This window comes from Streptomyces sp. NPDC026672 (genome assembly GCF_040638185.1).
Taxonomy (GTDB): Bacteria; Actinomycetota; Actinomycetes; order Streptomycetales; family Streptomycetaceae; genus Streptomyces.
Genome location: NZ_JBEZXS010000005.1, coordinates 1 through 56378 on the forward strand (window position 1 = coordinate 1; position 56378 = coordinate 56378).

The following is a 56378-nucleotide window of genomic DNA, read 5'->3' on the forward strand; positions in this document are numbered from 1 at the left end:
GTTGACTTTTGGCACGCTGTTGAGTTCTCAAGGAACGGACGCTTCCTTCGTACTCACCCTTCCGGGCTTTCCTCCGGGCGCTTCCCTTCGGTGTTCCAAACTCTATCAGTGTTTTTCCGGCCCTCCGACCACCCTCTCGCAGGCATGCGAAAGGAGATCCGAGTGAGGATCTGACAAATTTGGGTGCCGCCGAGGCAAGGACGCTTGTTCGCGTCACTCCGTCTCAAGCAGGAGTACGACTGTACACGGCGCCTCGAAGCACGTGCAAATCCATTGGGTTGGTGGTCTAGACCACTAGCTGGTAGCTTCCATACGGAACCGACCCTTCATCTGGCATACCCTGCTGCTCAGTACGCCGTCCGGCACTCGCGGCGACGGCTCGTACATGCGGCCCCACCCCCTGGAGGCTTCCCATGACCTTCGTGACGTCCCCCCTCGCCGGACGCGCCATCGGACTGGCCTCCGTGCCGGATCCCGTCTTCTCGGGGGCCATGGTCGGCCCGGGCACCGCCGTCGATCCCGTGCGCGAGCCCTCGGAGGCCGTCGCCCCCGTGGACGGCGTCATCGTCTCCCTGCACCCCCATGCCTTTGTCGTCGTCGACGGTGAGGGGCACGGCGTGCTCACCCACCTGGGCATCGACACCGTGCAGTTGAACGGCGAGGGCTTCGAACTCCTCGTCGGCAAGGGCGACACCGTGACACGCGGTCAGGCCGTCGTGCGCTGGAACCCGGCCGCCGTCGAGGAGGCCGGCAAGTCTCCGGTGTGCCCGGTCGTGGCGCTGGAGGCCACCTCCGACTCCCTCTCCGAGCTCCGTGACGGCGGCGACGTGAAGGCCGGCGACAGCCTCTTCACCTGGAACTGACATGAGCGTCGTCGTGACGACGGCGGGCAGGACGACCAACACGGCGGCGGGATCCGCCGCACTTATCGGAGACGGGTGAGATGGAGACAACGCTGCGGGGCGTCGGCGTGAGCCACGGTGTGGCGATCGGCGAGGTACGGCACATGGGGACGGCGGTCCTGGAGCCGCCCGCCAGGCAGATCGCCGCGGAGGAGGCCGAGCGTGAACAGGGCCGGGCCCGGCAGGCCGTGGAGGCCGTGGCCGCCGACCTCATGGCACGCGGCAATCTCGCGGGTGGCGAGGCACAGGCCGTCCTCGAGGCGCAGGCCATGATGGCCCAGGACCCCGAACTGATGGCCGACGTGGAGCGGCGCGTCGTCGCCGGGAGCACGGCCGAGCGTGCCGTGTACGACGCGTTCGCCTCGTACCGCGAGCTGCTGGCCGGTGCCGGTGAGTACCTGGCCGGGCGGGTGGCCGACCTCGACGACGTGCGGAACCGGATCGTCGCCCGGCTGCTGGGCGTGCCGATGCCGGGCGTCCCGGACAGCGACGAGCCGTACGTCCTCGTCGCCCGTGATCTGGCTCCGGCCGACACGGCGCTGCTGGACCCGACGCTGGTGCTCGGCTTCGTCACCGAGGAGGGCGGGCCGACCAGCCACAGCGCGATCCTCGCGCGTGCGCTCGGGGTGCCGGCCGTGGTGGCGCTGCCGGGGGCGAGCGAGCTGGGCGAGGGCACGATGATCGCCGTCGACGGCAGCACGGGCGACGTCTTCGTGGACCCCGGCCCGGCGAAGAAGGCCGAACTGGCGGCCGCGGCGGCCGAGCGCAGGGCCGCGCTGGCCTCGGCGACGGGGCCGGGCGTCACCGCGGACGGGCACAAGGTGCCGCTGCTGGCCAACGTGGGTGGTCCGGCGGACGTGCCGGCGGCCGTGGAGGCCGGGGCCGAGGGCGTGGGTCTCTTCCGTACCGAGTTCCTGTTCCTCGACGACAGCAAGAACGCTCCTTCCGAGGAGAAGCAGGTCGAGGCGTACCGGCAGGTCCTGGAGGCGTTCCCCGAGGGCCGTGTCGTGGTGCGCGTGCTGGACGCGGGCGCGGACAAGCCGCTGGACTTCCTGACCCCGGCCGACGAGCCCAACCCGGCGCTGGGCGTGCGCGGTCTGCGGGCGCTGCTCGATCACCCGGAGGTGCTGCGGACGCAGCTGACCGCGCTGGCCACGGCCGCCGAGGGGCTGCCGGTGCACCTGGAGGTCATGGCGCCGATGGTGGCGGACCGCGCGGACGCGAAGGCGTTCGCCGACGCGTGCCGTGCCGCGGGGCTGGAGGCGAAGTTCGGGGCGATGGTGGAGATCCCGTCGGCCGCGCTGCGGGCGCGTTCGATCCTCCAGGAGGTCGAGTTCCTGTCCTTGGGGACGAACGACCTGGCGCAGTACACGTTCGCGGCGGACCGGCAGGTGGGCGCGGTGTCTCGGCTCCAGGACCCGTGGCAGCCCGCGCTGCTCGACCTGGTGGCGCTGTCCGCGGAGGCGGCCCGGGCCGAGGGCAAGAGCTGCGGTGTGTGCGGTGAGGCCGCGTCGGACCCGCTCCTGGCGTGTGTGCTGACGGGGCTGGGGGTCACCTCTCTTTCCATGGGGGCGGCGTCCATCCCGTATGTCCGGACGGCGCTGGCCAAGTACACGCTGGCGCAGTGCGAGCGGGCGGCGTCGGCCGCGCGGGCGGCGGAGAGCGCCGAGGAGGCGCGGGCGGCGGCCCAGGCGGTGCTGTCCGGCGAGTAGCCGGCCGCCGGGCCGTGGCCGACAGTCGTTCGCGGCCGGTCGTTCGGTCCTTCGTCGAGGGGCGCTCCGCCGACGGGTGGGGCGCCCCCGGTGCGTTCAGTGGTGGTGCCCGGACGGGCCGTCCTCCTCTCCGAGGTCGGGGGGCACGCCGTAGTCGACGCCGGATTCCGGGGCGATGAGGTCGCCGGAGTCGATGTCGGTGCAGTAGGCGTCGAAGACCTCGCCTGCGGTGAGGGGGTCGAGGCCGTCCTTGCGGATGCGCCATCCGTAGATGCGGTCGGTGGTGCCGGGGGCGCTGGTGCGCATGACGAGTCCGCCGGGGCTGTGGGTGGCGACGCCCAGGGCGAGGACGGTGGTGAATTCGAGGACTTCGGCCTCGTCGAGGTGGGTGCTGCCGTCCGTGTCCACGTCGGCGTGGAGGACGGACACGAGTGTCTCGGGCGGGGCGGTGACGCTGCACACGAGGTGCCGGTCGCCCGGTGGTGCCGTGTCGAGGATGCGGGTGAGGAGGGTCGCGGCCCGGTTGAAGGCGGCTCGGCCGATGTCCTCGCCGCAGCCGGCGCAGGGGCCGAGGCGGGCGAGCAGGGTGCTCGCGTACTCCCATGTGGCCCGGCGGACGGCTTCGTCGACGAGGGCGGGCAGGAGGTCGGCGAGTGTCTGGCCGTCGTACGGGACGGTGGCGCCGGTGGCGGCGAGTTCTGCCGTGAAGCGGGCTCGGCTGTTCGGGGTGTCGGGGTCGAGGCCGGCCTCGGCGCAGTACTCGGCGTACTCCTGGGGGTCGAAGAGGGCGACGGTGGTGTGGCCGCCCTGTGCGGCGCGGATCCGCAGGACGGCTTCGGCCTGCTGGAGGTAGGCGAGGTGGTCGTCGAAGGTGAAGCTGCGGTAGCGCCGCATGGCGCGGAAGTCCTGCTCGTCGGTGAGCAGGCCGATGGTTCCGGCGATCTCTCGGCGCAGGACGCGTCGCATGGTCAGGTGTGCGGTGTGCTCCATGTGTCCCCCTGTGAGCGGTTGATCAATGCTCACTCACAGTAACCGGCACCACTGACAACGGGCTCAGGCCCGTTCGCGGGCCAGTTCCTCGTAGAAGGCGAGGAGGCCCAGGTCGTCGATGGAGCCGGGGTTGACCGCCTTTTCGAGCGGTGTGCCCTGGAGGAGACGCTTGACGGGGACCTCGATGCGCTTGCCGGTGAGGGTGTGCGGGACGCCGGGGACCTCGATGACCTCGTCGGGGACGTGGCGGGGCGAGAGCTGTTCGCGGATGGCCCGCTTGATCCGGGTGAGCAGCGCCTCGTCGAGGACGGCTCCCGGGGCCAGGTGGACGAACAGGGGCATCCAGTAGCCGCCGTCGGGCTGTTCGATGCCGATGACCAGGGATTCCTTGATCTCGGGGAGGCGTTCGACGACTTCGTAGATGTCGGCGGAGCCCATGCGCACGCCCTGGCGGTTGAGCGTGGAGTCGGAGCGGCCGTGGATGATCACGGATCCGCGGGGGGTGACGGTGATCCAGTCGCCGTGGCGCCAGACGCCGGGGTAGGTGTCGAAGTAGCTGTCGTGGTAGCGGCTGCCGTCGGGGTCGTTCCAGAAGTGGATGGGCATGGACGGCATGGGGTTGGTGACGACGAGTTCGCCGACCTCGTCGACGAGGGGCTTGCCGCTGGGGTCCCAGGACTGGAGGTCGGTGCCGAGGCAGGGTGCCTGGAGTTCGCCCGTGTGGACGGGCAGGGTGGGGACGGCGCCGGCGAAGCAGGAGCAGACGTCCGTGCCGCCGCTGACGGAGGCGATCCAGAGGTCGTCGCGGACCTCGTCGTGCAGCCAGCGGAAGCCGTCGGGCGGCAGGGGCGAGCCCGTGGTCGCGACGCACCGCACGGTGGAGAGGTCGTGGTCGCGGGCCGGGTGCACGCCGGCCTTGCGGCAGGCCATGACGTACGCGGCCGAGGTGCCGTAGAGGGTGGCTCCGGTGCGTTCGACGACGCTCCACTGGGCGCCGGTGTCCGGGTACCCGGGGCTGCCGTCGTACAGGACGATCGTGGTGCCCGTGAGGAGGCCGGAGACGAGGAAGTTCCACATCATCCAGCCGGTGGAGGTGTACCAGAAGAAGCGGTCCTCGGGGCCCAGGTCGCAGTGCAGGCCGAGCTGCTTGAGGTGCTCGACGAGGATGCCGCCCTGGGACTGGACGATGGCCTTGGGCAGGCCGGTCGTGCCGGAGGAGTAGAGCACCCACAGTGGGTGGGCGAACGGGACCTGTTCGAAGACGGGCTCGGTGTCGGCGGAGGTGAGGGCGGCCCACTCCAGTGCGCCCTCGGGTGCCCCGGTGCCGAGGAGCGGGATGTGGACGACGGCGCGCAGGGTGGGCAGTTCGCGGCGCAGTTCGGCGACGACCTCGCGCCGGTCGTGCTCCTTGCCGCCGTAGCGGTAGCCGTCGACCGTGAAGAGGACGACCGGTTCGACCTGCTGGAAGCGGTCGAGGACGCTGCGGGCGCCGAAGTCGGGGGCGCAGGAGGTCCAGACGGCGCCGACGGCGGCGGTGGCGAGGAGGGCGACGACGGCCTGCGGGACGTTGGGGAGGTAGCCGCTGACGCGGTCGCCTGGGCGGACGCCGAGGGCGCGCAGATCGGCGGCGAGGGAGCCGACCTGGCGGCGGAGTTCCCGCCAGGTGACCGGGCGCGGTTCGTGGGTCTCGTCGACGTGCAGGAGGGCGGGTTCGTCGGCGCGGGTCGCCGCGGCGCGCAGGGCGTGTTCCGCGTAGTTGAGGCTCGCTCCGGGGAACCATTCGGCACCGGGCATCGAGCGGTCGCCGAGGACCTGCTCACAGGTCGTGGAGAACCGTACGCCGAACCACTCCGTGACGGCCTTCCAGAAGGTGTCGAGGTGGTCCACGGACCAGCGGTGCAGCGCGAAGTAGCCGCCGTCGGCGGGGGCGCCGTGGTGTTCGGCCGCCCAGGTCTGGAACCTGGTGATGTTGGCCTGGGCGATCTGCTGCGGATCCGGCTGCCAGAGCGGCTGGGGGTTCGCGGTCGGCATGGGGCGGCTCCCGGGCTGTGCGCGTCGTGTGTGTCACCCGCGCGCGGACTGGGGGTGTGGCGCGTGACACGGCTGACACGGACGATGCCATGTGATCGACTTCTACACCAGGGCGTGCTCCACATAGTCCGAGTCATGAAGATGTGCTCCGAGCACAGGTGAACGGCAGTTGAACGACACGCGCGTGGGGGGCGGCGAATGGCAGGGTGAGCAGCATGGACGGTCGTGACCTGGTGCGTTCGGTGAAGGTGGTCGGTTCGACGAGAGCGGCTCTGGGGTTGCGTACCGTGTGGGCCGCGTGGCGCAGGAGGCGTACCGACGCGACGGCGCTGCCCCGCCGGGGCGCGGAGCGCGCGCGGGTGCCGGGTCCGGTGGAGGCCGTGGAGCCCGGGCCCGGGGGCGGTCTGATGCGTTTCGCCAGGTCCGAGCTGCGGATCACCGTGGATGTGAACGGCGCGGTCTTCTGGGGCTGGGACGGCGCGGGTCCCGAGCCGTCGTACGCGCTGGCGGGGCGCTCTCCCGAGCCGGATCCGCGGGCGGTGCTGGAGCCGGACAAGGACGGCGGCTGGCGGCTGGTGGCGGAGCGGGTGACGGTCGTCGTCTCCCGGCACGGCGCGATAGAGGTGCGCACGCCCGGGGGCGTGACGCTGCGGCGGGACGCGCCGCCCAGGTGGTGGGAGCCGGTCGGGGGCGGCACGGCGCACTGGATGCAGGGGTCGGAGGTCTCGGCCGACGCGCGGTTCTTCGGGCTGGGGGGCCGGGCGTCGGGTCCGCGGCTGCGGGACGGGACGTACCGGCTGTGGAACACCGCTCCGGGGCATGCCTTCGGGCCCGGCGACGATCCGCTGTGCGTGACGATGCCGGTGCAGCTGGTGGTGGCCGACGCGGCCGCGCACCTGGTGTTCCACGACACCTCGTGGGACGGGACGGTGACGCTGCGGGAGGGCGAGGAGGGCGCCGGCTCCGGGCACGACCGGGCGGGCCGGAGCGAGCTGCGGATGGACGGCGGTCCGTTGCGCTGCTGGGTCGTCGTAGGCACTCCCGCGCGGGTGCTGCACGCCTGGGCGTCGCTGACGGGTGCGGCGGCGCTGCCGCCCGCGTGGGCGCTCGGTCTCCAGCACGCGCCCCGGGTGGCCGGCGGTGCGGAGGAGGTGCGGCGGGTCTTCGTGGGCTACCGGGAGCGCGATCTGCCGCTGGACGCGGTGCACCTGGACATCGACCACCTCGACGGGAACCGGGTGTTCACCGTCGACCGGGAGGGCTTCCCGAAGCTGCCCGCGCTCGCCGAGGAGCTGCGGCGGTCGGGCGTGCGGTTGGTGTCGGTGGTCGACCCGGCGGTGAAGGCCGAGCCGGGGGGTGACGTGTACGAGGCGGGGGCGGCCGTGGACGCGTTCGTGCGGGACGCCTCGGGGCAGCTCGTGCGGGGTGAGGTGTGGGCCGGGGAGTCGGTGCATCCGGACTTCACCCACACGCGGGTGCGCAAGTGGTGGGGGTCGCTCTACGAGGAGCGGCTGTCGCAGGGCTTCGCCGGGTTCTGGCACGACATGAACGAGCCGACGTCGTTCAACGCCTTCGGCGAGTCGACCCTGCCGCGCTCGGCCCGGCACTCCCTGGAGGGCGTCGGCGGTGACCACCGGGAGGCGCACAACGTGTACGCGCTGTGCATGGCCAGGGCGGCCTACGAGGGGCTGCGCGAGCTGTCGCCCGGGCAGCGCCCGTTCCTGCTCTCCCGGTCCGGCTGGGCGGGCATGCAGCGCTACGGCGGCACCTGGTCGGGGGACGTGGCCACGGGCTGGCCGGGGCTGCGGGCGTCGCTGTCGCTGGTGCTGGGCCTCGGGCTGTGCGGGGTGCCGTACTCGGGGCCGGACGTGGGCGGCTTCGACGGGTCCCCGTCGCCCGAGCTGTACCTGCGGTGGTTCCAGCTGGGCGCGTACCTGCCGCTGTTCCGCACTCACGGGGGTCCGCGGGCGGGGCGCAGGGAGCCGTGGGAGTTCGGGGACGAGGTGCTGGAGCACGCGCGGGGGGCGCTCGTCGAGCGGCGGCGGCTGCTGCCGTACTTCATGACGCTCGCGCATCTGGCCCGGCGGACGGGTGCGCCCTACGCGCGGCCGCTGTGGTGGGGTGCGCCGGAGGACCGGGCGCTGCGGGACTGCGAGGACGCGTTCCTGCTGGGCGACTCGCTCCTGGTGGCCCCGGTGCTGAGTGCGGGCGCCGACCGGCGTGCGGTGCAGCTGCCGCGGGGGCGCTGGTACGACACGGTGACGGAGCGGGTGTACGAGGGGCCCGGGCAGGTGCTGGTGGACGCGCCGCCGTCGCGGATACCGGTGCTCGCGCGCGCGGGTGCGGTGATTCCGGTGCGGGGCGCGGACGGCGGGCTCGAACTGGAGGTGTGGGCGCCGGAGCGGGGCCGTACCGGCGGTGGTGTCGTCGTGCAGGACGCGGGCGACGGATGGGACGAGCCGGAGGTCGAACGGTACGTCGCCCGCTGGGAGGGCCGGCGGGTGGTGGTGAGGCGCGAGGGCGAGGGCGGCGTCGACGCGCCGCCCCACCCGGTGCGCCTGCGGGGGCTGGGCTGAGCCGCGGGCTCAGATGTAGCGGCCCTCGAAGAACGCCCGTACGGCCAGGGTGTGCAGCGGGAAGGCGAGCTCCTCGGCGCGGCGCAGCAGCTGCCAGCCCTCGGTCTCGTCGGTGGCGCTGGACGGCGGCAGGGCGTCGGCCGGGCGCTCCGGGAGGAGGCCGAACAGGAGCAGATGACCGTCGGGCGAGCTCATCGCGTCGGCGAGGCGCACGTCGCGGCTCGCGGCGTCGATGCCCGTCTCCTCCTTGAGTTCGCGGACGACGGCCTGCCGCCAGTCCTCGCGGTCGTCGACGTAGCCGCCGGGAAGTGCGGTGCCGCCGAGCGCGGGGCCCACGGTGCGCGTGATGACGACGAGGGAGGTGCCCTGGGTGTCGTACACGGGCTGGAGGGCGATCGCGACGGGCAGCGGGTTGCGGTAGGCGACGGTTCCGCAGGCCGCGCAGGTGCGGGGCCAGTCGGAGACTCCCTCTCCGTAGGGCGCTCCGCAGCTCGAACAGTGGGAGCCTTGCGCGGAGTTGGCGGTTGGGTGCTGGATTTCGGACACGCGCGGACTGTATCCGATCGGGGGAAGGGCGTGTTCCGGTAGCGGCCGGTGTACGTACGGTCAAACCCGGAGGAACGGCCGGAACCACCCCCGTCGGCCCCGGCCGTCCCTCCCGCTGTCCACGACGCCGGTCGAGGCTGTCCGGTTCTGCGCGGCGGACGGCTGTTTCCCGACCCCCGGGGATCGCGGTGACGTTTCGTCAGTTTTCCGCCTGACCAGGCGAGTTGCCCGCACACTCCGTGATCGCCCCGGAATCCTGCGTGAACGTCTCATGAAATGGGCCCTGGGCGGTCGCGGGTGGCGCCATCATGCTCCCGTGCCCTCCTGGACGGATACTCTCCGCTTCGCCTTCCAGCCGGTCGTGAACCTGGTGACCGGCGGGGTCGCCGCACTGGAGGTGCTCGCCCGCCCGGAGACCGGCGACATCCTGGCCGAGGCCCGTCGCGATCCCGAACTCGACGGCAGGCTGGCCGTGTTGGCCCTCCGGGCGGCGGCCCGCAAGGAGACGCTGCTGCCGCTGCACCTGAACGTGTTCGCGGCCACCCTGGCCGACCTCGGCGGCCTCACGCCCCTGCACTCGGCGGTCCTGGAGGCGGGGCGGATGCCGTGGGAGATCACCCTGGACATCGTCCCGCCGTACACGCACGTGCCGCAGCGCGCCCTCCTGGAGGCCGTGAGCGCGCTGCGCGACCAGGGCTTCAGGATCAGCGCGGACGGCATCGGGGACGGTGACGTGCCCCTGCGGCTGCTCACCGACCTCGGCCCGGACCTGGTGAAGCTGGACGCCTCGTTGCTGGCCCGGCCGGCCGCGGTGCGGGCGATGCGGACGCTGTGCGAGGAACTGGGCTCCCTGGTTGCCGTCGAGGGCGTGGAGACCGAACTCCAGTACGCGGCGGCCGTGTCGGCCGGGGCGCAGCTGGCCCAGGGCGAGCTGTTCGCGCCGCCCGCGCGGATACCCGCGGCAGACGTGTACGTTCCGCCGCGCCACCCGAGTGCCGTGGCACCGCCCGGCTCGGGACCGTCGGTGCGGGAGTTCCTGCGCCCCGCCGCGCTGCTGCCGGCGACCGCGTCGGCGGGGCAGGTGCGGGCGCTGCTGACCGGGTCCCCCGAGGTGTCCGGCGTGCTGCTGGTGGACCGCGCCGGGGCTCCGGTGCGCTCGCTGCACCGCTCGCGCTTCCTGCTGTCGATGTCGGGGCGCTACGGGCACGCCCTGTACGCCGACCGGCCCGCCGTGAAACTGGGGGACCCGCCGCGCACGGTCGGGGTCGACGCGACCGCCTGGCAGGTGCTGGACGTCGTCGCCGTCGGCGGCCCCGACCGCGCCTCGGACGACGTCGCCGTGGTGGACCGCCTCGGGCGTTGTGTGGGGGTCGTACGGCTGGCGGACCTGGTGCGGGCGCTGGCGGAGAGCCGGGTCGAGGAGGCGGCGGCGCTCAATCCGCTGACGCGGCTGCCCGGTTCGGACGCGATCACCGGCGAGCTGGACCGGTGGCTCGCGGACGGGCGTACGTGCGCGCTGAGCTGGCTGGACATCGACCACTTCAAGCGGGTCAACGACGGCGCCGGGTTCGCGGCCGGCGACGAGCTGATCCGGTCCGTGGGGTGGACGCTCCAGCACGCGTCCTCCGGGGACACCCGCGTGGGGCACATCGGCGGGGACGACTTCCTGGTGCTCGCGGACGAGGCGGGGCTGGACCGGCTGGCCGCGGCCGTGCTCGACACGGGGTGGTCGGCCGGCGGGCTGCCGGTGACGCTGTCGCTGGCCACGGTCGTGTGCGCGCCGGGCAGCGTGGCCGACCACCGCCAGGCGGCGGCCTGGCTCGCGCCCCTGAAGCAGGCGGCGAAGTCCCTGCCGGGCGCGAGCTGGGTCCTCGGGCGGGCGGGCCTGCCGGGTCTGGAGATCCGCCGGGGTCCGGGAGCGGCACCGGACCGGACGGGATACGTGGCGGTCTGAGCCCCGGGGCCAGCCACTGGGCGTTGTCGATCAGGCAGGTCAGCGGCTCGTCCCGGGCGGCCCGTGCCAGCAGCCCCAGGGTGGCGAGGCCCGTCCGGAACGGGTCGGGCACACCGGCGGCCAGCCCGAACGCGACCTCGACGGCGTTGCGTTGCGGCTGCGGCACGTCGGCCAGGTGCCCCAGGACCGGGGCGGTCAGTTGGTGCAGGGCGGCGTACGGCAGGTCCGTCTCGAACCGCGACCCCTCGGCGAGGAGGGTCGGTCCTTCGCCCCGGCGGGCGTGGCCGAGCAGGGCGGTCTTGCCGATGCCCGCCTCGCCCCGCAGGACCAGTGCGCCGCCCTGTCCGCGGCGGGCACCGGCCTGGAGGGCACCGATGCGCCGGATCTCGGCCTGCCTGCCGATGAGCTGCATACGGGCACGGTAGCGGGTAGGTGATTTTCACCGACGCGGCGCATCGGGCCCGCACGACACGCTCTGGGGGACCTTGCAGGAACGACATGCGCAAAGGACCCGAAGCATGAACCGAACGCGTCCGGCGATCGTCGCCGTCGCCTCCCTCGGTGTGGCCGTCCCCCTTCAGTCGGCGATGGCGTCGAGCCCCGGCCACCGCCCGGCTCCGTCCGCCACGCACCCCTCGGTGCCACGCCTGGCGCAGCAGTGGGCGCACGCGTGGAACACCGGCAGCGCCAGGCGGATGGCCTCGCTGTTCACCAAGGACGGCGTCTACGTCGACCACGGTTTCCAGGTGACCTACCGCGGACCGGCCGGTGCCGGCCGGTGGGTCGACGACACGATGGACAACTTCACGACCCTGCGCGCGACCACCAAGCGCGCCTTCCGCGACGGCGACGACATCGGTGTGGTGTGGACGTTCAGCGGGACGTTCAACGGCACCGGTGCCTTCCCCGAGGCTGCGGGCAAGTCGTTCTCGGTGCCGGCCACCTCGGTGTTCCGCACGAAGCACGGCAAGATCGCGTCGGTCGAGGACTTCCACAACCCGGCCGACCTGATGGCCCAGGTGGGGATGGCCAGGTGAACGACCGGGCAGGGGCATGGCTGGCCCTGTGGAACGGCGACCACGGCGTCGCCGACAAGCTGATCGACCCGGACATCACCGTCCACGCGCCCACGCCCGACGGCGGTGTGATCAGCGGGACCGACGGTCTGCCGGCCTACATCGGGCAGATCCGCGGGCCGCTCCCTGACCTCGCCTTCACCGTCGAGGTGGGCCCGGTCGCCCAGGACGACCACTTGGCCGTGCGGTGGCGGGCGACGGGCACCTACGCCGGCGGCTTCCCCGGGGCGGCGGCGCCGGTGGGCACCGGCCGGTGCGCCGACCGAAGGGCACCGACAGGTGCCCTGACCGCAGGACGGCGGAGGGCGGGCCGGGACCGTCGGGGTCCCGGCCCGCCCCCTGCCCGTTCACGCCCCGCGGGGCGGGGACACGGCCGCTGTCACCGTTGCTGTGCGCGACCTTGACGCCCTCCGGGTGCCGGTGAACACTTCCCGGTGTCGGTCGACATCGCCGTACATTCTCGGCGTTATCAGGCATCGCTCCGCAGGCCCTGCCAGGAGCCGCCATGAGCAACGGAGACGCCTTCTCAACCCAGCGACCGAGGGGTAGCCATGACGGACACCGCAGAGACGTACGTCGCCGCGATCGACCAGGGCACCACGTCGAGCCGCTGCATCGTCTTCGACCACGGCGGCGCGATCGTCTCCGTCGACCAGCGCGAGCACCGGCAGATCTTCCCCAGGCCCGGTTGGGTGGAGCACGACGCCACCGAGATCTGGTCCAAGGTCCAGGCGGTGGTCGCGGGAGCGCTCGCCAAGGCGGGGCTGCGCCCGGACCGGCTACGCGCGCTCGGCATCACCAACCAGCGCGAGACGACGGTCCTGTGGGACCGCACGACGGGCAAGCCGGTGCACAACGCGATCGTCTGGCAGGACACCCGTACCGCCGCGCTGTGCACGGAACTCGGCGGTACGGACGGGCAGGACCGCTTCCGTGAGCGGACCGGACTGCCCCTGGCCAGCTACTTCTCGGGGCCCAAGGCGGCCTGGCTGCTCGACAACGTGCCGGGGCTGCGGGACCGGGCGGAACGCGGCGAGATCGCCTTCGGGACGATCGACTCCTGGCTGATCTGGAACCTCACGGGCGGCACCGACGGCGGACAGCACGTCACCGATGTGACGAACGCCGGGCGGACCCTGCTGATGGACCTGGAGACGCTCCAGTGGGACGCGTCCATCCTCTCCGCGATGAACCTGCCCGAGGTGATGCTGCCGGACATCAGGTCATCCGCCGAGATCTACGGGACGGCCGTGGGGCAGCTGTCCGGGGTGCCCGTCGCGTCGGCGCTCGGCGACCAGCAGGCGGCCGTGTTCGGGCAGGCGTGCTACGACGTCGGCACGGCGAAGAACACCTACGGCACGGGGAGTTTCCTGCTGCTCAACACCGGTCGCCGGCCGGTCCCCTCGAAGAACGGGCTGCTGACGACGATGGGCTACAAGATCGGCTCGGAGGCGCCGGTCTACTGCCTGGAGGGGTCCATCGCGATAACGGGCGCGCTCGTGCAGTGGTTCCGCGACCAGCTCGGCATCATCCGCACGGCCGACGAGATCGAGACCCTGGCGGCGAGCGTGGACGACAACGGCGGCGCCTACGTCGTGCCGGCGTTCTCGGGTCTGTTCGCGCCGTACTGGCGCTCCGACGCGCGCGGGGTCATCACGGGCCTGACCCGTTACGTCACGAAGGCGCACCTCGCGAGGGCGGTGCTCGAGGCGACGAGCTGGCAGACGCGGGAGGTCGTGGACGCCATGTTCCAGGACTCCGGGGTGCGGATCTCGACCCTGAAGGTGGACGGCGGCATGACCGGGAACGACCTGCTGATGCAGCATCAGGCCGACGTGCTCGGCGTACCGGTGATCCGGCCCAGGGTGTCCGAGACGACCTGTCTGGGCGCCGCCTACGCGGCCGGACTGGCCACGGGCGTGTGGAACGACCTGGACGAGCTGAAGTCGCACTGGCGCAAGGACGCGGAGTGGACGCCGTCGATGGAGGCGTCCGTGCGCGACCGCGAGTACCGCAACTGGCGCAGGGCCGTGGAGAAGAGCTTCGGGTGGCTGGAGGGGGACGACTAGGAGCCGGGGAGGTTCGTCCCACGCGCGTGCGGCGCCCGTGCGTCCGCGCGCGTGGGGCACTCCCGCGGGGACCACGGCTCGTACCCCGGTCGGCGGGGGTACGGGCCGTGTCCGCGCCTCAGGTCGTGACGGCGGCCCGCCGGCGCCGGGCGCCCTGGTCCATCGCGTGCTGGACGACGCCGATCAGGACGTTCTTGACGGAGGCGCGGTCACGGGCGTCGCAGAGCACGACCGGGACGTCCGTGTCGAGGTCGAGGGCGCGGCGCACGTCCTCCTCGGGGTAACGGGCCGCTCCCTCGAAGCAGTTGACGCCGACGACAAACGGTATGGAGCGCCGCTCGAAGTAGTCGACGGCGGCGAAGCAGTCCTCCAGGCGGCGCGTGTCGGCGAGCACCACTGCGCCGAGGGCGCCCTCGGACAGCTCGTCCCACATGAACCAGAACCGCTCCTGACCGGGTGTGCCGAACAGGTACAGCACCAGGTCCTCGCGCAGGGTGATGCGGCCGAAGTCCATGGCCACGGTGGTGGTGTGCTTGCCCTCCACCCCGGTGGTGTCGTCGAACGGACGTCCGACCTCGGTGAGCAGCTCCTCGGTGCGCAGCGGCCGGATCTCACTGACCGCGCCCACGAGGGTGGTCTTGCCCACCCCGAAGCCGCCGGCCACCAGGATCTTCAGCGTGACGGGCTCGACCGGGAGCTTCCCGCGCTCAGAACGCCCGAAGGTCATCGGATTCTTCTCCTGCTCGATGGGGTTCGGCGGACGGCGGCCCGTAGCCACCGCCGCCGGGGGTTTCGACGACAAGTACATCGCCCGGGCCGACGTCCGCCGAGTCGCTGCCGCCGAGGTGGCTCACCGTGCCGTCGGCACGTTCCACGCGGTTGGCGCCGAGCGCGCCGGGAGCGCCGCCCGCCATGCCGTAGGGCGGGACGCGGCGGTGCTGCGAGAGCGTCGAGACGGTCATGGGTTCGAGGAACCGGATGCGGCGCACCGCGCCGTCTCCGCCGCGCCAGGCACCGGCGCCGCCGCTGCCGTCGCGGACGGCGAACTCGTCGAGCCGCACGGGCAGCCGCCACTCCAGGACCTCGGGGTCGGTGAGCCGCGAGTTCGTCATGTGGGTCTGCACGACACTCGCGCCGGGGAAGCCGTCCCCGGCGCCCGATCCGGAGGCGACGGTCTCGTAGTACTGGTGGCGTTCGTTGCCGAAGGTGACGTTGTTCATCGTCCCGGAGCCCTCGGCCTGGACGCCGAGTGCGGCGTAGAGGGCACCGGTGATGGCCTGGGAGGTCTCGACGTTGCCGGCGACGACCGCGGCGGGCGGCCGGGGGGCGAGCATCGAGCCGGGAGGGACGACGATGTCCAGGGGGCGCAGGCAGCCGTCGTTGAGGGGGATGTCGTCGTCGACCAGGGTGCGGAAGACGTACAGGACGGCCGCGTTGACGACGGAGAACGGCGCGTTGAAGTTGGTGGCGAGCTGGGCGGAGGTGCCGGTGAAGTCGATGGTCGCGCGGCGTGCCTCGCGGTCCACGCGCACGCGGACGCGGATGGTCGCGCCGGAGTCGGTCTCATAGGCGTACTCGCCGTCGTCGAGGGCGTCGATGACCCGGCGGACGGCCTCCTCCGCGTTGTCCTGGACGTGCCGCATGTACGCCTGTACGACGTCGAGCCCGAAGTCCTCGATCATGTGGGCGACCTCGTCGACGCCCTTGCGGTTGGCGGCGATCTGGGCGCGCAGGTCGGCGAGGTTGGTCGCGGGGTTGCGGGAGGGGTGGGCCGCCCCGGTGAGCAGGCGGAGGGTCTCGGCCTCGCGGAAGCGGCCGTCCTCGGCGAGCAGCCAGTTGTCGAAGAGGACGCCCTCCTCCTCGATGGTGCGGCTGTCGGCGGGCATGGAGCCGGGCGCGATGCCGCCGATCTCGGCGTGGTGGCCGCGGGAGGCGACGTGGAAGAGGACGCGGTCGCCCCGCGAGTCGAACACGGGCGTGATCACGGTGACGTCGGGCAGGTGGGTGCCGCCGTGGTAGGGGTCGTTGACGGCGTAGGTGTCGCCGGGTCGCATGGTGCCCGCGCGGCGGCGGACGACCTCCTTGACGCTGGTGCCCATCGAGCCCAGGTGCACGGGGATGTGCGGGGCGTTGGCCACCAGGTTCCCGTCCGGGTCGAACAGGGCGCAGGAGAAGTCCAGGCGTTCCTTGATGTTGACGGACTGGGCGGTGGACTCCAGGCGGGCGCCCATCTGCTCGGCGATGGACATGAAGAGGTTGTTGAAGACTTCGAGGAGAACCGGGTCCGCCTCCGTGTCCAGGTCGGAACTCTCCGTGACCGCCGCGCGTTCCATGACCAGGTGCCCGTCGTCGGTCGCCGCGGCCCGCCAGCCGTCGTCGACGACGGTCGTGGCGCTGGCCTCGGTGATGATCGCGGGGCCGGTGACGGTGTGGCCGGGGGGCAGGTCCTCGCGGCGGTGGAGGGGGACGTCGCGCCGGGCGCCGCCCGTGTGGAGGCGGACGTGCTCGGGGTCGGCGGTGCGGCCCTCGTAGGGGGCGAGGGCGGAGAGATCGGGGGGCGGGGTGACGCCGGTGGCTTCGACGGAGAGGGCTTCGACGACGACCGGGCGGTCGAGGGTGAAGGAGTAGGTGGCGCGATGGCGTTCTTCGAAGGCGTGCCGCATGGTGTCGGGCTCGGTCAGCTCGACGGTGAGGGTGGTGTCGGTGCCGTCGTAGCGGAGCTGGGCGCGGCGGGTGACGCGGATGCGGTCGGCCGGGACGTCCTCGGCGAGGAGTTCGCCGCGGGCCGCGCTCTCCAGGTCGTCGGCGGTCCTGCGGACGGCGGGCATCGAGGCGGCCTCCAGGGGCGCCTCGACGGACTGTTCGCGCATGGCCGTGGTGTCGGCGAGGCCGATGCCGAGGGCGGACAGGACACCGGCCATGGGCGGGACGAGGACGGTGCGGATGCCGAGGGAGTCGGCGACCATGCACGCGTGCTGTCCGCCCGCCCCGCCGAAGGTGGTGAGGGCGTAGCGGGTGACGTCGTGGCCCTTCTGGACGGAGATCCGCTTCACGGCGTTGGCGATGTTGGCGACGGCGATCCGCAGATAGCCCTCGGCGACCTGCTCGGGGGTGCGGTCGTCGCCGGTCCGCTCGTGGATGTCGCGGGCGAGGGCGGCGAAGCGGTCCCGGACGAGCGTGTCGTCGAGGGGCTGGTCGCCGTCGGGTCCGAACACGCGCGGGAAGTGGGCGGGCTGGATCCGGCCGAGCATGACGTTGGCGTCGGTGACGGTGAGCGGTCCGCTGCCGCGGTAGCAGGCGGGTCCGGGGTCGGCGCCGGCCGAGTCGGGGCCGACGCGGTAGCGGGAGCCGTCGAAGTGGAGCACGGATCCGCCGCCGGCCGCGACGGTGTGGATGTCCAGCATGGGGGCGCGCAGCCGGACGCCGGCGATCCGTGTGGTGAAGACGCGTTCGTACTCGCCCGCGAAGTGCGAGACGTCGGTGGAGGTGCCGCCCATGTCGAAGCCGATGACGCGGTCGAACCCGGCGAGCTGCGACATGCGGGCCATGCCGACGATGCCGCCGGCCGGCCCGGACAGCACGGCGTCCTTGCCGCGGAACTGACCGGCCTCGGCGAGCCCCCCGTTGGACTGCATGAACATCAGCCGTACGTCCCGCAGTTCGTCGGCGACGTGCTGGACGTAGCGGCGCAGCACGGGCGAGAGGTAGGCGTCGACGACGGCGGTGTCCCCGCGCGGGACGAGTTTCATGAGGGGGCTGACCTCGCTGGACAGCGAGATCTGGGGGAAGCCGGTGCGGGCGGCGAGTTCACCGATCGCCTGTTCGTGCGCCGGGTGGAGATGGCTGTGCAGACAGACGACGGCGACGGCGCGGATCCCGTCGTCGTACGCCTCCTGGAGCGGCCCCCGTAAGGCGTCGAGGTCGGGGGCGTGCAGCACGGTGCCGTCGGCCGCGATGCGCTCGTCGACCTCGACGACGCGTTCGTAGAGCAGTTCCGGCAGGTCGATGCGGCGGGCGAAGATGCGGGGGCGGTTCTGGTAGGCGATGCGCAGGGCGTCACGGAAGCCGCGGGTGACGACGAGGAGGGTGCGTTCGCCCTTGCGTTCCAGGAGGGCGTTGGTGGCGACCGTGGTGCCCATCCGGACGGCCTCCACGGGCCCGTCGGAGCCGCCGAGGAGTTCGCGTACGCCGGCGACGGCCGCGTCGGCGTAGCGGGCGGGGTTGTCGGAGAGCAGTTTGTGCGTGAGCAGGCCGCCGTCCGGACGGCGCGCGACGATGTCGGTGAAGGTACCGCCCCGGTCGACCCAGAACTGCCAGCCTGTCACGTCACACTTCCGATTCCGCGCCGCTCACAGCGCCCGGAGGCCGTTGATCACGTCGCGCAGAATACTCTCGTCCGGCAGTTCCGCCGGGGGAACCGGCCGCGTCACATGGACGAGTTCCGCGGCGACGAGGTCTCCGACGAGGACGCGCACCACTCCGACGGGCAGATCGAGCTCCGCGGCGAGCTCGGCCACCGACTGCGGGGTGTCACGGCAGAGCTCGACGATGTCGACGTGCTCGGGGGACAGCGTCGGGTCGGCGCCCGGATCGTCCACATGGGGTTCCGTGACGACGACCGCGATCAGGTCGAGTCGGTGCTGGTCCGGACTGGTCGTGCGGCCGCGCGTCATGGCGTACGGACGCACGACCGGTCCGGCCTCGTCGTCGAACCAGTGGCTGCTCGGCTGATCCTCTCCGCTCATGCCATCCCACTACCCGCCCAGGGTCGGATCGGTGCGCGGGGCCGCCCCCAGATGTGCACCGACCCGCTTCACGAGGAGGGTCATCTCGTAGGCCACCTGGCCGACGTCGGAGTCGGCGTCGCTGAAGACGGCGAGGCAGCTGCCGTCGCCCGCCGCGGTGACGAACAGGAACGCCTCGTCGAGCTCGACGACGGTCTGCCGCACGCTGCCCGCCTCGAAGTGGCGGCCCACGCCCTTGGCGAGGCTGTGGAAGCCGGAGGCGACGGCGGCAAGATGCTCGCTGTCCTCCCTGGTCAGGTCCGTGGAGGCGCCGATGGCCAGGCCGTCGCCGGAGAGCACGACGGCCTTGCGGATGCTGGCGACCCGGCTCACGAGATCGTCGAGGAGCCAGTTCAGCTCGCCGTTGTTGCTGAAGTGGCCAGCGGCCTGCGGTGCGGTCATCGACCGTCTCCCTTAGTCGTTCCTGGTGCTGCGCCGTCATGGGTCGTCTCGCCCGCGGCGTTCTCCTCGCGGCCGCGCTTCCAGCCGCGCTGGAGCGAGGCCATACGGTTGCGCACTTCGTCCGCGTCGCGCTCCGCGGGGGGCGTCTCGCGCGCGGGGCGCCGTTCGGGGTCCTTGCGCAGCTGCGGTGCCAGATGGGACTGGCGTACGCGCTTGGGCAGGGGGACCATTCCGGCCGGCCGCTCCCCCGGGGCCCGGCCGGTCTCCTGGGGGGTGTCGCCGGGGGCGGGTGTGTCGCCGCCGCGGTCGCCGCCGGACGGGGTCGCCGAGTGGCGGGTGCGCTGCGGGAGGGCGGGCGGCTCTCCGTCGCCGGGGTGGTCGGCGGCCGGTCCGTCGGCGGCGCGCGGTGCGGCGCCGGTGCGGCGACGGGACGGCAGCGGGGCGAGGGTGTTCCCGTCGGAGCCCCCGGAACCGTCGGTGCCGTTCGTGCCGTCGGTGTGGGTCCCGGGCTCCGTGTCCTGCTCGCCGTCCGGGGTGTGCCGGCCGGTGACGGGCCTGCCGTGCGAGCTGACCAGCTTGGGCGCGCGGCGTCGGGGCAGCGGCACGGGAGCGTTGACGTGTTCCCCCGCGCCGTGTGCATCCTCGTCGTCGGAGGCGTCGGAGGGGCGCTGGTGGAACTCGCCGAGCCGAGCGGGCGCCGTGTCGTCGGTGCGGGTGCGCGGGCGGCGGGGGCGGAAGAGTCCGCCGGCGCTGTCCTCGTCGCCGAGGGCGCCGGGGAACGCCTCGACGGCGTCCAGGCCGGTGGGCGCCTCCAGTTCGACGGGCCCGTCGAACGGGGAGGCGGGACCGGGGATGTGCAGGGGTATGGGCGCCAGGCCGCTGGTGCGGCCCTCCTCCGTCGTGCCGGCCCTGGCGAGGTGGTCCTGGTCGATGCGGAAGCCGAGCCCGTTGGTGTCCGGTACGTCGTCGCTCAGCAGCACGTCGGGGATGAAGACGACGGCGGTGGTGCCGCCGTAGGGCGAGGGCTGGAGGGAGACGCGGACGTTCTGGCGCTGGGCGAGGCGGCTGACCACGAACAGGCCGAGCCGGTCGGTGTCGGAGAGCTCGAACTCGGGGGTCTCGGCGAGCCGGAGGTTGGCGTCGAGCAGCGCCTCGGCGGCCAGGCCGAGACCGCGGTCGTGGATCTCCAGGGTGAAGCCGTTGGCGACCCGTTCGCCCAGGACCTGGACGGCGGTGTGCGGCGGGGAGAACACCGTGGCGTTCTCCAGGAGCTCGGCGACCAGGTGGGTGATGTCCGCGACGGCGGGGCCGGTCACGGCGACCCGCGGCAGCCGGCGGACCTCGATGCGCTCGTAGTCCTCGACCTCGGCGACGGCGGCGCGGACGACGTCCATCAGCTGGACGGGTTTGCGCCACTGCCGGGAGGGCGCGGCACCGGAGAGGATGACCAGGCCCTCGGCGTGTCGCCGCATCCGGGTGGTGAGGTGGTCGAGTCGGAAGAGGTCCGCGAGTTCGTCGGTGTCCTCGGTCCTGCGCTCCATGGTGTCGAGCAGGGTGAGCTGTTTGTGCAGCAGGACCTGGCTGCGGCGGGCGAGGTTGACGAAGACGTCGGAGACGCCGGAGCGCAGTTCGGCCTGTTTGACGGCCGCCTCGACGGCGGCGCGCTGGAGGGTGTTGAGCGCCTGGCCGACCCGGCCCATCTCGTTCTTGTCGTACTCCAGCAGCGGGGCCTCGGTCTCGACGTCGACCTCTTCGCCCGCGGACAGCCGGCGCATCACGCTGGGCAGCCGGACGTCGGACGCCTCGTGGGCCTCCTGGCGCAGCCGGCGCAGGTCACGGACGAGGCCCCGGCCGACGCGTATGGACAGGACGACCGAGAGCAGCAGGGCGACCAGGCCGAGGACACCGGCGACGGCCGCCTGGGCGATCACGCGCACCGCGACGGGGTGGATCCGGTCCTGGTGGCGGTCGGCCGCCCGGTCGTCGAGGCGGCGCAGTGCGTCGAGGGCGTTGCCCGCGGTGGTGTCCCAGCTCTTGGCGTCGACGCCGCGCGGCGTGCCGCCTCCCGCGTCGGCGACGGCCTGCTCGGCCGTGCGCAGCGGTGCGGAGGAGGCGTTCTTCCAGAACTGGGCGTAGCGGTCGCGGTCGGCGGCCGGCAGCAGCGGCAGGTTGATGTCGTAGAGGAGGGTGCGCTGGGCGGCCAGGTCGGAGACGTCGCGGGTCTCCTCGCGGGTGAGGTCGCCGACCACGAGGGCGGAACCTAGCGACGCGTCCTCGCGGGACAGGAGTTCGCGGGCCCGGCTGAGGTTGACGAGGGCGCGGGCCTCCTGGTCCAGGCCCGCGTCGTCGACGCCGTCGAGGCCGGTGAGCAGGGCGAAGCAGGGGTCGACGACCCGGTTGTAGAGGTCGAGGGCCTGGGCGCGGCGGAGCGTGCCCTGGTCGACGCCGCGGCGCAGGGAGGCGAGGCCGTCGAGGGCGTCGAGGACCGCGGTGAGGCGTTGCCTGTCGCCGCCGTCGAGGTCGTCGCGGACCTCGGGGTCCCCGGCGTCCTTGCGGATCTCTGCGACGGCCTCGTCGGTGGCGCTGCGGGTGCGGCTCAGGGCGTCCTGCGCGTCGGAGGCGCGCGGGTCGGCGAGGTGGACGAGGGACTGGCGGCGTTCCTGCTGGAGGACGCGGACCGTGTCCTCGGTGGGGTAGCCGATGCCCTCCACGACGTGCGACACGCGGAAGAACCGGGCGACCTCGCGTCCCGTGAGTACCGTCGCGAAGCCCCAGATGGCGGTCAGGGACACCAGCGGCACGAGAAGCAGCGCCACGATCTTCCGGCGTACCGACTTCCCGCGAAAGCGCATGCCCTCCCCCAACTCGCCCCCTTCGGACGGGGGTACACATGTCCGTCAACAAACGGCGTGAGCCTACTACCGCCCCACGGTCAACTCGAAGACCCGTCCGGAAGATGAACTTCCGCATCGTCGGGGTGACATACCGAGTTGTCCGGTCATTGCGGGAGATGGACACCCGGGTTCCGGCAACCGGGACGGGGACGAACGCGTCCAGAACGGTGAAGTGGTTGGCTGGATTTATTCGCCTGTCGGGAATCTTCGTGACGCTTCGTTCGTCCTTCATCACGGGAACGGGGGCGGAATCGGCCACAGGAGCCGTGTCGCGCCTCCTGGCGGCGTAAATCAGCGCAAGCCGGGCAGCCACTGGGGAGTCGGTGTCTTCGGGCACCGGGAAGAGCGGTCGGCCGGCGGTGGGGAGTGACACGGTGATGGGCACGGCGGAGCGGCACGTGGCAAGGGGAGACGCCAGGACGGGGCGCCCGGCGGCGCGGTGGAGTCCGGAGGTGCCGGCTCTCGGCATTCCGGCACAGGGACGCGGCGCGGAAGCGGACGAAGCGGGCGCGGAGCCCCGGGCGGCGGCCTACAGACCGCTGTGGGTCGAGGAGCCGGCCCGGCGCCGCCGGCTGCCCGATCCGGTGCGTACGGCGGCGGTGCGGGCGGTCCTCATCATCTCCGTGACGCTGATCCAGGCCGTGACCGCGTTCCTGTGCACGCTGGCCGGGTCGTGGCTGGCGTTCCCCATGGTGATCAGCAGTGTGGCCAGCACGGTGGTGGCCACCTGGGGTGTGCTGGACGTCTGGGTGACCCGTCAGGTGTGGAACCAGCGCAACGGGGTGGTGTCGGAGCCCAGCAGCACGGCACGGACCCTGCGCCGTGAGCGCCGGTACGCGCGGCGCCAGGCGCGCGCGGCCGAGCGGGAGCGGGAGCGGATACGCCGGCGGGGCGGCACCGGTCAGCTGTCCCACCCCTGAGTCGGGACCGCGGTGAGCGGCCGGGGGACACCGTCACCCGCCGCCGCTCACCGTCGGCTTCCTGAACATCCGCGTCGCCGTGATCTCGCTGTGCGCGGCCTCCCCCGCGGCGGTCTCCCGGGGCAGGCCGGGCCGGAGGTGCTCCTCCACGCTGATGTACTTCAGGCCCGCCCTGAGGTCGGCGTCGTTGCGCAGCCGGATGACCAGGGGGAATTCCGCCAGCGCGGTGGTGTCGAACAGACCGGTCGTGTAGAGCAGTTGCACACCGAGCGCGTCGGACACGGCTCGCTGGAGCTCCAGCAGATAGGTGGCGTTGGCCCGGCCGATCGGGTTGTCGAGGAACAGCGTGCCGGCGTGGCGGTGCTTGTCCCGGCCCCGGTCGTTCGACCGCAGGGCGGCCATCGTGCAGTACAGGGCGATGGCGGCGGTGAGCAGCTGGCCGCCGGAGAACACGTCGCCCATCTGTCCGACGGGCACGCGTTCCGCGCGCAGCACCGCGTCGGGCTTGAGGATCTCCACGGCGACGCCCCGGGGCTGGAGTGCCGCCGCGACGCCCCGGAGCAGCAGGGACATCCCGTCGCGCCGCAGGTCGGAGTTCTTCTTCACGGCGGCCCGGGTCGCCTCGTCGATCACCTCGCCGAGGCGTTCGGTGAGCGTGGCCTGGTCGGGTTCCTCGAAGCGGATGCGCAGGAACTCCTGCCCCGACCACTCGCCGAGCCCTTCGGGCAGCCGGGAGAGCCGCTGTGCGGAGCGCAGGGTGGCCAGCGCCGATTCGACGAGCCCGCGCAGTCGGTCCACGATCGAGTCGCGGTTGCGCTCCAGCTGGGCCAGTTCGTCCGTCAGCACCCGCAGCCGGGGGGCGAAGGCGTCCGCCCACTTCTGGGCGTGCTCGGAGAGCGCGGAGGCGGGCAGTTCGCGGATCTGCTGCCGGGCGGGGGTGCGGACCTGTTCGAAGCGCGTGGAGTTGGCGTGCCGGACCAGTACGTCGCCGGCCTCGCGCACGGCGGCCTCGGCTGCGGACAGGTCGGCGGCGCAGCCGCGCAGTGAGCGGCGGGCCTCGGCGGCGGCCTGCCGGGCCTCCTCCGGGCTGCCGGCGTACGGCTCGGGCTCCTCCTGGTCCTCGTCCGGGGTGTGTTCGCGCAGCAGGTCGCGGAGCATGGCGGCGAGCTCGTCGAAGCCGCCGGCCGCGTCCTCGGCGGCCCGGTGGCCGTCGAGCAGGTCCGCGTGGGCGTCGCGGGCCTGGGCCAACGCCTCCGCGCGGGAGGCGAGTTCGGCCGTCGCGGTGCGCAGCAGGGCCTGGGCGTGCTCGGCGTCGCGCGGGAGCAGTTCCTCGGGCAGGTCGGTGTGTGCCGCGCCGTCCTCGGGGGCGTGCCGCTCGGCCTCGCCGCGCAGTCGCCCGAGCTGTTCGCTCGCGGTGGACATGCGGGTCTCCAGGAGCTGGACCAGTTCCTCCGCGCGGGCGGCGGCGGCCTGCCGGGAGGGCCCGTCGGCGCCCTCGGGCGACTGGAGGAGCTGTTCGGCGCGGGTGCGGACCTTGTTGCTGAGGCGGTCGAGTTCGGCGCGGGCCGCGCTCTCGTCGCTCTCGGCGCGGGCCTGCTCGGCGCGCAGGTCGGCGCCGACGCCGACCTTCTCGTAGACCTGGGAGGCCGCCCGGTACGCCTCGCGGAGGGCGGGGAGGGAGGACTCGGGGGCGTCCGTGCCGTCGTCCGGTACGTCGTCGGGGGCGCCCGCGATCTCGGCGCGCTCGGCGCGCAGGGTGCGGGCGGTGCGGCGGGCGTCGTCGGCGGCGCGCTGGACGGCACGCCGGTCCTCGTCGGCGGCGCGGGCGCGTTCCAGGCAGGACTGGGCGCGGGCCTCCGACTCGGCGGCCTCGTCGGCGAGTTCACGCAGCTTGGCCTGCCAGCCGGAACGTTCGCGCAGCCGGAAGGCGAGTCCGGCGAGGGCGTCGGCGGCCCGCCGGGCCTTCTGCGCGCCCTCCTGCCGCTCGTCGCGGACCTGGGCGGCCTCGGCCGCGACCTCGTCGGCCTCGGCCCGCACGGTGCGCGCCTCGGCGAGTTCGGCCTCGGCCTCCTCGGCGAACACTCGCGCGTCGCGGGCGGCTCCGGCGAGTTCGACGAGGCGGCCCGCGGGGCAGCCGGTGCGCCAGGAGGCGAGGCGGGCGGCGAGTTCGCGGTCCTTGCCGAGCCGGGCGGCCAGGGTGCGGATCTCCTCGTCCCGCGCGGTGGCCCGCGCGCGCAGGGCCCGCCGTTCCTCGTCGGCGGCGTGCTCGTCGTGCATGGCGGGGTTCGGCGGTACGAGGAACACGTCGCCGTCGGCCGTGTCGCCGGCCGGGGCGGGTGCGAGCAGGGCGGCGGCGGTGCCGACGGCGACGGTGGAGCGGGGCAGCAGGGCGGCGTCACCGAGGGCACGGCGGGCCCGCGCGTGGGTGTCGGGGTCGGTGATGATCACGCCGTCGACGAGTTCGGGGCGGGCGGCGAGGACCCGCGCGTGGTCGACGGGGTCGACGGCCTGGGCGAGGTAGCGCCAGCCGGGCAGCGCGGGGATGCCGTGCTCGCCCAGGAACTCGACGGTGGCGAGGACGTCGGGGCCGGCCGGCAGCAGTCCGCCGTCGCCGAGGGCGCCGAGGATGCGGGAGTCGTCGGCGGCGGCGGTGCGCAGGTCGAAGAGCTGCCGTTCGGCGGAGGAGACGGACTCGTCGAGCAGTTCGCGCAGTTCGTCGGCGAACCGGTCCAGGTCCTCGGGAGACATGGGGTTCTCGTCGGCGGGCCGTCCGGTGCCGGGGTCGGCGGGGGTGCCGTCCCGGACGGGGTCGTCGTCGGCTCCGGTGCGCGGGCCGGGCAGGGCCCCGGCCCGTACCGCGCCGGGCAGGCCCAGCAGTTCACCCAGGCGCTCCTCCCCCGCCAGCGCCTCCGCCAGGCGGTGTTCCGCCTCGTGGGAGCGTTCGGCCGCGGCGGCGGCGTCCGCCGCGCGGGCGGCCGTCAGTTCGGCGCGGGACTCGGCGGAGGCGGCCTCGCGGGCGTGCTCGGTCGCCTTCCGCGCGGCCTCGCGGGCCTCGTCCCAGGCGGCGACCGCGGTCTTCTCGGCGTCGCTGGCGGCGAGGGCGGCCCGCGCGGGGTCGGCGTCGGGGGCGCTGTCGTCGAGCCAGCCCGCGCGCACCGCCTCGGCGGTCTCCTGCTCGACCTCGCCGAGCCGCTGGCGCAGGTGCCCGATCTCGCTGCGGGCGCGCTGTGCCTCGGTGGCGGCGGCGGTCGAGTCCCGGTACGCGGCCTCGCCGGTCTCCTGGAGCGCGGCCGAGCGTTCCTCCTCCTCGTTGGCCAGGGCCTCGGCGCTCCCGACGGCCGTGTGCAGGGCCCGTACGAGGTCGACGGCGGCCTTGGCGCGGGCGGCGAGGGCGGGAGCGGCGTCCCGTTCGGCCTCCTGGATCGCGGCGGCCACGCGGGCGACGCGGTCGGCGGCGGCGCGGTGGCGCAGCACGGCCTCGGCGGCCTGCCAGGCGGAGTGCAGGGTGCGGGCGTCGGCGAGTTCGCGCTTCTGCGCGGTGGCCGTCCGCTCACCGGCGGCGAGGGCGAGCGAGGCGTGCCGGTAGGCGAGTTCGGCGGCGATCAGGGCGCTGCGCTCGCGGGCGGCCTCGGAGTGGGTGACGGCGTACGCGGCGGCGGTGACGCGCTGGGCGAGGTCGGCGGCGCGCACCCGCTCGCGCACGCCCCGCGAGGACAGCCGCCGCGCCAGCGTGCGGGTGCGGCGTTCGGCGCCGGCGTGGATGTCGCGGGCGCGGGCCCGGACGTCGGCGGCCTCGACGATCCGGCCGAGCAGGTCGACCGAGCCCGCCGTGAAGTCGCGTTCGGCGATGAGTTCGGAGCGGCGGCCCAGTTTGTTGCCGAAGCCGCCGACGAGGTCGGCGAGTCCGTCGGTGTCCCGGGTGTCGGTGACCGCGCGCAGCAGCAGGTCGGTGAAGTCGGAGTCCTTCTTGACCGCGAAGAGGCCGGCGGCCTCGCCCTCGTCGGCGTTCATCTCCCGCTGGTAGCGGAAGAGTTCGGGGTCGAGCCCGAGGTCGCCGAGGTGCTCGGTCCAGCGGTCGTGGATCTCCTCCCAGTGCACTTCGAGGTGCGGGTAGGCCTTGCCGGCCTCGGTGAAGGCGTCGCGGAAGCCCTTCATGGTGCGGCGCCGGCCCTGGGCGCCGGACTGGCCCTCGACGGGCGGGCGCACGGCGGTGGACTCGGCGACGGGGAGGTTGTCGAGGCTGAGCCCCGGGCCGGGCCGGAAGGAGTACCACGCCTCGGCGAACTTGCGGGGGTCGTTGGAGACCTGGCGGCCGCGCCACTCGCTGACCTTGCCGACGACGACGCACTCGCCGGTGAGGGTGTGCTGCCACTCCAGGGCGACGTGCCCGCAGTCGTCGGCGAGCAGGAACTTGCGCAGCACGCCGGAGCTGGCGCCGCCGAGGGTGTTGCGGTGGCCCGGGAGCATCACGGAGAAGATCAGCTTGAGGAGCACGGACTTGCCGCCGCCGTTCTCCAGGAAGAGCACGCCGGCGGGCGCGGGCCGACGGGGCGGACCGGTGGGCTCCTCCTCGAAGAACTCCGCCTGGGTGGGGGCGGGGTCGGGTACCGGTTCGCCGACGCCCCGCAGGTCAAGCACGGTGTCGGCGTAGCGCGCACCGGCGGGACCGATGGAGAAGAGGCGGACCCGGGACAGCTCGTACATGGCGGACTCTCGTAAATCTGTGTCAGATCAGGGGGGTTCAGGAGTGGAACGGCAGTCCGGCGTCGGCCACCAGGTCCAGGTCCTCGGTGTCGTCGGCGGCCAGCAGACTGGCCGTGCCGTCGGTGACGGGGACGACGCCCAGGTCGAGGAGTTCGGCCATGGCGGCGCTGCCGGCCATGTCGCGGACCTGGAGCTGGTAGCGCGCCGTCGTGCGGTACGTGCCGCCGTTCTCGTCGCCGGTTCTCTGGAGGAACCCGGAGTCGGTGAGGAACGCGGCGGCCTTGCCGACGATGCCGGTGGTCGAGCCGGCGAGTCTGCGGGCGTCCTTGGTGGCGCCGGTCGCGCTGCGGCGGGCCCAGATCCGCCAGGCGGCCTCCAGGCCGGGGGCCTCGGTGGCCGGGTCGGTGTTCTCGCCCTGTTCCTCGGCCCGTTCCTCCAGGCGCCGGCACGCCTGCCGGACGAAGGAGTCGACGCCGTTGACGGTGATGCGGCCGATGTAGCCGTCGTCGGCCAGGTCCTCGGGGCGCGGGAACGCGAGGGCGGCGACGGCGAGGTGGGCGAGGCCGTGCAGGAAGCGGTCGCCGCCGTCGGCGGAGGTGCGGCGTGCGTAGTCGCCCATGCGGACGGCGAACACCGAGTCCTCGGCGGCGGTGACGGCCATGCCCGCGCGCGGGGAGACCTCCAGGACGACCAGGCCGAGGCCGGCGGCGACGGCGTCGGCGAGCCGGGCGAAGGGCGGGTCCTCGCGGTGGCGGCGCAGCAGTTCGGTGTACTCCTGGTCGCGCGCGGGCTGGAGCTTGGGCTGGAGGCCGAAGGCGACGAGCCGCGCGGCGTCGGCGACGTCGGCGGGGGTGAGTGCGGTGCTCGCCGGCGCGGCGGGCTCCGGCTCGCTCCGGTCGGCGTGCTCGGTCACGGACACGGCCTCCTTGCGCTGGGGATCGGCGGTCATGGCAGCGCCCTCGGGGCGCGGGGTCCGGGGCGGCCCGCCCCGGTCGGGCGGCGGCGTCCCGGCTGCGGATTCGTCATGCCGCCTCCGTCCGGTCCGCCGCCATGCCGGCCGCGTCCAGGAGGGCCGTGCCGACGATGAGGTCGGCGCCGCCGAACTCGGGGTCGTCCAGCTCCGTCCCGTCGTCCACGGCGAACAGCAGTTTCTCCTCGCCCTGGCGGTAGGCCGTGCCGACGGGCGGGCTCGCCGCGTGGACCGCGAGGAGGGCCACCAGGTACGGCAGTTCGGGGTCCCGGCGCCGGGCCTCGGCGAGCAGTCCCGACAGCCGGCGCGGGGCGTCGGCGGGCAGGTCGAGGAGTTCACGCGCGGCGGCCAGCTGCTCCTCGCTGAACCGGCTGTCGTCGGGCGTGGCGATGAGGTCGGGCTCGGGCATCTCGGCGCCCAGGTGCTCACGCTCGACGGGCGGGGTGAGCAGGATCTCGACGAGGTCGGCGACCCGCACGGACACCGGGGTGCGCAGGCCGGTGCCGCGCGCGAAGAAGGCGTCCGTCACCCGGGTGGCCCGTTCCAGGGGCAGCGGGAGGACGGGGGCGACGAGGTGGCCGTAGAGGTCGATGCCGGAGGTGGTCAGGGGGGTGGCGAACGCCTGCCGGTCCTGTTCCGCGCGGAAGAGGGGGCCGGCCTCCAGGAGACGGGACTGGAGCTGGGTATGGCGGCGGATGCAGTCCTTGACGATGTCGACGAGTTCGGCGGCGCGGCGCTTGTGCTCGGTGTCCTCGGTCTCGTCACGGGCCCTGCGGATGTTGGTGAGGATCGCGTTCTCGTGGCGGTAGCGGTCGGCCACGTGGTCGAGGGCCTCGGCGATCATGTCGGGCACGGTGTTGAGCCAGTCGACCGCGCGGACGTTGCGCCGGGTCGCCTCCAGGGCGCGGCGCAGGGTCTCGGAGTACTGGACGGTGCGGTAGCGGGCCTGTTCGGCGGCGAGCTGGGCGTCGGCGAGGCGGCCGCGGTTGATCAGCACCTCCAGTTTGACCTCGGCGGCGATCTGGGCGCTCGTGACGTCGGTGTCGAGGGCGCCGACGAGGACGTTGACCGCTTCGTCGGTGGTCCGGAGGTAGACGGTGCCGCCGGGGCCGGGGACCTCTTCGATCAGCTTGAAGTCGTAGTCCCTGCGGACGTAGGTGCCGTCGGGGGCGAAGGTGCCGTAGACGGCGCGGAAGCCGCGGTCGACGCTGCCGACGTTGATCAGGTTCTCCAGGACCCAGCGGGCCACGCGCTCGTGCTCGGCGACGGGGCGGTGCGGGGCCTGGGCGGCGACGCGCGGGAGGAGCCTGGCCACTATCTGGTCGTGGTCGGCGCCCGTGTCGAAGTCCATGTTGAGCGTGACGAGGTCGATGGCGGCGAGGGCGACCTCGGCCATGCCGTACACCGAGTACTCGCCCGCGAGATTGGCCTTGCGGGCGTCCAGGTCGTGCAGCGGCGCGGTGCACGCGAGCGCGCGCAGCCGCCGCGCCAGCCCCTCATCGGCGGCCGGGCCCGGTGCCGGGCGCGGCCCCGCGCTGAGCTGGGGCGGAACGCTGTCCGTCGGTGCAGGCGAAGTCACGGTGCACAGACTAGGTCCTCGGTCCGACAACGACCCAAACACCACGGATCGACTCCCGCCGGACCTCCCCGGCCGGCGAACCCGTGTGCGGGTCGCCGGCGGGGCCGTCAGGGCTGGGCCGGCGCGTCCTCGCCCACTCGGCGGCGGTAGACCTCGACCACGCGGTCCAGGGAGTCCTTGAGGTAGTGGTCGAGGAGCTTCTCCGCGCCGGGGCGGTCGCCGGCCTGGAGGGCGTGGAGGATCTGGCGGTTGCGGGTGAGGTACGGCTCGTGGAGGCGGCGCGGGTCGTCCACGACGTGGAAGGCGAGGCGGAGTTCGGCGAAGACGCTGCGCATCAGCTCGTCGGTGCGTTCGCTGCCGGCGAGGGCGACGAGCTCCCGGTGGAAGTGGATGTTGGCCGTACCCACCGCTTTCCAGTCATTCTCGACCGCGGCCGACTGCCCCTCGGTGACGGCCGACGCCAACGCGTCCAGGGCGTAGGGCGGTTCCGCGAGCCCCCGTACGACGGCGCACTCGACGAGCGAGCGGGTGCGGTAGATGTCCTCGACGTCCTCCACGGTCAGGACCCGGACGAACACCCCCCGGTTGAGCTCGTGGACGAGCAGGCGCTCGTGGGTGAGCAGCCGGAACGCCTCGCGCAGCGTGTTGCGGGAGACGCCGAGCGCCCCGCCGATGCTGTCCTCCGACAGCCGGGTGCCTGGCGGGAAATAACCCTCGGCGATGCGGCTCCTGAGGATGTCGGAGACGCGTTCCGCGGTGCTCGTCCGCCCGAGGAGGGCACGGTCGTCGGCCAGTCCCGCCAGCTGCTCTGCCATGCCCGGAATTCAACCGCAGACACAAGAACGAAACAACATGGGTATTGAGGGATCGTTGAACGATCCTCTACGGTGCTCCGCACGGCACGACACGGCTCAGTCCCCGCACCCTCCCGTCCCTCAACTGCGAGGTGCCCATGAGCTCGACCCCTCCACCGCAGGCCCTGTCCACCGGCACACCGTCCGACGCGCGTGAACGCACCGGCGACGACGGCGCGTTCGGCTGGCTGCACGACCTCGGCCCGCGCGGCCGCCGCGCGTTCACCGGCGCTTTCGGCGGATACGCCCTGGATTCCTACGACTACTTCACACTGCCGCTCAGCATGGTCGCGCTGGCCGCGTACTTCGGCCTGGACAGCGGCCAGACCGGCCTGTTCACCACCGTCACGCTGGTCGTCTCCGCGATCGGCGGCGCCGCGGCCGGTGTCGTCGCGGACCGCTTCGGCCGCGTCCGGGCCCTGATGATCACGGTGATCACCTACGCCGTGTTCACCGTGGCCTGCGGCTTCGCACCCAACTACGAGACCCTGCTGGTCTTCCGGGCCCTCCAGGGCCTCGGCTTCGGCGGCGAGTGGGCGGTCGGCGCGATCCTGGTCGCCGAGTACGCGAGCGCGAAGCACCGGGGCCGTACGCTCGGCGCGATCCAGAGTTCCTGGGCCGTCGGCTGGGCGCTGGCCGCCGTCGTCTACACGCTGGTCTTCTCGCTGCTCGGCGACGACCTGGCCTGGCGCGTGATGTTCTGGACCGGCGCGCTGCCCGCGCTCCTCGTGGTGTGGATGCGCCGACGCGTACAGGACGCGCCCGAGGCTACGGCGGTGCGCGAACGCAGCGAGCGGCGCGGCTCGTTCACGGCGATCTTCCGGCCGGGCCCGGCGGGCACCCGGGGCATGCTGTGGACGACGGTCTTCGCCGGTCTGCTCTCCACCGGCGTCCAGGGCGGCTACTACACGCTGGCGACCTGGGTGCCGACGTACCTCAAGAGCGAGCGCGGTCTGTCGGTCGTCGGCACGGGCGGCTATCTGTCCTTCCTGATCTCCGGCGCGTTCCTCGGCTACCTCACCGGCGGCTACCTCACCGACCGGCTGGGCCGGCGCCGCAACATCTGGCTGTTCGCCCTGCTGTCGGCGGTCTGCATCCTGGCGTACGCCAACATCCCGGACGGCGCCAACACCCTTCTCCTGGTGCTCGGTTTCCCGCTCGGCTTCTGCATGTCGGCCATCTTCAGCGGCTTCGGCTCCTATCTGAGCGAGCTCTACCCGACGGAGCTGCGCGGCACGGGCCAGGGCTTCACGTACAACACCGGACGCGCGGTGGGCGCGATCTTCCCGACGCTGGTCGGCTTCCTGGCCGACAGCTGGGGCGTGGGCGGCGCGCTGGTCTTCGGCGCGATCGGCTACGGCATCGCGGCACTGGCGCTGCTCGGGCTGCCCGAGACGCGCGGGAAGGAGCTGGCGTGAACGGCGCGCACCGCATGGAGGACCGTCCCCTGACCCTGGTCGACGCACACGCCCACGCGTGGAGCCCGCAGGGCGCGAGGGCCCGCTTCAGGGCGGGCCTCTCGGGCCCCACGGCCGGGGTCGCGGCGGGCCACACCCAGGCCAACCTGATCTCCGTCCCCGCCGACTGGGCCTACGACATGCTGCTGTTCTGCCAGCGCAATCCGAAGCCCTGCCCGGTGCTCGACGTCACGGACGCCGGTTCCTGGACGACGGTGCTCGCGCCCGGCGCCGACCTGCGCACGGATCTGCCGCGCTACCGGGTGTGGCGCGACGGCGAACTGGCCGGGGAACCCACGGACGTGCGCGCGCACTGGCGGGACGACCTGGTGTCGTTCCTGCTCGGGTGCAGCTTCACCTTCGAGTGGGCGCTGTCCCGGGCGGGCGTGCCGATCCGGCACGTCGAGCAGGGCCGCAACGTGCCGATGTACGTGACCGACCGGCAGTGCAGGCCCGCGGGCCGGGTGCGCGGACCGATGGTGGTGTCCATGCGCCCGGTGCCGCCGGAGCACCTGCGGGCGGCGATCCGGGAGAGCAGCCTGCTCCCCGCGGTGCACGGCAGCCCCGTGTACTGCGGCGACCCCTCGGGGCTCGGCATCGCCGACCTCGGCCGTCCCGACTTCGGCGACGCGGTGACCGCGGAACCGGACGACATCCCGGTGTTCTGGGCCTGCGGGGTGACACCGCAGGCCGCGGTGATGGCCTCGCGGCCGCCGTTCGCGATCACCCACGCACCGGGACAGATGTTCCTCACCGACGCCCGCGACGAGCAGTACCGCGTGGCCTGAAAGGAGACTCGGAAGACCCATGACGTCGATCGATCTGAACGCCGACCTCGGCGAGGGCTTCGGCCGCTGGCGGCTGACCGACGACGAACGGCTCCTGTCCGTCGTGACCAGTGCCAACGTGGCGTGCGGCTTCCACGCGGGCGACGCGGCCACCATGCGGCGGGTGTGCGACCTGGCGGCCGCGCGCGGGGTGACGATCGGGGCGCAGGTCTCCTACCGCGACCTGGCCGGGTTCGGGCGGCGCGCGATGGACGTGCCGCCCGCCGAGCTGGCGGCCGAGGTGGCCTACCAGATCGGCGCCCTGGAGGTCTTCGCCCGCGCGGCCGGGGCGCGCGTCGGCTATGTGAAGCCGCACGGCGCGCTCTACAACCGGGTGGTGCGCGACGAGGAGCAGGCCGCGGCGGTGGTCGACGGGGTGCTCCTCGCCGACGCCGCGCTGCCCGTCCTCGGACTGCCCGGCTCACGGCTGCTCGCCCTGGCGGAGAAGGCCGGGCTGCCGGCCGTCACCGAGGCGTTCGCGGACCGCGCGTACACCGACGCGGGCACGCTCGTCCCACGCGACCGGGACGGCGCGGTGGTCACCGACCCGGACACGGTCGTGACGCGCTCGCTGGACCTGGCGCGCTCCGGCGCGGTCACCGCGCACTCCGGGGCGCGCATCGCGGTGCGCGCCCGCTCGCTGTGTCTGCACGGCGACACCCCGGGCGCGGTCGACCTGGCCCGCCGGGTGCGGGAGCGGCTGGTGACGTCGGGCGTGCGGGTGGAGGCGTTCGCATGAGAGTGCTGCCTGTCGGCGACGGCGCGCTGCTCGTCGAGGTCGCCTCGGTGCGGGAGGCGCAGGCCCTGCACGCGGAGCTGCTGCGCCGCCGCGCGGAGGGCACGCTGTCCGTCCGTGAGATCGTCCCCGCGGCGCGCACGGTCCTCCTGGACGGCCTGGCCGATCCCTCCGGCTGGGCGGCCGAGCTGACCGCCGCCCGGCCGCCCGCCGTGTCCGTCCCCCCACGCGCGGCCGTCGAGCTCCCGGTGCGCTACGACGGCCCCGACCTGGCCGACGTCGCGGCGCACTGGGGCGTGTCCGAGCGGGAGGTGGCCGAGGTGCACGCGGCCACCCCGTTCACCGTCGCGTTCTGCGGGTTCGCCCCCGGTTTCGGCTATCTGACCGGCCTTCCGGACCGCTACGACGTACCGCGCCGGGCGACTCCGCGCACGGCGGTCCCGGCGGGGTCCGTGGCCCTGGCCGGCCCCTACACGGGTGTGTACCCGCGGTCCTCGCCGGGCGGCTGGCAGCTGATCGGCACCACGGACGCGGTGCTGTGGGACCCGGCGCGCGTGCCGGCCGCGCTGCTGTCGCCGGGGACCCGGGTCCGCTTCGTGCCGGCGGGTGCGGCATGACGGACCGCGCGCTGGTCGTCGTACGGGCCGGGGCGCTGACCACGGTGCAGGACCGGGGGCGTGGCGGGTACGCCCATCTCGGTGTGCCGCGTTCCGGGGCGCTGGACGCGCCGGCGGCGGCGCTCGTGAACCGGCTCGTCGGCAACGTGCCCGGTGCCGCCGTCCTGGAGACGACCCTCGACGGCTGTGCGCTGCGCCCGCGTTCGACGGTGACCGTGGCGGTCGGGGGCGCCCCCTGCCCGGTCGCGGTGGCCGGGCGGCCCGCCGCGTGGGGGGCACCGGTGGTGGTGCGGGCGGGCGAACTGCTCGACGTGGGGCGCTCGGTGGCGGGAGTGCGGTCGTACGTGGCCGTCAGCGGCGGGGTCGCCGTGGAGCCGGTGCTCGGCAGCCGCTCCACGGACCTGCTGTCCGGGCTCGGTCCGCCGCCGCTCGCGGACGGCACGGTGCTGCCCCTGGGCAACGTCATGGGCCCCCGCGCGCGCGTGGACGTCGCCCCGCAGCCGCGTCCGCCGGCCGAACTGGTGCTGCGGGTCGTGCTCGGCCCGCGCGACGACTGGTTCACGCCCGCCGCCGTACGGGAGTTCACGTCCCGCGCGTACCGCGTGTCCTCGGCGAGCAACCGCATCGGGCTGCGCACGGAGGGGCCCGCGCTGGAACGGGCCAGGACCGGCGAGCTGCCCAGTGAGGGCATGGTCCTGGGGGCCGTGCAGGTGCCGCCGGACGGGCGTCCGGTGGTGTTCCTGGCCGACCACCCGACCACCGGGGGCTACCCGGTGGTCGCGGTGGTCCGCGCCGCCGACCTGCCGGCGGCCGCGCAGGCGGTATCGGGAACCCCGGTCCGCTTCCTGGCCGTACGCCGTCGCTGAGCCTTCACGCGGCGTCCGGCCGTTCCGTCACCGCCAGGGCGGCCAGCGCCGCCGAGACCGCGTGCGCGGTGCGCAGGTCAAGCCGGGCGCTCGTGCCCCGCGCGCGGTGGCGCAGCTCGTCGACCGCCAGTCCGAGCAGTTGCGGCAGCAGGTCGGTGCAGCGGCGCAGCACCCAGGCCGTGCCGGCGGTGGCCAGCCACCACAGGCTCGCCCTCCGCGTGGGCACGCGGAACTCCGGCTCGGGCCGGGGCACCGACCCCGTCGCCGTGCCGGTCTTGCACAGCAGGGCGTGGAAGCGCACCGCGAGCTGCCGGTGGCCGCGCTCGCTCGGGTGCAGCCGGTCCGCGCTCCACATGGCCCGGTCGGTGAGCCACTGGTCGTCCGCGGCGTGCAGGTGCACGGCGCCGTACCGCTCGGACAGCGCGTGCACCACCGCGTTGACCGCGCGCTGCCGCCGGGCGAGCGGACGGGCCAGGGCGCCCGGCAGTCCCAGCATCGAGCCGGGGTCCGGCAGGCAGGCGGTGAGCAGGACCGCTCCCCGCGCGGTGAAGGTCGCGTAGACCTCGTCGAGCCGGGCCGCCACCGCGTGGATGTCGAACGTGCAGCGCAGCGTGTCGTTGACGCCGATGACGACGGAGACGACGTCCGGGTCGAGCTCCAGGGCGGCGTGCGTCTGCCGCTCCAGGACGTCCCGGGTCTGCGCCCCGCTGACCGCGAGGTTGGTGAACTCCACACGGCCGTGCGAGAGCCCGGGCGACAGCAGTGCCGCCCAGCCGCGCCACCCGTCGCCGACGGGGTCCCCGACGCCCTCGGTCAGCGAGTCGCCGAGCGCCACGAACCGGACGGTTCTCATGCCACGCCCTCCGGCACGACGCGACGGGACGGTGCCGACGCCTCACCGGCGCCGGAACGGGACGTGAGCGACGCGTCGTGCTCGTCGGAACGCGACGCCGCCGCGGCGGCGTCCTCCGGGCGCACCAGCACCGTCGTGTCGTGCGCCGCGAGGAACGCCTCCACCGCGGTGCCCCAGCCGAAGCACTCGGCCCGCGCGCGGGCCGCCTCGCGGCGGTCGGCCTCCGCACGCTCCAGGAGCGTCTCGACGGCGTCCGCGAAGGCGTCCCCGCGGTCCGCCGCGGTGGCCCCCGCGGACCCGATCACCTCGGGCAGGGCCGACGAGGCGCTGGCCACCACCGGCGTCCCGCAGGCCATCGCCTCCAGCGCGGCGAGCCCGAAGGTCTCGGCCGGCCCGGGAGCCATGGCCACGTCGGCGGACGCCTGGAGCGCGCCGAGCAGCGTCCGGTCGGCGACGTGCCCGAGGAAGCGCACCGGCAGCCCGCGCTCGCGCGCCCGCTGCTCCAGCCGCCCCTTGAGCGGTCCGTCGCCGGCCACGACGAGCTGCACCCGCCGGCCGCGCCGCACCAGGGACTCGACGGCGTCGAGGGCGGTGCCGGGCCGCTTCTCCACGGACAGCCGCGAGCACATCACGAGCAGCGCCTCGTCCGCCCGCGCGTGGCGTGCCCGCAGACCGGGGTCGCGCAGCGAGGGGTGGCGCACCGTCAGGTCGACGCCGAGCGGGGCGCGCACGACGTTGCGGGCGCCGATCCGCACGAACTCGCGCTCGGCGAACTCGGTGGTGCACACCACCCGCGAGTAGGTGTGCGCCGTACGGATGTTGAGGGCGTCGGCGGCCCGCCGGGAGAGGTTCTCGGACAGGCCCCAGGTGCGCAGGACGCCGTCGGCGGTCTCGTGGGAGACCATCACGGCGGGCACGCGTGCCCGGCGGGCCCAGCGGCCGGTCCACCGCAGCGTGGTGCGGTCGGACACCTCCAGGCGGTCGGGGGCCAGCTCCTCCAGGAGGGCGGCGACACGGTTCTTGTCGACGAGGACGCGGTAGCCGCCGGTGCCGGGCAGCAGCGGTCCGGGCAGGGTGATGACCCGGCCCTGCTCGGTGTCCTCGTCGGCGTACGTCTCGCCCGGCACGATCAGCACGGGCTCGTGACCGGCCGCGCGGAAGCCCCTGCCGAGCTCGCGCAGGGCGGTGCGCAGTCCGCCGGAGGCCGGGGCGACGAAGTTGGCGAGGCGGACGATCCGCAGCGACTGGCCGCTCATGCCGCCACCACCGCCCGGCGCTCGGCGAGCACGTCCTCGTAGTGGTGGATCAGCTGGTCGACGACGGCGCCCCAGGTGCGGCCCTCGACGGTCGCCCGCGCGGCGGCGCCGTAGGAGGCCCGCAGCTCGGTGTCGGCGGCGAGCCGCGCCACGGCGTCCCGTACGGCGGCCGCGTCGCGCGGGGGCACCAGCAGACCGGTGCGGCCGTGGTCGACGAGGTCGAGCGGGCCTCCGGCTGCCGGGGCGACGACGGCGACGCCGCTGGCCATGGCCTCCTGGACGGTCTGGCAGAAGGTCTCGAAGGGGCCGGTGTGGGCGAAGACGTCGAGCGAGGCGAAGATCCGCGCGAGGTCGTCGCCGGTGCGGCGGCCGAGGAAGACCGCGCCGGGCAGCGCCTCGGTCAGATGCGGCTGGCTGGGCCCGTCGCCGACCACGACGACACGCACGCCGTCGAGGCCGCAGACGCCGGCCAGCAGCTCGACGTGCTTCTCCGGGGCGAGCCGGCCGACGTAACCGACGATCAGCTCGCCGCCCGGGGCGAGTTCACGCCGCAGCGCCTCGTCGCGCAGCTCGGGCCGGAAGCGCGCGGTGTCGACGCCACGCGGCCACAGCCGCACGCGCGGCACACCGTGCGACTCCAGGTCGTCGAGGGCTGCGGTGGAGGGGGCGAGGGTGCGGTCGGCCGCCGAGTGGACGGACCGGATGCGCCGCCAGGCCGCCGCCTCGCCGGCGCCCATGTAGGTGCGGGCGTAGCCGGCGAGGTCGGTCTGGTAGACGGCGACGGCGGGGATGCCGAGCCGGGCGGCGGCGGCCATGCCGCGCACGCCGAGGACGAAGGGGCTGGCCAGGTGGACCATCTCGGCGCGGTGCTCGACGAGGGTCGCGGCGAGGCGTCGGCTGGGGAGCGCGACACGGACCTGGGGGTAGCCGGGGAGCGGGAGGGACGGGACGTGGACGACGGGGCACGGCACGGACGCGTCCGGCTTGTGGCCGGGGGCGGGGGCCGGTGCGACGACGAGGGGGGCGTGACCGCGATCGACGAGGTGCCGGACGGTCTGGAGCGCGCAGTGGGCCACGCCGTTCACATCGGGGGGAAAGGATTCGGTCACGATGACGACACGCATACCGGTGTTCTCGCCGCGCTGGACGTGGCCGCGTCAACGTGGATCTTTCCGGCCGGGGAACGTCCCATGAGCGTTGCGCTGTACACCCGGGCAGGTCAGACCGTGTCCACACCGTCCTGACCCGTGAGTCACCCGCCGTTCACGCGCCCGGCCCGTCCGGTGCGATACGGCTGCGCACCGCCGTCTGGACCTCGGCTTCCTCGGCCGGATCCGCGGCGAGCCGGCGCAGCCGTTCCACGACGCGCGCGTCTCCCGTCTCGGCGTGCCGGGCGGCGAGTTCGCGTGTGGTTTCCTCGCAGTCCCACAGGCATTCGACGGCGAAGCCCGCCGGGAACAGCGGATCGGTGGCGGCGAGGGCCTGCGCGGCCCTGCCGCGGAGATGGGACGAGGCCGTCTCCCGGTACACATGGCGCAGAACGGGCGCCGCCTGGACGATGCCCAGTCGGCCCGCGCCGTCGACGAGCGTCCACAGGGTCGGCGCGTCGGGGCCCTCGCTCCGCACGGCCTCGCGCAGGGCGCCGAGGACCAGGCCGCTGTCGCGGGTCGCGCCCCGCAGGGCGAGCACCCGGCCGGCGGCGGCGCCGAGGGCGTCGGACCGGTGGGCCCAGCGGCGGGCCCGTTCCACGGCGCCGACGCTGCGCATCCGTTCGAAGGCGTCGACGGCGGCCTCCGCGACGATGCCGCCGCCGTCGTGGACGGCGGCCTCGATCAGGTCGAGGGCCTCGGGGTCGTTGCCGTCGCCGAGGTAGCGCAGGGCCGTGCAGCGGGCCCCGTCGGTTCCGGTCCGGGCGGCGTGGACGATTTCCGGCCGGTCCTCGGGTCCGGCGACGGCGACGAGACAGCGGGCGGCCGGCACGTGCAGCGCGGCACCGCGTTCGATGCCCTGCTGGGCCCAGTCGAAGACGGCCCGCACGCTCCATCCGGGCCGGGGCCCGGTGGAGCGCAGCTGCCGCTGCCAGCGGTCGAAGCAGCCGGCCTCGCGCGCGGCGCGCACGCGGGCGGCGATCGGTTCGCGCGGGTCCTCGGCCCACAGCCGCCAGGGCCGGGGCTCGAAGGCGTCGCGCACGGCGGTGACCAGTTCGGCCTCGCCCTCCGCGTCGGTGGGGAACCTGGCCAGGACGGGCACGGCCAGGGCGCGCAGGCCCGCGTCGTCGTCGCGCAGGGCGAGTTCGTCGAGGGCCCAGGCCCAGTTGGAGCCGCGCGCGGCGTAGCGGCGCAGCAGCAGGAGCGCGTCCCGCCGACCGTAGGAGGCGAGGTGTCCGAGGACGGCCAGGGCGAGCCCGGTGCGGGACTCCTCGGTGTCGAGGGCGTCCTCCGGGTCGAAGAGGTGGGCCTCGACGGCGTCCAGTTCGCCGCCCAGGTCGAGGTAGAGCCGTGCGTAGTAGAGCGAGCGGTTCTCGACCTGCCAGTCGTGGCGGGGGTCCCGCAGGACGCAGTGGTTCAGTGCCGCGAGCGCCTCGGCCCGCGGGGCGGTGAGCGCGTGCAGGGTGCCGTCGCCGCGCCCGCGCTGGAGCAGGCCGAGCAACGTACCGCTGGGCGCTATGACCGGATCGAACATGGGAAACAGCCTCACATCAAGCGTCGACGCAACCGGGGAACACGCACTACCTGGCCGCGTGACACAACGTCGGGGCGCCCGCCGTCTTCTGCTTGCTGTAGACCATCTTCCACTGCCTCTCGTCTGTGGCCCATGCGGACCGATCACGGCCCGCGCGGTGCGGCAACACCTGCCCAGCCATCGCGTCCGTGAATCACGACGTCATGATGACTCGCGGGTTTCTCCTGCCGCGACCGGATTTCCGGCGGCCCGGTACCGCCTCCCCCGTTTTCCTTGTCGTGCCTGGTCAGGTCATATGGGTCAGTGGGCGCCGAACAGTTCGAGGAGTTCGGTCTTGCCGAACATCCGGGCGGTGTCGACGGCCGACGGGGTGCCCGCGGCGGGGTCGGCGCCACCGTCCAGGAGGGCCTTGATGACGTCCTGCTCGCCCTTGAAGACGGCGCCGGCGAGCGGGGTCTGGCCGCGGTCGTTGATGCGGTCGGCCTCGGCCCCCCGGGCGAGGAGTTCGCGCACCGCGTCGGCGTGGCCGTGGTAGGCGGCGAGCATCACGAGGGAGTCGCCGCGGTCGTTGGTGAGGTTGGCGGGGACGCCCGCGTCGACGTACGCGACGAGCGCCTCGGTCTGGCCCCGCCGGGCCAGATCGAAGATCCTCGTCGCCAGCTCCACGACCTCGGGATCGGGGGCTTCACTCATCGGCCGGTCCGCCTCTCCTGCGCTTTCGGGGCCCGTTCGGGACTGACAGAGCGTACGGCAGCGGCCGTACGGGTGAATCGCCAGCGTACTGGCTGACACGGCACATGGCCCGGGACGCCCGTGGCGAGCATCACCACGGCCCCTCTCCGGCACGGGCTCCGCCGACCGGGGGAAATCCTCCGGATTTCACCCAGTTGCACCTTTTATCGTATGGATACATGCTGTGATGCTGGAAGTACTCATGGTGACTGTCCCCCCTCGACACCAGGAGACCTCAAATGATCCTCTCCATGTCAGGCGTCGTCCTGCTCGGCATCATCGTTTTCCTCTTCTTCCGCAAGGACGGGCTCAAGGCGTCGCACGCCGTGGTCTCGTCCCTGTTCGGCTTCTACCTCGCCAGTACGGCCATCGCCCCCAGCATCAAGGCGGGCGGCGAGAGCCTGGCGAGCCTGCTCGGCGGCATCAAGTTCTGACGCCGCCCGTCCCGACCGCACGCACCCGTCAGGAGACAGCAGTGGCACGGCGCCCCCTCCCCCGCATTCTGAGCAACGGCAGCGCACAGGTCGCCAGGAGCCGGGAGCTGGCCCGGACGGCGGCCGACAGCGCCACGGACATCCTCCACCCACTGATCACCGTGACGCGCGGACTGCGCCGGCTGGCCTCGGCCGGGCGGCGCAAATGGGCGGACACACCCAAGGACAGGCGCGGGCCGCTGCTGTTCCTGGCGGCCTCCGCGGTCCTGGCCGTGGCGCTCGTGCCGTACGGGCCGCTGCTCGCCGCCGTCTCCCTGATGGCGGCGGCGGCCTGGCACGGCCGGGACCGCGCCCCGTCCCGGCCCGCGGGCCCCGACGCGTCGCAGGCCGAGCGCCTCCAGTCCCTCTACGAGGCCCTCGTGCCCTACTTCTCCACCCCCGAGGACCCCGCGCCGCTCTACGCCCACGGCGGGGAGTGGGACAAGGTCTTCACCGACCACGAGTTCGACGAGGAGGGCCGGATCGGCCGGCTCGTCGTCCGCTACCCGGCGTACTTCCCGGACGGCGAGGCCGAGCCCCGCGCGCGGATCGAGCACCTGCTCACCGCGAAGTCCGGCCGGGGCCGCGAGTACCACTTCCGCTGGGACGAGGAGGGCAACCGGCTCACGGTCACCGTCCTGGCCCCCCTGCCCACCGACATCGCCGCCCAGCGCTTCGTCACCGCTCCGGGCGAGACCGTGCTGGGCTTCACCGACCCGACCGAGGTCCAGCGCACGCTGCCGCTCGGCTACGGCGAGGAGCGGCGCGACATGCCGCCCGTCGTGTGGCGCACGGGCGTCCGCTCCACCGAACCCCATCTGCTGGCGCTCGGCCAGCCCGGCAGCGGCACCTCGACGCTGCTGCGGTCCATCGCCCTCCAGGCGCTCCAGTACGGCGACGTGCTGATCGTCGAGGGCTCCGGCACCGGTGAGTACGCGTGCCTGACCGGCCGCGCCGGTGTCCTCGGCGTCGAGTGCGGGCTCACCGGGGCGCTGGCCGGCCTGGAGTGGGCGGCGCACGAGACGGAGCGGCGGCTGACCGCCGCCAACCGGTCCCGGCAGGAGGGGAACCCGCCGCCGGACGACACGAAGCGTCCGCTGTGGATCCTCATGGACCGTCCGGGCGTCTTCGCCCATCTCGCGGCGGCGGACGGACGCGAGGACCCGCAGTCACTGCTCCAGGGACCGCTGCGGCACGGGCGGGCGGTCAATGTGACGGTGGTCGTGGCGGAACAGTTCGACAGCGCGGACGGGCTGAGCGAGGCGGTGCGGCAGCACACCCGCGCGCGGATCGTGCTCGGGCCCGCCGCGCCGGAGCAGGTGGCGTCCGTCCTGGGAGCGCCGCCGCACACCACGCCGCTCGCCCAGGTCCCGCCGGGACGCGGTTACGCCCGTCTGGGCACCGGCCCCGTCCTGCGGCTCCAGGTCCCCGCGACGCCGGACCCCTACGACGACGCGACGACCGAGACCGCCCGCCAGGCGGTCCTGTCCCTGCTCCCGCCCCGCACGACCCCGGCCGACCACACCACGGCGGACCACACCACGGCCCCCGCCGAACCGGCGCCCGTCGAACCAGCGGTGGCGGCCACCCCCGTGGAGACGGCACCGCTCCTCACCAAGGCGGTGGCGGCGGAGTCCTCCTGACCCCTCGGAGGCTCAGGCCACGAAGGTGCGCGGGGCCTCCGTCGCCCCGCTCGCGCCCGTTTCGACCAGGCGGGCCGCGGCGGCCAGCCGGACCGCCGCCTCCTCGGCCACCGCCCCGCCCACCGTGAACGGCAGCCGCACGTACCCCTCGAAGGCGCCGTCGACGCCGAAGCGGGGCCCGGACGGCACACGCACCCCGACCCGCTCCCCCGCCTCGGCCAGCCGCGAGCCCGACAGACCGCCCGCGCGCACCCACAGGGTGAGCCCGCCACGCGGCACCTCGAACTCCCAGCCGGGCAGCTCACGCCGTACGGCGGCCACCAGGGCGTCCCGGTTCTCCCGCGCCTGGGCCCGCCGCAGATCCACCGCCTGCTCCCAACCGCCCGTGCTGAACAGCCAGTTCACGGCCAGCTGCTCCAGGACGGGCGTGCCCAGGTCGGCGTAGGCGCGGGCGGCGACCAGGCTGCGGATCACATCGGGGGCGGCCCGCACCCAGCCGATGCGCAGGCCCGCCCAGAACGCCTTGCTGGCCGAGCCGACCGTGATCACCGTGGACCCCGCCGGGTCGAAGCCGCACACCGGGCGCGGCATCTCGACGTCGTCCTCAAGCCACAGCTCGCTCATCGTCTCGTCGGCGACCAGCACCGTGCCCGCGGCGCGTGCCGCGTCCACCAGCCGCCGCCGCTGGTCCTCGTCGGCGAGCGCCCCCGTGGGGTTGTGGAAGTCGGCGACGACATAGGCGATACGGGGCGCGGACTCCCGCAGGACCTGCCGCCACCGGTCCAGGTCCCAGCCGGAGAGCCCCTCGGCCATCGCGACCGGCACCAGCCGGGCCCCGCCCTCCCGCATCAGCTGGAGGATGTTGGCGTACGAGGGCGACTCGACGGCGACACGCTCGCCGCGGCCCGCGAAGAGGTGGCAGATCGCGTCGATGGCGCCCATGGCACCCGTCGTCACCATGATCTGCTCGGGCATGGTGGGGATGCCGCGCGCGGTGTAGCGCTCGGCGATCATCGCGCGCAGCGCCGGCAGCCCGGCCGGGTAGTCGCCGTGCGTGTGAGCGTACGGCGGCAGTTCCTCCAGCGCGCCCCGGACGGCGCGGGTGAGCCAGGGTTCGGGGGCGGGCAGGGCGGCGCAGCCAAGGTCGATCACCGAGCCGAGCGCCTCGGGCGGCAGCGGTTCGAGGCCGCGGGCGGGCAGCGGATTGCCCGCGGGAACGGCGGTCCAGCTGCCCGCGCCGCGCCGGGACTCCAGGAAGCCCTCGGCGCGCAGCGCCTCGTAGGCGGCGGCCACCGTGGTGCGGCTGACGGACAGCGCGAGCGCGAGTTCGCGTTCGGCGGGCAGCCGCGCGGCCACGGGCACCCGTCCTTCCAGGACCAGCAGCCGGATGCCGTCGGCGAGCGCGCGGTAGGCGGGCGGACGGCGGGTGCCGGGGCCGGCGGGGCGCTCCTGCTGGGAGTTGAGCAGCCGGGCGAGCTGGGCCGCGCCCACCGCCGAGGTCCACTGCGCCATGCAGATCAGTCCACCTTCCCGGAATTGGCCATGGATGGCGTTCCTTCCCGAGCCACAGAGTGACATGCGCCGGTCCACATTGACCACCAGGGGGGTATGTCCATGTCCGCACAGGGACGTCTCGGGCGGCGTCTGATCATGCTGTACGCCGGGCTCGTCCTCTACGGGGCCAGCTCCGCGCTGCTCGTCCGGGCGGATCTCGGGCTGGAGCCCTGGAACGTGCTGCACCAGGGCCTCGCCGAGCTGACCGGGCTGAGCATCGGGGTCGTCTCCATCGTCGTGGGCGCGGCGGTGCTGCTGCTGTGGATCCCGCTGCGCCAGCGGCCCGGCCTCGGCACGGTCTCCAACGTCTTCGTCGTCGGCCTCGCCCTCGACGGCACCCTCGCGCTCCTGCCCGACACGCGCTCCCTCGCCGTGCGGGTGCCCCTGCTGCTGTCCGGCGTCGTGCTCAACGGGGCGGCCACCGGGCTCTACATCGGCGCGCGTTTCGGTCCCGGCCCGCGCGACGGTCTGATGACGGGGCTGCACCGCCGTACCGGACGCTCGATCCGGCTGATGCGCACGGCCGTCGAGATCGCGGTCGTCGTCACCGGCTTCGTCCTGGGCGGCACCCTCGGCGTCGGCACCCTGCTGTACGCGCTGTCCATCGGACCGCTCGCCCAGCTCTTCCTGCGCGTGTTCGCCGCCCCGCGGGCATCGGACGGCAGCGCCGCCGTTGCCGCCGGGTCACCCGGACGGGCGATACTGCATCCGTGAGCACGACGCCCGGACGCCATCCGTACCTCGACCACCCCGGTCCCATCCCCTTCGCCCACCGGGGCGGGGCCGCCGACGGGCTGGAGAACACCGAGGCGCAGTTCCGGCGCGCGGTCGGCCTGGGCTACCGCTACATCGAGACCGATGTGCACGCCACGGCGGACGGCCGGCTGGTCGCCTTCCACGACGAGACCCTGGACCGGGTCACCGACGGCGCGGGCCGGATCGGCGACCTCCCGTGGGACGTGGTGGCGCGGGCGCGGGTGGGCGGCCGGGAGCCGGTGCCGCTGTTCGAGGAGCTCCTGGAGACGTTCCCCGAGGTGCGCTGGAACGTGGACATCAAGGCGGAGCCGGCGCTGCGGCCCCTGCTCGACCTGATCGAGCGCACCGACTCCTACGACCGGGTGTGCGTCGGTTCCTTCTCCGAGGCCCGGGTGCTGCGCGCCCAGCGGCTGGCCGGGCCGCGCCTCGCCACCTCGTTCGGCACCCGCGGTGTCCTCAGCCTGCGGCTGCGCTCGTGGGGCCTGCCCGCCTCCGTGCGCCGCTCGGCCGTCGCCGCGCAGGTGCCGGAGTCGCAGTCGGGCGTCCCGGTGGTCGACGCGCGCTTCGTGCGGGCCGCCCACGCGCGCGGGTTGCAGGTGCACGTGTGGACGATCAACGAACCCGAGCGGATGCACCGGCTGCTGGACCTCGGCGTGGATGGCATCATGACCGATCACATCGACACGTTGCGCAAGGTCATGGAGGACCGGGGCGTCTGGGCCTGACCGCCCCGGCACCCGGACCGGACGCGCACGGCACCGACGGCGGGGAAGGCGGGGCACGGGTGGGGACCGATACCGTGCGGGCGGGGGCGGACGACGAGGCCGCGCAGCGGCGGCGCGAGCAGCGCGGCTGGTACTTCTACGACTGGGCGTGCTCCGTCTACTCGACGAGCGTGCTGACCGTGTTCCTCGGTCCCTATCTGACCTCGGTCGCGGAGTCGGCGGCGGACGCGGACGGGTTCGTCCACCCGCTGGGCATACCGGTGCGGGCGGGGTCGTTCTTCGCCTACTCCGTGTCCCTGTCGGTGATCGTCGCGATCGTGGTGATGCCCCTGGTGGGCAGTGCGGCCGACCGCACCGGCCGCAAGAAGCCGCTGCTCGCGGCGGCCGCGTACACGGGTGCCGCCGCGACGACGGCCATGTTCTTCCTCGACGGCGACCGCTACCTGCTCGGCGGGCTGCTGCTGGTCGTGGCGAACGCGGCCCAGTCCGTGGCGATGATGCTCTACAACTCCTATCTGCCGCAGATCGCGCCGCCCGAGGAGCGCGACGCGGTCTCCTCCCGCGGCTGGGCCCTCGGCTACGCCGCCGGGTCCCTGGTGCTGGTCGTCAACCTGGTCCTCTACTCCGGGCACGACGGCTTCGGGCTGTCCGAGTCGGCGGCGGTGCGGATCTGCCTGGCGTCGGCGGGTCTGTGGTGGGGCGCGTTCGCGCTGGTCCCGCTGAAGCGGCTGCGCGACCGGCGGACCGCGGGCACCGGGGCGACGGCGCCCGGTCTGCGGCAGCTCGCGGCGACCGTCCGCGACATGCGCCGCCACCCGCTGACGCTCGCCTTCCTGCTGGCGTACCTCGTCTACAACGACGGCATCCAGACCGTGATCTCACAGGCGTCCGTCTACGGCTCGGAGGAACTGGGCCTCGGGCAGTCGACGCTGATCGTCGCCGTGCTGCTGGTGCAGATGCTGGCCGTGGCGGGCGCGCTCGGCATGGGGCGGCTGGCCAGGATCTACGGCGCGAAGCGCACGATCCTGGGATCGCTGGTCGCCTGGACGGTCACGCTCGCGGCCGGGTACTTCCTGCCGGCGAAGGCCCCGGTCTGGTTCTTCGTGCTGGCCGCCGGGATCGGACTGGTCCTCGGCGGCAGCCAGGCGCTGTCCCGCTCCCTCTTCTCCCACTTGGTGCCGCCGGGCAAGGAGGCGGAGTACTTCTCGGCGTACGAGGTGAGCGACCGCGGGATGAGCTGGCTCGGCCCGCTGCTCTTCGGCGTCACGTACCAGGTGACCGGTAGTTATCGGTCTGCCATCATCTCGCTGGTGGCCTTCTTCGTCATCGGGTTCGTGCTGCTCGCGCGGGTTCCGGTGCGGCGGGCGGTCGGTGCGGCGGGCAATCCGGTGCCCGACAGGATCTAGCGTTGATTTAGCGCTCAACACGAAAGGGCGGTAGTGTACGCGTTTGGCCTGCCAGGCGTACCGTTACTGCGCGTCAAAGATGCCGAAACGCTGGGTGACATCTGCTAGCAGATGTGACAAACCGGGCGCCGGTGGGTACAACAAGGGGCGGCTACGACGGCGACGCATGACCCGGAACGGGACTCGGAACGGGAATCTTTACCGCCGACCGGACGTTGACCGGATGACGACGACAGCGACACCTGTCCTGTGGGCGACAAGCCCGGGAGGCACGATTCATGAGTGAGCGAGCTCTTCGCGGTACGCGCCTCGTGGTGACCAGCTACGAGACGGACCGCGGCATCGACCTGGCTCCGCGCCAGGCCGTGGAGTACGCATGCGAGAAGGGGCACCGCTTCGAGATGCCCTTCTCGGTCGAGGCGGAGATCCCGCCGGAGTGGGAGTGCAAGGTCTGCGGTGCCCAGGCACTCCTGGTGGACGGTGACGGCCCTGAGGAGAAGAAGGCCAAGCCGGCGCGTACGCATTGGGACATGCTGATGGAGCGGCGCACCCGCGAGGAGCTCGAAGAGGTCCTTGAGGAGCGGCTGGCCGTTCTGCGCTCCGGGGCGATGAACATCGCGGTTCACCCCCGGGACAGTCGCAAGAGCGCGTAGCGCGATCCCGGCAGGCACCACACCCGAACAAAGTAACCGCGGGCGCCGTACGTCAAGGCCGACGTACGGCGCCCGCGGTTTCACGACATCCCGACGCGGCGCGGCCGGCCCGTCAGGTCACCGGTCCGCCCCGTCGGTCACCGGGTCAGCGGCGGGCGCCCCTCGTGCGGGGCGTCCCCGGGCCCGGGGCCGTCGTGCCTGATGACCTCACCCTGGACGACCTTCCCGTCGGGCCGGTGAATGCGGGCCTGCTGGAAGGCGTCGCCGAAGGAGCCGGGGGTGGCGCGGCGCAGGGTGCGGTCGACGGCCCGTTCCGTGTAGCGCCCGAGCGCCTTCCGCAGCGGCGGGACCAGGAGCAGCAGACCGACCGCGTCGGAGATCACACCGGGGATCATCAGCAGCAGGCCCGCCAGCATCAGAAAGCCGTTGCCGCCGCCGCTCTCGGGCGAACCGCCGCGCTGCAACGCCTCGTTGAGGCTGCGGAAGGCCCGGCGACCGGCCCGCTTGACGACCACGGAGCCGATCACGAACCCGGCCACGAGCAGCAGGAGGACGGCGAACCCGCCCGCCGCGCCCGCGACCAGGGTCAGCAGCCAGATCTCCAGCACCAGCCAGACGGCGATCCCCAGCGGCAGGAACCTGCGCAGCCGGGAGCGCCGGGGCCGGGCGGAGGGCGAGGGGGGCGGAGCGCCAGTCGTCATGACCCCAGTGTGCCTGGCTCCGGCTCAGTGCGGGATAAGGGGGACGATCACCACGAAGCGACGGCACCCGTCGTGCGGGTGCCGTCGGCGGTCGTCCGGGGGGTCAGGGCTGTCCGCCCTTGCCCGTGATTCTGCCGACCCGCTCCCCCACGCCCCAGGCGGTGACCCGCCACAGGGCCTCCACCAGGATGTCGCGGCTCATCTTGGAGTCACCGAGTTCGCGTTCGACGAAGGTGATGGGCACCTCGACGACCTGGAAGCCGGCCTTGACCGCGCGGCGGGCCAGGTCGACCTGGAAGCAGTAGCCCTGCGAGGTGACCTGGTCGAGCCCGAGGCCCTCCAGGGTCTCGCGGCGGAAGGCCCGGTAGCCGCCGGTGATGTCGCGCAGGGGCAGGTCGAGCGCGAGCCGGGAGTAGAGGCTGCCGCCCCGGGAGATGGCCTCCCGGCTCTTGGGCCAGTTGACCACCCGGCCGCCGGGCACCCAGCGGGAGCCGAGCACCAGGTCGGCGTTCTTGAGCGCGGTCAGCAGCCGGGGCAGTTCCTCGGGCTGGTGGGAGCCGTCGGCGTCCATCTCGACGAGCACGCCGTAGTCGTTGTCCAGGCCCCAGCGGAAGCCCGCGAGGTAGGCGGCGCCGAGGCCCTCCTTGCCCTTGCGGTGCAGGACGTGGACGTGGTCGTCGGCGGCGGCCAGCTCGTCGGCGAGCTTTCCCGTGCCGTCGGGGCTGTTGTCGTCGGCCACGAGGACGTGCGCCTCGGGGACGGACTCGCGCACCCGGCCCACGATGGACGCGATGTTCTCGGCCTCGTTGTAGGTCGGGATGATCACCAAGGCGGTGCCGAGAGGGCCGAACCGCGTGGCCCGCTTCTGTGCCGCGGGGGTCCCGTCGCCGTCGTTCACTGCTGCCCCTTCGTGTGTGTACGCAGGGGACCACCATAGTGGTCGCGGTCTGCCAAGACCTGACAGCACGGTCCTATGGCGGTGTCGATCGGACAAGAGCTTGGTGAGACAGCGGTTTCCGGCCGGTGGAGCTGCGGATGGGGGCCCGGCGTCCTTCGGGCCGACCTGGGACCCGCTGGCTGCGGATCGACCGAGAGCCGTTGTCTACTGAACGTCCGGGCCCCACCCGGGTCACACCTCCCCGACCGGCCGGAACGTTCCCCGTCGGCGCGGGCGCTGAGCCTGGCTCCCGGCGACGGTACGCCGGTGGGGCGCCCCGTCCCTGACCCAGCGGCGCTGCGACGAGTGCGCGAGGCTCCCCGGTCGGGCGTCCGGTGGTGGACTCGGCCGAACCTACCCGCCCCCTGCCGTCGCCTGTCAACAGCCGTTTGACCTGCGCGGACGGTGTCGAAGCGCAGGTCGGGGCGGAGGATGCGCAGGTCGCGCGACGGGGCGGCGGCCGGGGAGCGTCACCGCGCCGTTCCCGGAGATCACTCGCCCGGCCGTACGAACACCGTCCGTCCACCGACCACCGTGCGCAGACAGACCGGCAGGTCACGGCCCGGGGTGAGATCGGGCAGGCCGGGGGTGCCGGAGCGGGGGTCGGTCGACCAGCGCGCGACCCGGTCGTCGGGGGCCTGGACGACGAGTTCGCCGGTGTGCCACACGGCGTAGTCCGCGGGCGCCCCGGGGACCAGGACGCCCGCGTCGTCGCGGCCGACGGCCCGCCAGCCGCCGCGGGTGTGCGCGGTGAAGGCGGCCCGCGCGGAGACGCGGTGCTCGGGCGTGCGGTGGAAGGCGGCGGCGCGGACGGTGCCCCACGGGTCGAGCGGGGTCACCGGGCTGTCGGAGCCGAACGCCAGCGGGACCCCGGCCCGCAGCAGGGCCGCGAAGGGGTTCAGCGTGCGGGCGCGGGCGGCGCCGAGCCGGTCGGCGTACATGCCGTCCGCACCGCCCCACCGCGCGTCGAACGCGGGCTGGACGGAGGCGGTGAGGCCGAGCTCGGCGAAGGCGGCGACGGTCTCGGGGGTGAGCATCTCGGCGTGCTCGACGCGGTGGCGGGCGGCGCGGACGCGGGCGAGGCCGATCTTCTCGGCGGCGGCGCGCACGCCCTCGGTGACGGCGGTCACGGCGGCGTCGCCGATCGCGTGGAAGCCGGCCTGGAGGCCCGCCTCGGCGCAGGCGACGACGTGGGCGGCGACGGCGTCCGCGTCGAGGTAGGCGGTGCCGGTGTGGCCGGCGTCGGCGTACGGCTCGTGGAGGCAGGCGGTGTGGGAACCGAGGGCGCCGTCCACGAAGAGGTCGCCCGCGGCTCCGGCGGCGCCCAGTTCGCGTGCCCGGTCCACGTCCTGCTCGGCCCAGTAGCCGACGACCCGGGGGCCGGGCAGCTCGCGGGCGAGGCGCAGCAGGCCGGTGAAGTCGTCCTCGGAGGAGATCTGCGGCCCGCCGCACTCGTGGACGGTGCCGATGCCCAGGGAGGCGGCGTGCGCGAGGGCGGTGCGCTGGGCCTCGGCGCGCTGGGCGGGCGTGACGGCGGCGAACGCGGCGGCGCGCACGGTGTGGTGGTCGTCGCGGGTGAGCGGGGCGTCGGCGCGGTCGACGTCCCCCGGCACGAGGTCGAGCAGGGCCGTGGTGACGACGGCGGAGTGGACGTCGATGCGGGAGAGGTAGAGCGGCCGGCCGCCGGTGGCCTCGTCGAGCTCGGCGCGGGTCGGCGGGCGGCCGCCGGGCCAGCGGGCGGCGTCCCAGCCGTGGCCGAGCAGGACCCGGTCGTCGGGGCGGGCGGCGGCGAAGGCGCGGACGCGGGCCAACGCGGCGTCGAGGGAGGGGGCGTCGGACAGTTCGAGGCCGGTCAGGGCGAGCCCGGTCGACGTGGTGTGCACGTGGGCGTCGGTGAACGCGGGGGTGACCAGGCCGCCGTCGAGGTCGATCACCTCGTCGACGCCGTCGGCGAACGCGTCGGCGGCGCCCTCGGAGCCGACCCAGGCGACCTGGCCCCGCTCCACGACCATCGCGGTGGCGAAGGGGTCGGCGGGGCTGTGGACCTCGCCGCGGCGCAGGAGGACGGTCTTGGGGTCGGGGAGGCGCTCGCTCATGTCCGACAGTCTCTCGCGCGCCGGAGGGCGCCGGTCACCTGGGGCGGGCCGATGTCGCGCCGATGCCGCCCGGGACGTCAGATCTTGGGCGGCCGGGCCTCGTACGGCGTGGACAGCACGACCGTCGTACGGGTGGACACACCCGCCAACGCCCGCAGCCGGCCGAGGAGTTCCTCCAGTTCGTGCGGGGTGGCCACCCGGACCTTGAGGATGTAGTTCTCGTCGCCGGCGACGCTGTGGCACGCCTCGATCTCGGGGACGTCGGCGAGCCGGTCCGCGATGTCGTCGGGGGCGCTGGGGTCGAACGGTTTCACCGAGATGAAGGCCGTCATGGGCAGCCCGACGGCCTCGGGGTCGACGACCGCGGCGTAACCGCGGATGACGCCGCGCTGTTCCAGCCGGCGCACCCGCTGGTGCACGGCCGACGTGGACAGCCCCGTGGCCTTGCCCAGGTCTGTGTAGCTCATCCGCCCGTCCTTGACGAGCAGCTGCACGATTTGACGGTCCAGCTCCTCCATGGCGCCAAAACCTACAGTGCGCTTGATCTCCCCGGATACCCGAGCAACGCAGGTCATACCCGGTTCGTGATGTGTCCGGGGGCCGTCGGCGGCCCTCGGGGAGGGACAAAACAGCCGCACCGGGCACCTGCGCACGGCATGTGACGAACGCCACAGCCCCCGAACGGGCTCCGTAATGCTCCCGTGATTACCCGTGAATCGGGACGGGAAGTGCTTGCTGTGGTCGAGGCCGCAGTGCCTTACGGCCCAGCCCGAGGGGGAGAATCCCATGCAGAGTCTTAAGCGCCCTGGTCGTACCACGGCCAAGCGGCAGCAGCCGGTCGTCGTGCCCGAGCCGGAGGGCGTCGAACCCGACGCCTACGACGGCGACGAGTTCGACGCCTACGACACGTTCGAGATGTACCGGGTGATCTGCCCGGACTGTGTGCAGCCCATCGCGCTGCTGGCGGACGAGGACGTCCTGCCGGAGCACGCGCTGTGCGCCTCGCCGTGGAACCCGTTCGGTCTCACGGTCTGCGCCGGTACGGGCCGCTGGGCGACCGAGGCCCGGTCGGCCGACGAGTCCTTCGAGCCGCAGGAACAGGACACCGCCCTCCTGCTGACCCTTCCGCAGGGTCTGAACTGGCGGACGCAGCCCTTCTCGCACGTGGGCGGCCCGGGTTCGCGCCCGATGCGCGTCCCCGAGATGCGCCGCCAGGCCGCCTGAGCCGTCGCTCGCGGCCGGCCCCCGCTCCCGGCCGGCCCTCGCTCGCTCGCGGTCGGCCCGGCTCGTTCGGCCCCTTCGCCTTCGCACTCCTCCCCGCACCACGGCCGCGGAACGCCATGGTGCGGGTTCGGCATGCCCGCGGGGCCCCGGCCGGGGGCGCCGGTGAACGCACGCCCGATTCCCCGGAGGGGTGACCTGGCGCGGCGCGTGCGCGTTGCCCAGGCATGGCCCCCACGTACTCGGCCACCGGGCGTCAGCTCCTCGTCCGCGTGCCCGCCCTCACACCCGGCCTCACCCCCGGCCCCGCCTCCGCAGAATCGGTTCAGCCGCTCACGCAGCAGGACCCGCCCATCTACCGGGCGCTGCTGCGCACCTGGGCCGACCGGGGCCGCGCCCTGCCCGGTCACGACCCGGAGTGGGCCGGGCTGGCGACGGCCCTCCAGGACGTCGTGAACGGGATCAGCGAGCCTCGGGGCCCAGCAGGTGACGGGCGATGACCATGCGCTGGATCTGGTTGGTGCCCTCGACGATCTGGAGCACCTTGGCCTCGCGCATGTAGCGCTCGGCCGGGAAGTCGGTGGTGTAGCCGTAGCCGCCGAGTATCTGGACGGCGTCTATGGTCACCTGCATCGCCGCGTCGGTGCAGTGCAGCTTGGCCATCGCCGCCTGCCGGGAGAACGGCCGGCCCGCGTCGCGCAGCCGGGCCGCCGAGAGGTAGAGCGCCCGGCCGGCCTCGATCCGGGTCGCCATGTCGGCCAGCATGAAGCGCAGGCCCTGGAAGTCGGAGATCGGCCGCCCGAACTGCCGGCGTCCGGCGGCGTAGGCCACCGCCTCGTCGAGCGCCGCCTGGGCCAGCCCGATCGCGCAGGCGGCGATGCCGAGCCGCCCGGAGTCGAGGGCGGCCAGGGCGATGGCGAAGCCCTGCCCCTCCTCCCCCACCCGGCGCTCGTCGGGGACCCGGACGCCGTCGAAGTGGACCTGGGCGGTGGGCGAGCCCTTCATGCCCATCTTCTTCTCGGGCGCCGCGCCGCTCAGCCCCTCGGCGTCGCCGGGCACCAGGAACGCGGTGATCCCGTGGGAGCCCTCGCCCCCGGTGCGGGCCATGACGGTGTAGAAGTCGGCGATGCCGCCGTGGGTGATCCACGCCTTGGTGCCGGTGATGACCCACTCGTCACCGTCCCGGACGGCCCGGGTGCGCAGGGAGGCGGCGTCGGAGCCGGAGGAGGGCTCGGAGAGGCAGTAGGCGCCGAGCAGACCGCCGCCGAGCATCGCGGGCAGATGCTCGACCCGCTGCTTCTTGGTGCCGTACGCGGCCAGCGCGTAGGAGGCGAGGGTGTGCACGCTCACGCCGAGGCCGACGGTGAGCCGGGCCGCGGCCAGCTCCTCCAGGACCTGGAGGTAGACCTCGTACGGCTGGTCGCCGCCGCCGTGCTCGGAGTCGTAGGGCAGGCCGAGCAGTCCCGATTCCGACAGCAGGGTGAACACCTCGCGCGGGAAGCGGCCGGCGTCCTCCTCCTCGGCGGCGCGGGGGGCGATCTCGCGCTGGGCGATGTCGCGGACGAGGGCCATCAGATCCCTGGCCTCGTCGGTGGGCAGCTGACGTTCCACCGCCTGCGGGGCGCGGTCGGACATGGCCACGGTTCCTCCCTGTGTCGGGCACATCGGCTGACGTGCGCCTCTCGGGTGGGAGGCGGCGCCGCCTGGTCCTGTGAGGTCCTGCCGGTAGGCGCTCCCGGGTCTCGGAAGCTGCTGACCAGCGGCTCTGCGCTGTGAGTATAACAATCAACCCGTTAACGACCGCTTACTTCGGCTAAATTCCCGCCGCCTCGCTCCCCCTGTTCCCGCCGCCCCGCCCGCCCTCGAAATTGGTCCGAACCATTGACCTGAGTGGTCTAGTCCTCCTACGCTCTCGGATCACGCCTTGACCGCGTTCATGCCAATCGGCGCGCGTTCCCCTCTCCCCCACGAGGAGACACCCGATGCACATGTCCAGTCCCACCAGGCGCTTGCGTGCGCTGCTGTCCGCCGCGTGCTGCGCCGTCCTCGGCGCGGGCCTGCTGGCCGGCGCAGGTACGGCGTCCGCCACGGCCGCCGCGCCCGAGAAGACCGCGCCCCGGGCCGCCGCGGCCGGCTCGAAGGTGGTGGGCTACTTCACCGAATGGGGCACGTACGACCGCAAGTACTACGTCAAGAACGTCGAGACGTCCGGCTCCGCGGCCAAGCTGACCCACATCAACTACGCCTTCGGCAACGTGACCGGCGGCAAGTGCGCGATGGGCGACGTCTACCCGGCCACCGACCGCGCCTTCACCGCCGCCGAGTCGGTGGACGGCGTGGCCGACACCTGGGACCAGCCGCTGCGCGGCAACTTCAACCAGCTGCTCAAGCTGAAGAAGAAGCACCCGGGTCTGAAGGTGCTGTGGTCCTTCGGCGGCTGGACCTGGTCGAGCGGCTTCGGCGAGGCGGCGAAGAACCCGGCCGCGTTCGCCCAGTCCTGCTACGACCTGGTCAAGAACCCCAAGTGGGCCGGGGTCTTCGACGGCATCGACATCGACTGGGAGTACCCCAACGCCTGCGGCAACACCTGTGACACCAGCGGCAGGGCGGCCTTCAAGAACCTGATGTCCGCGCTGCGTTCGAAGTTCGGGAGCAGTTCCCTGGTCACCGCGGCGATCACCGCGGACGCCACCGCCGGCGGCAAGATCGACGCCGCCGACTACGCGGGCGCGGCGCAGTACGTCGACTGGTACAACCCGATGACGTACGACTACTTCGGCGCCTGGGACGCGGCCGGCCCGACGGCCCCGCACTCGCCGCTGAACTCGTACACCGGCATCCCGAAGGCGGAGAACACCTCCTCGGCGACGATCGCCAAGCTCCGGGGTCTCGGCATCCCCGCCTCGAAGCTGCTGCTCGGCATCGGCTTCTACGGACGCGGCTGGACCGGTGTCACGCAGGCCGCGCCCGGCGGCTCGGCGACCGGCCCGGCGACGGGGACGTTCGAGCAGGGCATCGACGACTACAAGGTGCTCAAGACCAAGTGCCCGGCGACCGGCACGGTGGGCGGCACCGCGTACGCCAAGTGCGGCAGCGAATGGTGGAGTTACGACACCCCGGCGACCATCACGACCAAGATGACGTACAAGAACCAGCAGGGTCTGGGCGGGACGTTCTTCTGGGAGCTGAGCGGGGACACCGCCAATGGCGAGCTGATCAAGGCG

The 56378-nt window shown here is 73.6% G+C and carries 45 protein-coding genes and 1 pseudogene (1 of these 46 running past the window's edge); 22 read left to right on the top strand and 24 right to left on the bottom strand.

Annotation, left to right across the window (positions count from 1 at the left end):
- Positions 1 to 413 precede the first annotated feature (413 nt).
- Positions 414 to 863 (top strand): PTS glucose transporter subunit IIA, encoded by a 450-nt coding sequence (locus AB0F77_RS06715; RefSeq protein WP_361942575.1) that lies wholly within the window; start codon positions 414 to 416, stop codon positions 861 to 863.
- Positions 864 to 943: 80 nt separating this feature from the next.
- Entirely contained in the window at positions 944 to 2614 is a 1671-nt protein-coding gene (ptsP, locus tag AB0F77_RS06720) for a phosphoenolpyruvate--protein phosphotransferase (protein ID WP_361942578.1), read from the top strand.
- Between the two features lie 96 nt (positions 2615 to 2710).
- Here ptsP and AB0F77_RS06725 read toward each other — a convergent pair whose 3' ends face one another.
- The gene (locus tag AB0F77_RS06725; RefSeq protein WP_361942581.1) at positions 2711 to 3604 is read right to left on the bottom strand and encodes a hypothetical protein; all 894 of its coding nucleotides are present in this window, start codon (positions 3602 to 3604) and stop codon (positions 2711 to 2713) included.
- A 63-nt stretch (positions 3605 to 3667) separates the two neighbouring features.
- Positions 3668 to 5635 carry an acetoacetate--CoA ligase gene (locus AB0F77_RS06730; protein WP_361942584.1) on the bottom strand — a complete coding sequence of 656 codons (1968 nt, stop codon included), beginning with the start codon at positions 5633 to 5635 and terminating at the stop codon, positions 3668 to 3670.
- A 215-nt stretch (positions 5636 to 5850) separates the two neighbouring features.
- Here AB0F77_RS06730 and AB0F77_RS06735 point away from each other — a divergent pair, with 215 nt between their 5' ends.
- Complete coding sequence (locus AB0F77_RS06735; protein WP_361942586.1) at positions 5851 to 8211, top strand: TIM-barrel domain-containing protein; 2361 nt, start codon at positions 5851 to 5853, stop codon at positions 8209 to 8211.
- A 9-nt stretch (positions 8212 to 8220) separates the two neighbouring features.
- On the opposite strand, the gene AB0F77_RS06740 is transcribed toward AB0F77_RS06735, so the two are convergent.
- Complete coding sequence (locus AB0F77_RS06740) at positions 8221 to 8757, bottom strand: NUDIX domain-containing protein (RefSeq protein WP_361942589.1); 537 nt, start codon at positions 8755 to 8757, stop codon at positions 8221 to 8223.
- Between the two features lie 316 nt (positions 8758 to 9073).
- Here AB0F77_RS06740 and AB0F77_RS06745 point away from each other — a divergent pair, with 316 nt between their 5' ends.
- Positions 9074 to 10711 carry a GGDEF domain-containing protein gene (locus AB0F77_RS06745; protein ID WP_361942592.1) on the top strand — a complete coding sequence of 546 codons (1638 nt, stop codon included), beginning with the start codon at positions 9074 to 9076 and terminating at the stop codon, positions 10709 to 10711.
- Positions 10712 to 10775: 64 nt separating this feature from the next.
- Here AB0F77_RS06745 and AB0F77_RS06750 read toward each other — a convergent pair.
- Positions 10776 to 11123: pseudogene (locus AB0F77_RS06750) on the bottom strand (AAA family ATPase); the annotation flags it as partial.
- 106 nt (positions 11124 to 11229) lie between these two features.
- Here AB0F77_RS06750 and AB0F77_RS06755 point away from each other — a divergent pair.
- The 3 genes from AB0F77_RS06755 (at position 11230) to glpK (ending at position 13856) form a co-directional block, all read left to right on the top strand.
- The gene (locus AB0F77_RS06755) at positions 11230 to 11748 is read left to right on the top strand and encodes a nuclear transport factor 2 family protein (protein WP_361942595.1); all 519 of its coding nucleotides are present in this window, start codon (positions 11230 to 11232) and stop codon (positions 11746 to 11748) included.
- A complete protein-coding gene (locus AB0F77_RS06760; RefSeq protein ID WP_361942598.1) occupies positions 11745 to 12191 on the top strand; it encodes a nuclear transport factor 2 family protein in 447 nt (148 codons plus the stop codon). The genes AB0F77_RS06755 and AB0F77_RS06760 overlap by 4 nt, the downstream gene beginning before the upstream one ends.
- A gap of 147 nt (positions 12192 to 12338) precedes the next feature.
- Positions 12339 to 13856 (top strand): glycerol kinase GlpK, encoded by a 1518-nt coding sequence (glpK, locus tag AB0F77_RS06765; RefSeq protein WP_361942601.1) that lies wholly within the window; start codon positions 12339 to 12341, stop codon positions 13854 to 13856.
- Positions 13857 to 13974: 118 nt separating this feature from the next.
- Here the strand turns inward: glpK and AB0F77_RS06770 are convergent, their stop codons facing one another.
- The 5 genes from AB0F77_RS06770 to AB0F77_RS06790 are packed head-to-tail and all read right to left on the bottom strand — an operon-like array spanning position 13975 to position 21894.
- On the bottom strand, positions 13975 to 14583 hold the full coding sequence (locus AB0F77_RS06770) for an ATP/GTP-binding protein (protein ID WP_361942604.1): 609 nt from the start codon (positions 14581 to 14583) through the stop codon (positions 13975 to 13977).
- On the bottom strand, positions 14564 to 18181 hold the full coding sequence (locus AB0F77_RS06775) for a hydantoinase B/oxoprolinase family protein (protein WP_361942607.1): 3618 nt from the start codon (positions 18179 to 18181) through the stop codon (positions 14564 to 14566). The genes AB0F77_RS06770 and AB0F77_RS06775 overlap by 20 nt, the downstream gene beginning before the upstream one ends.
- A 24-nt stretch (positions 18182 to 18205) precedes the next feature.
- Positions 18206 to 18601, bottom strand: a complete 396-nt coding sequence (locus tag AB0F77_RS06780) for a DUF742 domain-containing protein (RefSeq protein WP_361942610.1) — start codon at positions 18599 to 18601, stop codon at positions 18206 to 18208.
- 9 nt (positions 18602 to 18610) lie between these two features.
- On the bottom strand, positions 18611 to 19042 hold the full coding sequence (locus tag AB0F77_RS06785) for a roadblock/LC7 domain-containing protein (protein WP_361942613.1): 432 nt from the start codon (positions 19040 to 19042) through the stop codon (positions 18611 to 18613).
- Positions 19039 to 21894: a nitrate- and nitrite sensing domain-containing protein gene (locus AB0F77_RS06790; protein WP_361942616.1), complete on the bottom strand. Its 2856-nt coding sequence runs from the start codon at positions 21892 to 21894 to the stop codon at positions 19039 to 19041. The genes AB0F77_RS06785 and AB0F77_RS06790 overlap by 4 nt, the downstream gene beginning before the upstream one ends.
- A gap of 419 nt (positions 21895 to 22313) precedes the next feature.
- Between AB0F77_RS06790 and AB0F77_RS06795 the strand changes: the two genes are divergently transcribed.
- Positions 22314 to 22856, top strand: a complete 543-nt coding sequence (locus tag AB0F77_RS06795; RefSeq protein WP_361942619.1) for a hypothetical protein — start codon at positions 22314 to 22316, stop codon at positions 22854 to 22856.
- A 33-nt stretch (positions 22857 to 22889) separates the two neighbouring features.
- On the opposite strand, the gene AB0F77_RS06800 is transcribed toward AB0F77_RS06795, so the two are convergent.
- The 4 genes from AB0F77_RS06800 to AB0F77_RS06815 form a co-directional block, all read right to left on the bottom strand.
- Positions 22890 to 27560 carry a hypothetical protein gene (locus tag AB0F77_RS06800; protein ID WP_361942622.1) on the bottom strand — a complete coding sequence of 1557 codons (4671 nt, stop codon included), beginning with the start codon at positions 27558 to 27560 and terminating at the stop codon, positions 22890 to 22892.
- A gap of 37 nt (positions 27561 to 27597) precedes the next feature.
- Entirely contained in the window at positions 27598 to 28473 is an 876-nt protein-coding gene (locus AB0F77_RS06805; protein ID WP_361943464.1) for a hypothetical protein, read from the bottom strand.
- Positions 28474 to 28582: 109 nt separating this feature from the next.
- Positions 28583 to 30109, bottom strand: a complete 1527-nt coding sequence (locus AB0F77_RS06810; protein WP_361942625.1) for a hypothetical protein — start codon at positions 30107 to 30109, stop codon at positions 28583 to 28585.
- A 107-nt stretch (positions 30110 to 30216) separates the two neighbouring features.
- Complete coding sequence (locus tag AB0F77_RS06815) at positions 30217 to 30924, bottom strand: GntR family transcriptional regulator (protein WP_361942628.1); 708 nt, start codon at positions 30922 to 30924, stop codon at positions 30217 to 30219.
- Between the two features lie 137 nt (positions 30925 to 31061).
- Between AB0F77_RS06815 and AB0F77_RS06820 the strand changes: the two genes are divergently transcribed.
- The 5 genes from AB0F77_RS06820 to AB0F77_RS06840 are packed head-to-tail and all read left to right on the top strand — an operon-like array spanning position 31062 to position 35466.
- Positions 31062 to 32381, top strand: coding sequence for an MFS transporter (locus tag AB0F77_RS06820; RefSeq protein WP_361942631.1), 1320 nt, complete (start codon positions 31062 to 31064; stop codon positions 32379 to 32381).
- 14 nt (positions 32382 to 32395) lie between these two features.
- Positions 32396 to 33208: a putative hydro-lyase gene (locus AB0F77_RS06825; protein WP_361943467.1), complete on the top strand. Its 813-nt coding sequence runs from the start codon at positions 32396 to 32398 to the stop codon at positions 33206 to 33208.
- 19 nt (positions 33209 to 33227) lie between these two features.
- The gene (locus AB0F77_RS06830) at positions 33228 to 33986 is read left to right on the top strand and encodes a 5-oxoprolinase subunit PxpA (protein ID WP_361942634.1); all 759 of its coding nucleotides are present in this window, start codon (positions 33228 to 33230) and stop codon (positions 33984 to 33986) included.
- Positions 33983 to 34600 (top strand): 5-oxoprolinase subunit PxpB, encoded by a 618-nt coding sequence (pxpB, locus tag AB0F77_RS06835; protein WP_361942637.1) that lies wholly within the window; start codon positions 33983 to 33985, stop codon positions 34598 to 34600. Before AB0F77_RS06830 ends, pxpB begins: the two co-directional genes overlap by 4 nt.
- Positions 34597 to 35466, top strand: coding sequence for a biotin-dependent carboxyltransferase family protein (locus tag AB0F77_RS06840; RefSeq protein WP_361942640.1), 870 nt, complete (start codon positions 34597 to 34599; stop codon positions 35464 to 35466). The genes pxpB and AB0F77_RS06840 overlap by 4 nt, the downstream gene beginning before the upstream one ends.
- Before the next feature lie 4 nt (positions 35467 to 35470).
- On the opposite strand, the gene AB0F77_RS06845 is transcribed toward AB0F77_RS06840, so the two are convergent.
- The 5 genes from AB0F77_RS06845 to AB0F77_RS06865 all read right to left on the bottom strand — a co-directional run bounded on the left by AB0F77_RS06845 (position 35471) and on the right by AB0F77_RS06865 (position 40950).
- Entirely contained in the window at positions 35471 to 36319 is an 849-nt protein-coding gene (locus AB0F77_RS06845) for an SGNH/GDSL hydrolase family protein (protein WP_361942643.1), read from the bottom strand.
- Positions 36316 to 37575, bottom strand: a complete 1260-nt coding sequence (locus tag AB0F77_RS06850; protein WP_361942646.1) for a glycosyltransferase — start codon at positions 37573 to 37575, stop codon at positions 36316 to 36318. Before AB0F77_RS06850 ends, AB0F77_RS06845 begins: the two co-directional genes overlap by 4 nt.
- Complete coding sequence (locus AB0F77_RS06855) at positions 37572 to 38699, bottom strand: glycosyltransferase family 1 protein (protein ID WP_361942649.1); 1128 nt, start codon at positions 38697 to 38699, stop codon at positions 37572 to 37574. The genes AB0F77_RS06850 and AB0F77_RS06855 overlap by 4 nt, the downstream gene beginning before the upstream one ends.
- Before the next feature lie 139 nt (positions 38700 to 38838).
- Complete coding sequence (locus AB0F77_RS06860; RefSeq protein WP_361942652.1) at positions 38839 to 40257, bottom strand: HEAT repeat domain-containing protein; 1419 nt, start codon at positions 40255 to 40257, stop codon at positions 38839 to 38841.
- A 300-nt stretch (positions 40258 to 40557) separates the two neighbouring features.
- Positions 40558 to 40950, bottom strand: a complete 393-nt coding sequence (locus tag AB0F77_RS06865; protein ID WP_361942655.1) for an ankyrin repeat domain-containing protein — start codon at positions 40948 to 40950, stop codon at positions 40558 to 40560.
- 278 nt (positions 40951 to 41228) lie between these two features.
- Here AB0F77_RS06865 and AB0F77_RS06870 point away from each other — a divergent pair, with 278 nt between their 5' ends.
- Positions 41229 to 41423 carry a hypothetical protein gene (locus AB0F77_RS06870; RefSeq protein ID WP_121888451.1) on the top strand — a complete coding sequence of 65 codons (195 nt, stop codon included), beginning with the start codon at positions 41229 to 41231 and terminating at the stop codon, positions 41421 to 41423.
- 41 nt (positions 41424 to 41464) lie between these two features.
- On the top strand, positions 41465 to 43105 hold the full coding sequence (locus AB0F77_RS06875; RefSeq protein ID WP_361942659.1) for a hypothetical protein: 1641 nt from the start codon (positions 41465 to 41467) through the stop codon (positions 43103 to 43105).
- 12 nt (positions 43106 to 43117) lie between these two features.
- Here AB0F77_RS06875 and AB0F77_RS06880 read toward each other — a convergent pair whose 3' ends face one another.
- Complete coding sequence (locus AB0F77_RS06880; protein ID WP_361942662.1) at positions 43118 to 44617, bottom strand: PLP-dependent aminotransferase family protein; 1500 nt, start codon at positions 44615 to 44617, stop codon at positions 43118 to 43120.
- A gap of 102 nt (positions 44618 to 44719) precedes the next feature.
- Here AB0F77_RS06880 and AB0F77_RS06885 point away from each other — a divergent pair, with 102 nt between their 5' ends.
- The 4 genes from AB0F77_RS06885 to AB0F77_RS06900 all read left to right on the top strand — a co-directional run bounded on the left by AB0F77_RS06885 (position 44720) and on the right by AB0F77_RS06900 (position 48199).
- Positions 44720 to 45373 (top strand): hypothetical protein, encoded by a 654-nt coding sequence (locus tag AB0F77_RS06885; protein ID WP_361942665.1) that lies wholly within the window; start codon positions 44720 to 44722, stop codon positions 45371 to 45373.
- The gene (locus tag AB0F77_RS06890; RefSeq protein ID WP_361942668.1) at positions 45370 to 46140 is read left to right on the top strand and encodes a glycerophosphodiester phosphodiesterase; all 771 of its coding nucleotides are present in this window, start codon (positions 45370 to 45372) and stop codon (positions 46138 to 46140) included. The genes AB0F77_RS06885 and AB0F77_RS06890 overlap by 4 nt, the downstream gene beginning before the upstream one ends.
- Positions 46141 to 46199: 59 nt before the next feature.
- A complete protein-coding gene (locus tag AB0F77_RS06895) occupies positions 46200 to 47546 on the top strand; it encodes an MFS transporter (protein WP_361942670.1) in 1347 nt (448 codons plus the stop codon).
- Positions 47547 to 47824: 278 nt separating this feature from the next.
- On the top strand, positions 47825 to 48199 hold the full coding sequence (locus tag AB0F77_RS06900) for an RNA polymerase-binding protein RbpA (RefSeq protein WP_003977404.1): 375 nt from the start codon (positions 47825 to 47827) through the stop codon (positions 48197 to 48199).
- A 137-nt stretch (positions 48200 to 48336) separates the two neighbouring features.
- Here AB0F77_RS06900 and fxsA read toward each other — a convergent pair whose 3' ends face one another.
- From fxsA to AB0F77_RS06920, 4 genes are all read right to left on the bottom strand, one after another.
- A complete protein-coding gene (fxsA, locus tag AB0F77_RS06905; protein WP_361942673.1) occupies positions 48337 to 48900 on the bottom strand; it encodes an FxsA family membrane protein in 564 nt (187 codons plus the stop codon).
- A gap of 103 nt (positions 48901 to 49003) precedes the next feature.
- Complete coding sequence (locus AB0F77_RS06910) at positions 49004 to 49798, bottom strand: polyprenol monophosphomannose synthase (protein ID WP_361942676.1); 795 nt, start codon at positions 49796 to 49798, stop codon at positions 49004 to 49006.
- A gap of 530 nt (positions 49799 to 50328) precedes the next feature.
- Positions 50329 to 51933 carry an amidohydrolase gene (locus AB0F77_RS06915; protein WP_361942679.1) on the bottom strand — a complete coding sequence of 535 codons (1605 nt, stop codon included), beginning with the start codon at positions 51931 to 51933 and terminating at the stop codon, positions 50329 to 50331.
- Positions 51934 to 52010: 77 nt separating this feature from the next.
- Positions 52011 to 52451, bottom strand: coding sequence for an Lrp/AsnC family transcriptional regulator (locus AB0F77_RS06920; protein ID WP_361942682.1), 441 nt, complete (start codon positions 52449 to 52451; stop codon positions 52011 to 52013).
- A gap of 268 nt (positions 52452 to 52719) precedes the next feature.
- On the opposite strand from AB0F77_RS06920, the gene AB0F77_RS06925 reads away from it, so the two are divergent.
- Together AB0F77_RS06925 and AB0F77_RS06930 are read left to right on the top strand one after the other, a co-directional pair.
- Positions 52720 to 53157, top strand: a complete 438-nt coding sequence (locus AB0F77_RS06925) for a hypothetical protein (RefSeq protein ID WP_361942685.1) — start codon at positions 52720 to 52722, stop codon at positions 53155 to 53157.
- Positions 53158 to 53381: 224 nt separating this feature from the next.
- Positions 53382 to 53654 carry a hypothetical protein gene (locus AB0F77_RS06930; RefSeq protein ID WP_361942688.1) on the top strand — a complete coding sequence of 91 codons (273 nt, stop codon included), beginning with the start codon at positions 53382 to 53384 and terminating at the stop codon, positions 53652 to 53654.
- Here AB0F77_RS06930 and AB0F77_RS06935 read toward each other — a convergent pair.
- A complete protein-coding gene (locus tag AB0F77_RS06935; protein ID WP_361943470.1) occupies positions 53617 to 54789 on the bottom strand; it encodes an acyl-CoA dehydrogenase family protein in 1173 nt (390 codons plus the stop codon). The two genes, AB0F77_RS06930 and AB0F77_RS06935, sit on opposite strands and share 38 nt — an antisense overlap.
- Positions 54790 to 55136: 347 nt before the next feature.
- On the opposite strand from AB0F77_RS06935, the gene AB0F77_RS06940 reads away from it, so the two are divergent.
- On the top strand, positions 55137 to 56378 hold the 5' portion of the coding sequence (locus AB0F77_RS06940) for a glycoside hydrolase family 18 protein (protein WP_361942691.1). The gene runs 9 nt beyond the window's last position; only the first 1242 of its 1251 coding nucleotides appear in the window; it begins with the start codon at positions 55137 to 55139; the stop codon falls past the right edge of the window.

What these genes read in the sequence shown, in the direction of transcription:
- AB0F77_RS06715 (WP_361942575.1), top strand. Translation starts at nt 414, where the DNA reads ATGACCTTCGTGACGTCCCCCCTCGCCGGACGCGCCATCGGACTGGCC.
- ptsP (WP_361942578.1), top strand. Translation starts at nt 944, where the DNA reads ATGGAGACAACGCTGCGGGGCGTCGGCGTGAGCCACGGTGTGGCGATC.
- AB0F77_RS06725 (WP_361942581.1), bottom strand. Translation starts at nt 3,604, where the DNA reads ATGGAGCACACCGCACACCTGACCATGCGACGCGTCCTGCGCCGAGAG.
- AB0F77_RS06730 (WP_361942584.1), bottom strand. Translation starts at nt 5,635, where the DNA reads ATGCCGACCGCGAACCCCCAGCCGCTCTGGCAGCCGGATCCGCAGCAG.
- AB0F77_RS06735 (WP_361942586.1), top strand. Translation starts at nt 5,851, where the DNA reads ATGGACGGTCGTGACCTGGTGCGTTCGGTGAAGGTGGTCGGTTCGACG.
- AB0F77_RS06755 (WP_361942595.1), top strand. Translation starts at nt 11,230, where the DNA reads ATGAACCGAACGCGTCCGGCGATCGTCGCCGTCGCCTCCCTCGGTGTG.
- glpK (WP_361942601.1), top strand. Translation starts at nt 12,339, where the DNA reads ATGACGGACACCGCAGAGACGTACGTCGCCGCGATCGACCAGGGCACC.
- AB0F77_RS06770 (WP_361942604.1), bottom strand. Translation starts at nt 14,583, where the DNA reads ATGACCTTCGGGCGTTCTGAGCGCGGGAAGCTCCCGGTCGAGCCCGTC.
- AB0F77_RS06780 (WP_361942610.1), bottom strand. Translation starts at nt 18,601, where the DNA reads ATGAGCGGAGAGGATCAGCCGAGCAGCCACTGGTTCGACGACGAGGCC.
- AB0F77_RS06785 (WP_361942613.1), bottom strand. Translation starts at nt 19,042, where the DNA reads ATGACCGCACCGCAGGCCGCTGGCCACTTCAGCAACAACGGCGAGCTG.
- AB0F77_RS06790 (WP_361942616.1), bottom strand. Translation starts at nt 21,894, where the DNA reads ATGCGCTTTCGCGGGAAGTCGGTACGCCGGAAGATCGTGGCGCTGCTT.
- AB0F77_RS06795 (WP_361942619.1), top strand. Translation starts at nt 22,314, where the DNA reads ATGGGCACGGCGGAGCGGCACGTGGCAAGGGGAGACGCCAGGACGGGG.
- AB0F77_RS06800 (WP_361942622.1), bottom strand. Translation starts at nt 27,560, where the DNA reads ATGTACGAGCTGTCCCGGGTCCGCCTCTTCTCCATCGGTCCCGCCGGT.
- AB0F77_RS06815 (WP_361942628.1), bottom strand. Translation starts at nt 30,924, where the DNA reads ATGGCAGAGCAGCTGGCGGGACTGGCCGACGACCGTGCCCTCCTCGGG.
- AB0F77_RS06820 (WP_361942631.1), top strand. Translation starts at nt 31,062, where the DNA reads ATGAGCTCGACCCCTCCACCGCAGGCCCTGTCCACCGGCACACCGTCC.
- AB0F77_RS06825 (WP_361943467.1), top strand. Translation starts at nt 32,396, where the DNA reads ATGGAGGACCGTCCCCTGACCCTGGTCGACGCACACGCCCACGCGTGG.
- AB0F77_RS06830 (WP_361942634.1), top strand. Translation starts at nt 33,228, where the DNA reads ATGACGTCGATCGATCTGAACGCCGACCTCGGCGAGGGCTTCGGCCGC.
- pxpB (WP_361942637.1), top strand. Translation starts at nt 33,983, where the DNA reads ATGAGAGTGCTGCCTGTCGGCGACGGCGCGCTGCTCGTCGAGGTCGCC.
- AB0F77_RS06840 (WP_361942640.1), top strand. Translation starts at nt 34,597, where the DNA reads ATGACGGACCGCGCGCTGGTCGTCGTACGGGCCGGGGCGCTGACCACG.
- AB0F77_RS06845 (WP_361942643.1), bottom strand. Translation starts at nt 36,319, where the DNA reads ATGAGAACCGTCCGGTTCGTGGCGCTCGGCGACTCGCTGACCGAGGGC.
- AB0F77_RS06850 (WP_361942646.1), bottom strand. Translation starts at nt 37,575, where the DNA reads ATGAGCGGCCAGTCGCTGCGGATCGTCCGCCTCGCCAACTTCGTCGCC.
- AB0F77_RS06855 (WP_361942649.1), bottom strand. Translation starts at nt 38,699, where the DNA reads ATGCGTGTCGTCATCGTGACCGAATCCTTTCCCCCCGATGTGAACGGC.
- AB0F77_RS06860 (WP_361942652.1), bottom strand. Translation starts at nt 40,257, where the DNA reads ATGTTCGATCCGGTCATAGCGCCCAGCGGTACGTTGCTCGGCCTGCTC.
- AB0F77_RS06865 (WP_361942655.1), bottom strand. Translation starts at nt 40,950, where the DNA reads ATGAGTGAAGCCCCCGATCCCGAGGTCGTGGAGCTGGCGACGAGGATC.
- AB0F77_RS06870 (WP_121888451.1), top strand. Translation starts at nt 41,229, where the DNA reads ATGATCCTCTCCATGTCAGGCGTCGTCCTGCTCGGCATCATCGTTTTC.
- AB0F77_RS06880 (WP_361942662.1), bottom strand. Translation starts at nt 44,617, where the DNA reads ATGGCGCAGTGGACCTCGGCGGTGGGCGCGGCCCAGCTCGCCCGGCTG.
- AB0F77_RS06885 (WP_361942665.1), top strand. Translation starts at nt 44,720, where the DNA reads ATGTCCGCACAGGGACGTCTCGGGCGGCGTCTGATCATGCTGTACGCC.
- AB0F77_RS06900 (WP_003977404.1), top strand. Translation starts at nt 47,825, where the DNA reads ATGAGTGAGCGAGCTCTTCGCGGTACGCGCCTCGTGGTGACCAGCTAC.
- fxsA (WP_361942673.1), bottom strand. Translation starts at nt 48,900, where the DNA reads ATGACGACTGGCGCTCCGCCCCCCTCGCCCTCCGCCCGGCCCCGGCGC.
- AB0F77_RS06915 (WP_361942679.1), bottom strand. Translation starts at nt 51,933, where the DNA reads ATGAGCGAGCGCCTCCCCGACCCCAAGACCGTCCTCCTGCGCCGCGGC.
- AB0F77_RS06920 (WP_361942682.1), bottom strand. Translation starts at nt 52,451, where the DNA reads ATGGAGGAGCTGGACCGTCAAATCGTGCAGCTGCTCGTCAAGGACGGG.
- AB0F77_RS06925 (WP_361942685.1), top strand. Translation starts at nt 52,720, where the DNA reads ATGCAGAGTCTTAAGCGCCCTGGTCGTACCACGGCCAAGCGGCAGCAG.
- AB0F77_RS06930 (WP_361942688.1), top strand. Translation starts at nt 53,382, where the DNA reads ATGGCCCCCACGTACTCGGCCACCGGGCGTCAGCTCCTCGTCCGCGTG.
- AB0F77_RS06935 (WP_361943470.1), bottom strand. Translation starts at nt 54,789, where the DNA reads ATGTCCGACCGCGCCCCGCAGGCGGTGGAACGTCAGCTGCCCACCGAC.